Annotated in this window: 52 protein-coding genes, 4 tRNA genes and 1 pseudogene (1 of these 57 cut by a window edge); 18 read left to right on the top strand and 39 right to left on the bottom strand. The window is 66.1% G+C overall.

Annotated elements, in window-relative coordinates:
- Positions 1–94, top strand: the end of a protein-coding gene (locus ACI48D_RS07915) for a M23 family metallopeptidase (RefSeq protein WP_435570673.1). The gene continues 659 nt to the left of window position 1, outside the view; only the last 94 of its 753 coding nucleotides appear in the window; its start codon lies beyond the left edge, outside the window; its stop codon occupies positions 92–94.
- 255 nt (positions 95–349) lie between these two features.
- A complete protein-coding gene (locus ACI48D_RS07910) occupies positions 350–703 on the top strand; it encodes a hypothetical protein (protein WP_435570672.1) in 354 nt (117 codons plus the stop codon).
- 21 nt (positions 704–724) lie between these two features.
- Here ACI48D_RS07910 and ACI48D_RS07905 read toward each other — a convergent pair whose 3' ends face one another.
- From ACI48D_RS07905 to ACI48D_RS07885, 5 genes are all read right to left on the bottom strand, one after another.
- Positions 725–2,530 carry a M4 family metallopeptidase gene (locus tag ACI48D_RS07905; protein ID WP_435570671.1) on the bottom strand — a complete coding sequence of 602 codons (1,806 nt, stop codon included), beginning with the start codon at positions 2,528–2,530 and terminating at the stop codon, positions 725–727.
- 161 nt (positions 2,531–2,691) lie between these two features.
- Positions 2,692–3,267, bottom strand: coding sequence for a hypothetical protein (locus ACI48D_RS07900; protein ID WP_435570670.1), 576 nt, complete (start codon positions 3,265–3,267; stop codon positions 2,692–2,694).
- A gap of 9 nt (positions 3,268–3,276) precedes the next feature.
- Positions 3,277–4,461, bottom strand: coding sequence for a zinc-dependent alcohol dehydrogenase (locus tag ACI48D_RS07895; RefSeq protein WP_435570669.1), 1,185 nt, complete (start codon positions 4,459–4,461; stop codon positions 3,277–3,279).
- A gap of 217 nt (positions 4,462–4,678) precedes the next feature.
- Complete coding sequence (ypfJ, locus tag ACI48D_RS07890) at positions 4,679–5,551, bottom strand: KPN_02809 family neutral zinc metallopeptidase (protein ID WP_435570668.1); 873 nt, start codon at positions 5,549–5,551, stop codon at positions 4,679–4,681.
- 14 nt (positions 5,552–5,565) lie between these two features.
- Entirely contained in the window at positions 5,566–5,751 is a 186-nt protein-coding gene (locus tag ACI48D_RS07885; protein WP_435570667.1) for a hypothetical protein, read from the bottom strand.
- A 193-nt stretch (positions 5,752–5,944) separates the two neighbouring features.
- Between ACI48D_RS07885 and ACI48D_RS07880 the strand changes: the two genes are divergently transcribed.
- The gene (locus tag ACI48D_RS07880; RefSeq protein WP_435570666.1) at positions 5,945–6,907 is read left to right on the top strand and encodes a methyltransferase; all 963 of its coding nucleotides are present in this window, start codon (positions 5,945–5,947) and stop codon (positions 6,905–6,907) included.
- Between the two features lie 159 nt (positions 6,908–7,066).
- Positions 7,067–8,665 carry a methyl-accepting chemotaxis protein gene (locus tag ACI48D_RS07875; protein WP_435570665.1) on the top strand — a complete coding sequence of 533 codons (1,599 nt, stop codon included), beginning with the start codon at positions 7,067–7,069 and terminating at the stop codon, positions 8,663–8,665.
- Positions 8,666–8,734: 69 nt separating this feature from the next.
- On the opposite strand, the gene ACI48D_RS07870 is transcribed toward ACI48D_RS07875, so the two are convergent.
- The 11 genes and pseudogenes from ACI48D_RS07870 to gcvH form a co-directional block, all read right to left on the bottom strand.
- A complete protein-coding gene (locus tag ACI48D_RS07870; protein ID WP_435570664.1) occupies positions 8,735–9,757 on the bottom strand; it encodes a porin in 1,023 nt (340 codons plus the stop codon).
- Between the two features lie 202 nt (positions 9,758–9,959).
- On the bottom strand, positions 9,960–10,391 hold the full coding sequence (locus tag ACI48D_RS07865; protein WP_435570663.1) for a dihydroneopterin aldolase: 432 nt from the start codon (positions 10,389–10,391) through the stop codon (positions 9,960–9,962).
- Positions 10,392–10,417: 26 nt separating this feature from the next.
- Positions 10,418–11,296 (bottom strand): formyltetrahydrofolate deformylase, encoded by an 879-nt coding sequence (gene purU, locus ACI48D_RS07860; RefSeq protein ID WP_435570662.1) that lies wholly within the window; start codon positions 11,294–11,296, stop codon positions 10,418–10,420.
- Positions 11,297–11,340: 44 nt separating this feature from the next.
- Positions 11,341–12,303 carry a lipoyl synthase gene (lipA, locus tag ACI48D_RS07855; protein ID WP_435570661.1) on the bottom strand — a complete coding sequence of 321 codons (963 nt, stop codon included), beginning with the start codon at positions 12,301–12,303 and terminating at the stop codon, positions 11,341–11,343.
- Between the two features lie 16 nt (positions 12,304–12,319).
- Positions 12,320–13,498, bottom strand: coding sequence for a glycine cleavage system aminomethyltransferase GcvT (gene gcvT, locus ACI48D_RS07850; protein ID WP_435570660.1), 1,179 nt, complete (start codon positions 13,496–13,498; stop codon positions 12,320–12,322).
- Positions 13,482–14,858, bottom strand: a complete 1,377-nt coding sequence (locus tag ACI48D_RS07845) for an L-serine ammonia-lyase (RefSeq protein WP_435570659.1) — start codon at positions 14,856–14,858, stop codon at positions 13,482–13,484. The genes gcvT and ACI48D_RS07845 overlap by 17 nt, the downstream gene beginning before the upstream one ends.
- A 6-nt stretch (positions 14,859–14,864) precedes the next feature.
- Positions 14,865–16,286, bottom strand: coding sequence for an amino acid permease (locus ACI48D_RS07840; RefSeq protein WP_435570658.1), 1,422 nt, complete (start codon positions 16,284–16,286; stop codon positions 14,865–14,867).
- An 80-nt stretch (positions 16,287–16,366) separates the two neighbouring features.
- Positions 16,367–17,620, bottom strand: a complete 1,254-nt coding sequence (gene glyA, locus ACI48D_RS07835) for a serine hydroxymethyltransferase (protein WP_435570716.1) — start codon at positions 17,618–17,620, stop codon at positions 16,367–16,369.
- A gap of 417 nt (positions 17,621–18,037) precedes the next feature.
- Positions 18,038–18,226: pseudogene (locus tag ACI48D_RS07830) on the bottom strand (ACT domain-containing protein); the annotation flags it as partial.
- Between the two features lie 11 nt (positions 18,227–18,237).
- Complete coding sequence (gene gcvP, locus ACI48D_RS07825; RefSeq protein ID WP_435570715.1) at positions 18,238–21,114, bottom strand: aminomethyl-transferring glycine dehydrogenase; 2,877 nt, start codon at positions 21,112–21,114, stop codon at positions 18,238–18,240.
- 53 nt (positions 21,115–21,167) lie between these two features.
- Positions 21,168–21,539, bottom strand: a complete 372-nt coding sequence (gcvH, locus tag ACI48D_RS07820) for a glycine cleavage system protein GcvH (protein WP_435570657.1) — start codon at positions 21,537–21,539, stop codon at positions 21,168–21,170.
- 122 nt (positions 21,540–21,661) lie between these two features.
- On the opposite strand from gcvH, the gene ACI48D_RS07815 reads away from it, so the two are divergent.
- The gene (locus ACI48D_RS07815) at positions 21,662–22,513 is read left to right on the top strand and encodes a LysR substrate-binding domain-containing protein (protein ID WP_435570656.1); all 852 of its coding nucleotides are present in this window, start codon (positions 21,662–21,664) and stop codon (positions 22,511–22,513) included.
- A gap of 182 nt (positions 22,514–22,695) precedes the next feature.
- Here the strand turns inward: ACI48D_RS07815 and ACI48D_RS07810 are convergent.
- The 10 genes from ACI48D_RS07810 to ACI48D_RS07765 form a co-directional block, all read right to left on the bottom strand.
- Positions 22,696–22,785: transfer RNA gene (locus ACI48D_RS07810), tRNA-Ser, on the bottom strand.
- Positions 22,786–22,974: 189 nt separating this feature from the next.
- Positions 22,975–23,064: transfer RNA gene (locus ACI48D_RS07805), tRNA-Ser, on the bottom strand.
- Between the two features lie 189 nt (positions 23,065–23,253).
- Positions 23,254–23,343: transfer RNA gene (locus ACI48D_RS07800), tRNA-Ser, on the bottom strand.
- A 189-nt stretch (positions 23,344–23,532) separates the two neighbouring features.
- Positions 23,533–23,622: transfer RNA gene (locus ACI48D_RS07795), tRNA-Ser, on the bottom strand.
- Positions 23,623–23,697: 75 nt separating this feature from the next.
- Positions 23,698–24,996, bottom strand: coding sequence for a serine--tRNA ligase (gene serS, locus ACI48D_RS07790; RefSeq protein WP_435570655.1), 1,299 nt, complete (start codon positions 24,994–24,996; stop codon positions 23,698–23,700).
- Positions 24,997–25,104: 108 nt separating this feature from the next.
- Positions 25,105–25,305 carry a hypothetical protein gene (locus tag ACI48D_RS07785; RefSeq protein ID WP_435570654.1) on the bottom strand — a complete coding sequence of 67 codons (201 nt, stop codon included), beginning with the start codon at positions 25,303–25,305 and terminating at the stop codon, positions 25,105–25,107.
- A gap of 153 nt (positions 25,306–25,458) precedes the next feature.
- Positions 25,459–26,784, bottom strand: coding sequence for a replication-associated recombination protein A (locus tag ACI48D_RS07780; protein ID WP_435570653.1), 1,326 nt, complete (start codon positions 26,782–26,784; stop codon positions 25,459–25,461).
- A 79-nt stretch (positions 26,785–26,863) separates the two neighbouring features.
- Positions 26,864–27,499, bottom strand: coding sequence for an energy transducer TonB (locus tag ACI48D_RS07775; protein WP_435570652.1), 636 nt, complete (start codon positions 27,497–27,499; stop codon positions 26,864–26,866).
- Positions 27,496–28,131: an outer membrane lipoprotein chaperone LolA gene (lolA, locus tag ACI48D_RS07770; RefSeq protein ID WP_435570714.1), complete on the bottom strand. Its 636-nt coding sequence runs from the start codon at positions 28,129–28,131 to the stop codon at positions 27,496–27,498. Before lolA ends, ACI48D_RS07775 begins: the two co-directional genes overlap by 4 nt.
- Positions 28,132–28,248: 117 nt before the next feature.
- Complete coding sequence (locus ACI48D_RS07765) at positions 28,249–30,888, bottom strand: DNA translocase FtsK (protein ID WP_435570651.1); 2,640 nt, start codon at positions 30,886–30,888, stop codon at positions 28,249–28,251.
- Positions 30,889–31,075: 187 nt separating this feature from the next.
- On the opposite strand from ACI48D_RS07765, the gene trxB reads away from it, so the two are divergent.
- The 4 genes from trxB (at position 31,076) to ACI48D_RS07745 (ending at position 35,800) form a co-directional block, all read left to right on the top strand.
- Positions 31,076–32,029, top strand: coding sequence for a thioredoxin-disulfide reductase (trxB, locus tag ACI48D_RS07760; protein WP_435570650.1), 954 nt, complete (start codon positions 31,076–31,078; stop codon positions 32,027–32,029).
- A 71-nt stretch (positions 32,030–32,100) separates the two neighbouring features.
- The gene (locus ACI48D_RS07755; protein ID WP_435570649.1) at positions 32,101–32,778 is read left to right on the top strand and encodes a Smr/MutS family protein; all 678 of its coding nucleotides are present in this window, start codon (positions 32,101–32,103) and stop codon (positions 32,776–32,778) included.
- A gap of 121 nt (positions 32,779–32,899) precedes the next feature.
- A complete protein-coding gene (locus tag ACI48D_RS07750; RefSeq protein WP_435570648.1) occupies positions 32,900–35,116 on the top strand; it encodes an ATP-binding protein in 2,217 nt (738 codons plus the stop codon).
- A gap of 78 nt (positions 35,117–35,194) precedes the next feature.
- Positions 35,195–35,800 carry a trimeric intracellular cation channel family protein gene (locus ACI48D_RS07745; RefSeq protein WP_435570647.1) on the top strand — a complete coding sequence of 202 codons (606 nt, stop codon included), beginning with the start codon at positions 35,195–35,197 and terminating at the stop codon, positions 35,798–35,800.
- Here the strand turns inward: ACI48D_RS07745 and ACI48D_RS07740 are convergent.
- The 3 genes from ACI48D_RS07740 to ACI48D_RS07730 all read right to left on the bottom strand — a co-directional run bounded on the left by ACI48D_RS07740 (position 35,778) and on the right by ACI48D_RS07730 (position 38,670).
- Positions 35,778–36,146, bottom strand: coding sequence for a response regulator (locus ACI48D_RS07740; protein WP_435570646.1), 369 nt, complete (start codon positions 36,144–36,146; stop codon positions 35,778–35,780). The two genes, ACI48D_RS07745 and ACI48D_RS07740, sit on opposite strands and share 23 nt — an antisense overlap.
- Before the next feature lie 90 nt (positions 36,147–36,236).
- On the bottom strand, positions 36,237–36,575 hold the full coding sequence (locus ACI48D_RS07735; RefSeq protein ID WP_435570645.1) for a P-II family nitrogen regulator: 339 nt from the start codon (positions 36,573–36,575) through the stop codon (positions 36,237–36,239).
- Between the two features lie 25 nt (positions 36,576–36,600).
- Positions 36,601–38,670, bottom strand: coding sequence for an NAD(+) synthase (locus ACI48D_RS07730; RefSeq protein WP_435570644.1), 2,070 nt, complete (start codon positions 38,668–38,670; stop codon positions 36,601–36,603).
- 31 nt (positions 38,671–38,701) lie between these two features.
- Between ACI48D_RS07730 and ACI48D_RS07725 the strand changes: the two genes are divergently transcribed.
- From ACI48D_RS07725 to ACI48D_RS07685, 9 genes are all read left to right on the top strand, one after another.
- The gene (locus tag ACI48D_RS07725; protein WP_435570643.1) at positions 38,702–39,880 is read left to right on the top strand and encodes a GNAT family N-acetyltransferase; all 1,179 of its coding nucleotides are present in this window, start codon (positions 38,702–38,704) and stop codon (positions 39,878–39,880) included.
- Between the two features lie 88 nt (positions 39,881–39,968).
- Complete coding sequence (locus ACI48D_RS07720) at positions 39,969–40,487, top strand: lipocalin-like domain-containing protein (RefSeq protein WP_435570642.1); 519 nt, start codon at positions 39,969–39,971, stop codon at positions 40,485–40,487.
- A gap of 131 nt (positions 40,488–40,618) precedes the next feature.
- Entirely contained in the window at positions 40,619–41,620 is a 1,002-nt protein-coding gene (locus ACI48D_RS07715) for an SDR family oxidoreductase (protein WP_435570641.1), read from the top strand.
- Positions 41,617–43,401, top strand: coding sequence for a thiamine pyrophosphate-requiring protein (locus ACI48D_RS07710; RefSeq protein WP_435570640.1), 1,785 nt, complete (start codon positions 41,617–41,619; stop codon positions 43,399–43,401). The genes ACI48D_RS07715 and ACI48D_RS07710 overlap by 4 nt, the downstream gene beginning before the upstream one ends.
- 188 nt (positions 43,402–43,589) lie before the next feature.
- Positions 43,590–44,381 (top strand): hypothetical protein, encoded by a 792-nt coding sequence (locus ACI48D_RS07705; protein WP_435570713.1) that lies wholly within the window; start codon positions 43,590–43,592, stop codon positions 44,379–44,381.
- Complete coding sequence (locus tag ACI48D_RS07700; RefSeq protein ID WP_435570639.1) at positions 44,378–45,004, top strand: gluconate 2-dehydrogenase subunit 3 family protein; 627 nt, start codon at positions 44,378–44,380, stop codon at positions 45,002–45,004. Before ACI48D_RS07705 ends, ACI48D_RS07700 begins: the two co-directional genes overlap by 4 nt.
- A complete protein-coding gene (locus ACI48D_RS07695; protein WP_435570638.1) occupies positions 45,004–46,635 on the top strand; it encodes a GMC family oxidoreductase in 1,632 nt (543 codons plus the stop codon). Before ACI48D_RS07700 ends, ACI48D_RS07695 begins: the two co-directional genes overlap by 1 nt.
- A 1-nt stretch (position 46,636) precedes the next feature.
- Positions 46,637–47,797 carry an alpha-hydroxy acid oxidase gene (locus ACI48D_RS07690; protein WP_435570637.1) on the top strand — a complete coding sequence of 387 codons (1,161 nt, stop codon included), beginning with the start codon at positions 46,637–46,639 and terminating at the stop codon, positions 47,795–47,797.
- Complete coding sequence (locus ACI48D_RS07685) at positions 47,794–48,990, top strand: family 1 glycosylhydrolase (protein ID WP_435570636.1); 1,197 nt, start codon at positions 47,794–47,796, stop codon at positions 48,988–48,990. The genes ACI48D_RS07690 and ACI48D_RS07685 overlap by 4 nt, the downstream gene beginning before the upstream one ends.
- Here the strand turns inward: ACI48D_RS07685 and ACI48D_RS07680 are convergent.
- The 10 genes from ACI48D_RS07680 to nrfD form a co-directional block, all read right to left on the bottom strand.
- Positions 48,982–49,308, bottom strand: a complete 327-nt coding sequence (locus ACI48D_RS07680) for a cytochrome C oxidase subunit IV family protein (RefSeq protein WP_435570635.1) — start codon at positions 49,306–49,308, stop codon at positions 48,982–48,984. The two genes, ACI48D_RS07685 and ACI48D_RS07680, sit on opposite strands and share 9 nt — an antisense overlap.
- A 1-nt stretch (position 49,309) precedes the next feature.
- Positions 49,310–49,972 (bottom strand): cytochrome c oxidase subunit 3 family protein, encoded by a 663-nt coding sequence (locus ACI48D_RS07675; RefSeq protein WP_435570634.1) that lies wholly within the window; start codon positions 49,970–49,972, stop codon positions 49,310–49,312.
- Positions 49,969–51,594, bottom strand: coding sequence for a cytochrome c oxidase subunit I (gene ctaD / locus ACI48D_RS07670; RefSeq protein WP_435570633.1), 1,626 nt, complete (start codon positions 51,592–51,594; stop codon positions 49,969–49,971). The genes ACI48D_RS07675 and ctaD overlap by 4 nt, the downstream gene beginning before the upstream one ends.
- Entirely contained in the window at positions 51,569–52,519 is a 951-nt protein-coding gene (gene coxB, locus ACI48D_RS07665) for a cytochrome c oxidase subunit II (protein ID WP_435570632.1), read from the bottom strand. The genes ctaD and coxB overlap by 26 nt, the downstream gene beginning before the upstream one ends.
- Positions 52,516–53,361, bottom strand: coding sequence for an SCO family protein (locus ACI48D_RS07660; protein ID WP_435570631.1), 846 nt, complete (start codon positions 53,359–53,361; stop codon positions 52,516–52,518). The genes coxB and ACI48D_RS07660 overlap by 4 nt, the downstream gene beginning before the upstream one ends.
- Complete coding sequence (locus tag ACI48D_RS07655) at positions 53,358–53,687, bottom strand: hypothetical protein (protein WP_435570630.1); 330 nt, start codon at positions 53,685–53,687, stop codon at positions 53,358–53,360. The genes ACI48D_RS07660 and ACI48D_RS07655 overlap by 4 nt, the downstream gene beginning before the upstream one ends.
- Positions 53,680–54,714 carry a hypothetical protein gene (locus ACI48D_RS07650; protein ID WP_435570629.1) on the bottom strand — a complete coding sequence of 345 codons (1,035 nt, stop codon included), beginning with the start codon at positions 54,712–54,714 and terminating at the stop codon, positions 53,680–53,682. Before ACI48D_RS07650 ends, ACI48D_RS07655 begins: the two co-directional genes overlap by 8 nt.
- On the bottom strand, positions 54,711–55,346 hold the full coding sequence (locus ACI48D_RS07645; protein WP_435570628.1) for a c-type cytochrome: 636 nt from the start codon (positions 55,344–55,346) through the stop codon (positions 54,711–54,713). The genes ACI48D_RS07650 and ACI48D_RS07645 overlap by 4 nt, the downstream gene beginning before the upstream one ends.
- Positions 55,343–55,876: a DUF3341 domain-containing protein gene (locus ACI48D_RS07640; RefSeq protein ID WP_435570627.1), complete on the bottom strand. Its 534-nt coding sequence runs from the start codon at positions 55,874–55,876 to the stop codon at positions 55,343–55,345. Before ACI48D_RS07640 ends, ACI48D_RS07645 begins: the two co-directional genes overlap by 4 nt.
- The coding region (nrfD, locus tag ACI48D_RS07635) for an NrfD/PsrC family molybdoenzyme membrane anchor subunit (protein ID WP_435570626.1) at positions 55,873–56,911 on the bottom strand (1,039 nt) is incomplete at its 5' end. The genes ACI48D_RS07640 and nrfD, both read right to left, overlap by 4 nt.

Here is a 56,911-nt window from a genome sequence, read left to right as displayed (position 1 = left end):
GTGGAAAGGGACGCCGGTCAATCCTTATCCGCTGCTGGTGCAAGGATCGACGCTGGTCAGCGCTGGCGGCGGCGCCTCCGCAGCAGGCCGCTGAGGACCCGGGAGGCAAGTCCGCTGCTGGCGCAGTCAACAGGCCGGGCGCCCCCGCCCTTTACTCGTCGATGTCGGCGCCGGCCTTGATGGCCGCGGACGTGGGCTGTCTGCGACGGCGAACAGGCCAGTCGCATCCCTGCGGCTACCACCTGCATGTTGGCCCCGGCAGGATTTCTTAGGTGCATGTATACTGCAGTACTGCATCGGCATCGTCTGGCACGTTGACCGCACGATGTCATAACTACCTGATTTTTCAATGAAATTACGCCAACTTTCCGTTTTCCTGGGCGGATACCTGGTGACGGTCGTCGTCCTCGCCCGCCTGTACCATGGCTTTTCCGGAATTGCCTCGGCCACCCACATTGCCATCTGCCTCGCCATCGCCCTTCTGATCGGCTTCGGGGCCGGCACCTCGGAAACGGCCGCACGGCATGGGATGAGCTTCGTTCTCGCCGCGTTCTGCGGCGCGCTCACGATCCTGCTGTCGTTCTACCTGGGCATGGCCGTGGTCGCCCTGCCTTATGTCTTCTTCTGGACGAACGCCGTCTGGCTGGGACTGCAGGCGGCCCGAATCTGCCGGGCCGCTCTGAACGCAGCGTCGGTGCAGTAGACAAGCCCGGCGGCCCCGCCCTCACTCGTCGACGTCGGCGCCGACGTTGATGGCCGCGTAGGCGCGCTGCACGGCGATGGCTTCCTTGCCGCCCTTGCCGTAGAGTTCCTCGGCCGCCTCGATCATCTTGGCGCGCGCATCGGCATAGTTGGTGCTCGAGGTGAACTTGGTGGTGTTCGCCTTGAACCAGATGCGGTAAGCCTTGTCGAGGCCGATGCCGCTCATCGCCGCCGGCGCCTTGACCAGGTATTTGCTGTAGTAGTCGCTGGCCTTGTCCGCGTTCGACCCTTGCGACAGGAAGTAGAACATGCGGTTGTTCGGCCCGCTGCTGTAGTGGACGTCGATGCGCCTGAGCGAGCTGCTCCAGGCATCCGGACTGCTGCCGTCCTTGCTCGGCTTGTACATCCAGCGCAGCGGCGTGCCGCTCTTGCTGATCTCCTTGCCCAGCACCCAGTCGTTGCCGGTGGCGGGAATGGTCTCGCCCTTCCCTCCCGCGCGCGCATAGGCTTCGACCACTTCGCCGTTGATGTCGGAACTCGACTCGTTCAGCCCGCCCGACTCGCCCGAGTAGGTCAGGTTCGAGGTGGCGGCCGTCACGCCGTGGCCCATCTCGTGGCCGATCACGTCGATCGAGCCCAGGCTGGTGAAGCTGGAGCCGTCGCCGATGAACATGCAGCGACAGGTGTCGCTGTAGTAGGCGTTGTCGTAGGCGGTGTTGACGTGCGCGGCGATATAGGTTGCCGTGTTGTGGCCGTCCAGCGACTGCCAGCCGAAGACGTTCTTCAGGGTGTCGTAGGTGTTCATCAGGCCCCACATGGCATTCACCGCGGCGGTCTGGCCGTTGGCATCCAGGGTCGAGCCGCCCGACACATAGTTCTTGCCGTCGCCCCAGGTGTTGGTGTCGTTGACGTAGACGCTGCCGGCGGTGCTGCCGTGGTTGGCATTGGTGATCGCCATCGCCCCGAACATGCCGCCGGTGCCGCGGCTGTCGTCGACCATCTTGTACTTGCCGTCGACCAGGGTGGTGTTGATCGGCACCTCGCCGTTGTACTGGCTCTTGCCCACCCCGGCCACGGTCTGCAGCATGTTCCACTGGTCGAGGATGTGGCCGTCGCGCGCGCTCACCACGGTGTCGTGGTAGACCGGCTGGTCGCCCACGTGCATGCGGGTGTGGACCAGGTAGGCGAGCTCGTAATGGTCGACGACTTCCTGGACGTCGAGGGCGTTGAGCTCGACCTCCGGCTTGTCCTGGGCGGCGGCGGTGCGCTCGATGCGCAGGACCGGATAGATGATCAGCTCGGCGCTCGGCGGGGTCGCGTGGCGTGCATCCGCGCCAAGGCTGCCCAGCGCCGCGTCGATCGCCTGCTTGGGAGAGATCACCGGGACCACGCTGAAGTCGGTGCCCGGACCGGCGGCCGCGGCCGCGCCGGTGCCCGTGCTGCCACCCATATTCTTGCCGAGGCCGGTGCGGCGTTCCGATGCCGACTCGGACTGGATGCGCCCGCTCGGGTCCAGCACCAGCACCGATTCCGAGCCGAAGATCGGCACGCCCTTCCAGGTATGGGCGACGCGCGCGACCTGGGTGCCCTGCATGCCGGGATGCTGGACCAGGACCGTGAAGCCGTGGCGTGCGTCGAGGCCGCGCTGGGCCCGGCGTGCCTCGAGCTGAGCCACGATGCCGGTCTTCGACTGCGGCGTGGCCACTATCGGCGCGCTCATCATCGTGTTCGGCAGCGGCGCGGCGCCATGCGCGGTGCCGGGGAAGCACGTTAAAGAGGAAACGGCGCCGATCGACGCCGCCAGAAGTGTGAGGGAACGCTGGTTCATCTCTCGTCTCCAATCGGTTGGGCGGCCTTAAGCAAGCTCTGCTTTGGGCACCATCAGAGTGTGGACGAGCTTTCAGGAAAGGATTTGCTCAGAAACAAAAAGCCCCACAGCGGCGGGAAGCGCTGTGGGGCGTATCGCGAGACGCTACTATAGGTATTTCGTCAACGGTCGCGGCGGCGCATCAGGTACACCGCGGTACCGACCACCGCGGTGGCGATGGCCGCCTTCTTCACCAGCCCGGCCTTGTTGTGTTGCCACTCGGCCTTGATACCCATCTCGGCCAGCACATTCGGTACCTTGCCCTGCGCCAGGTCCTCGCCGATGCCCTCGACCACGTTCACGCGGTCGGCCGCCAACAGGATCAGCCAGTGGCGCATGTCGTTTTCGGACCAGCGAAAGGCCAGGCGGCGCATCATGCCGGACAGGCCCTTGGGCGGCTGGGCGGTGCCGAAGATCGGCGTGATGCCGGGGCGCTCGGTCGACACCAGCACCTCGACGTTTTCCGGCTGCTGCGGCAGCTTGCCTTCGTGCGCGTGGATGAAGCGCGGCGGGGTGCGTTCCATCGGCACGCCAGGACGGTTCTTGCGGTCCAGGTCGGCGCCCCAGCCCTTGATGTGGGCCAGCTGTTCGCGGCTGGGCCGCTGCGGGACCATCGGATAGTCGTCCTGGTGCTCGTCGGCGTGGCCGCTGTGGTGGTGCTGGTGCGAATCCGGGTTGACTTGGTCGGAAGTTTGCATGTGATCTCCTTATTGCATTGCGCTGGCCTGGACCGCGCGGACCTCGTGGGCGCGCGGCGGGATCAGGACGGTCTTGATGCAGTTGTCGAGTTTGCTGGAGAAGATGTGATAGGCGTCGGCGATTTCTTCGAGCGGCACGCGGTGGGTGATGATGTCCTTCGGGCTCAGGCGCCCTTCGCGGATATGCTCGATCAGGCGCGGCAGGTGGCGCTTCACGCTGGCCTGGTTGGCGCGGATCGTCAGGCCCTTGTTCAGCACATTGCCCATCGGGACCATATTGAAGGTCGGGCCGTACACGCCCACGATCGACACGTTGCCGCCCTTGCGCACCGAGTTGATGCACCAGTGCAGCACGGTGGACGAGCCGGCTTGCGCCTTCATCAGGCGGCCGGTGAGCGTTTGCGCGATCGAGCCGGCGGCGTCGCCGCCCACGCAGTCGATGCAGACGTCGGCGCCCATCCAGTCCGTCATCTTCTTGATGTGCTCGGCCATGTCCTCGACCTCGCGGAAATTGACCACCTCGCACTGGGCCCAGCGCTTGACGAACTCCAGGCGGTACTCGACCTCGTCGACCACGATCACGCGTCCCGCCCCCATCAGCCAGGCCGACTTGGCGGCCAGGATGCCGATCGGACCGGCACCGAAGATCACCACGGTGTCGCCTTCGCTGATGTCGCCCATCTCGGCCGCCTGGTAGCCGGTCGGCGTCACGTCGGTGAGCAGCACCGCGTCGTCGTCGTGGATGTCGTCCGGGATCAGCATCGGGCCGACGTCGGCCATCGGCACGCGCACGTACTCGGCCTGGCCGCCGTCGTAGCCGCCGGCCGTGTGCGAATAACCATAGATGGCGCCGACCGCGGTCGCTTCCGGATTCGTGTTGTGGCAGTTGCCGTACAGTTCGTGCTGGCAGTAGAAGCAGGAGCCGCAAAACAGGTTGAACGGCACCATCACCCGGTCGCCCACTTTCAGTGTCCGCACGTCCGAACCGACGTCCTCGACCACGCCGATGAACTCGTGGCCGAAGGTATGGCCGACGCGCGTATCGGGCACCATGCCATGGTACAGGTGCAGGTCGGAACCGCAGATACAGGTACGCGTCACGCGCACGATGGCGTCGCCAGGATGTTCGATGACGGGATCGGGCTTGTGATCGGCACGGACGCGATATGGCCCCCGGTAATTCATTGCCAGCATATGTCCTCCTCGGATTGGTTGACGGCCCGCAGCTCAAGAACGGGCACTTGGACAAGAAGTTATGTCAAAACGCCAAGAAAGGCGATACGCGCACGGAAACGAACACAGGTTTCTCGACAAATTCTTATGTATTTGTTTTTAAAAGGAAATTTCTTATTTTTCAGAAATGAAAATGGCCGCACAATGGCGGCCATTCAAGGGGACAGGTACGTGGCTGCTACAACTGACGTGCCTCGAAGGTATTACATTGGTCGACAGAGCCGGTCTGCAATCCTTTCGTGAACCAGCGAACCCGCTGCGCCGAGGTACCGTGCGTGAACGAATCCGGCACGACCTCGCCGCGCGACTGGCGCTGCAGCGCGTCGTCGCCGATCGCGCTGGCCGCGGCCAGGGCCGACTCGACGTCGCCCTGCTCGATGATCTGCTTGGCCTCGTTGGTGTGGTAAGCCCAGACGCCGGCGAAGCAGTCGGCCTGCAGTTCCACGCGCACCGACAGCGCATTGGCCTCGGTCTCGGACAGGCGCCGGCGCATGCTGTCGACCTTGCCGGAGATACCCAGCAGGTTCTGCACGTGGTGGCCGACTTCGTGCGCGATCACGTAGGCCTGGGTGAATTCGCCGCCGACGTGGAAACGCTGCTGCATCAGGTTGAAGAAGGACAGGTCGAGGTAGACCTTGCGGTCGGCCGGGCAATAGAACGGGCCGACGGCGGACTCGCCGGTGCCGCAACCCTGGGTCGGCGTGCGGTTGTCGTACAGGACCAGCGTCGGCGGCGTATAGGTCGCGCCATTGGCCTTGAAGATCTGGGTCCAGGTGGTTTCGGTAAAGCGCAGCACCGTGAGCACGAACTTGGTCTCGCGATCGTTGGCCGGCGGATGCGAAGGCGCCTGCTGGACATGGGCCGGCGAACCGCCGCCGGACAGCAGGTTCAGGATGGTGCCGGGCGAAACCCCGAAGAACCAGGAACCGAGCAGCGCGATGGCGATCGTCCCGATCCCCACGGTGCCGCCGCCGATGCCGAAGCCGCCTCCGCCTCCGCCGCCGCGGCGGTCTTCCACATTGCTGCTCTCTTCATTCCCTTCCCAACGCATATCGTTCTCCTTGCTTATCGTCCGGCGGTCCGCTTCAGGCCCACCGCGCCCGCCTGCTCGCGGACATCCTTGTTACGGAATTCCTCATCGGCCGCGATACCGGCGCGCCGCTCGTCGTGCAGCTGGCGCTCGTGGCGCTCGCGTTCGACTTCGCGCTCCAGTCGGGCCTTGAGGGAATCGTTGGGCAATGTGGTGTTCATGGCAATCCTTGATGGAGTGGCCGGGCGCCATCGCCCAGCCCGTTCCTGCAGTATGCGCGGGCATGCCCGCCGGGTATGTACGAGCCTTCACATAGTGCATCGGCTTTTTCCGCACAATCAGGATTCTAGCGGAAGCCGGCGCTATGTACGCTGACGCACGGATTCCTTCCCGTCCCGAGCCCATGCTGGCGCCATGACCCTGACCCTGCGCTCCCCATCCGCCCTTACCGCCCTCGGCCGCCAGCTGCTTGGCCAGGATTACCGCTTCATCACCGTCACCCCGGCTACCCACCGGCGCGTCAACCGCCGCCCGGAAAACGCCTGGGCGCACGACCTGCGCGGCGTGCTCGGCTGGAGCCGTCCCTACCGCGACGGCGTGCTGCCGGCGGAAATCGACGCACAGCTGCTCGAGGCCGGGTTGCGCGAGGATGTCGAGCAGGATGGCGAGGCCGGCCGGCGCGCGCGCGTGCGCGCCTCGACCATCGGGCGCCGGCTCTACTTTCACTCCGCCTGGCCGACCAGCGACGACGACGCCGTGTTCTTCGGTCCGGACACCTACCGCTACATCGCCGCCCTCAGGCGCGCGCTGGCCTCGCCGCTGCTGCGCCGTCCGGTCCGGCGCGCGGTCGACATCGGCTGCGGCGCCGGACCGGGCGCGATCGAACTGGCCCTGTGCTGCCCCGACGCCACCGTCTACGGCACCGACATCAACGCCGATGCGCTCGCGCTCACCGAGGTCAACGCCGAGCTGAACGGCGCCACGAAACTCATCCCCTGCCGCAGCAACCTGCTGGACGGCGTCGACGGCCACTTCGACCTGGTGATGTCGAACCCGCCCTATATCCTCGATCCGGACGAACTGCCCTACCGCCACGGCGGCGGCGAGCATGGCGCCGAACTGTCGATCCAGATCGTGAAGGCCGCCCTGGCGCGCCTGCATCCGGGCGGCAGCCTGCTGCTGTACACGGGAGTCGCCATGGTCGACGGCGAAGACCGCTTCCTGGCCACGATCCGCCCGCTGCTGGACGCGGCCTGCGAGGAATGGCGCTACGAGGAGCTGGACCCGGATATCTTTGGCGGCCAGCTGGACTGCGACGGTTACGAGCAGGTGGAGCGCATCGCCGCGGTGTGGCTGCATGCGGTGAAGCAGCGCTGAAGATAGGGCGCCGTCGAAAGAAAACCACAGATTCATTACCAGTTTGTAATCAAGCGCGGAAATTCCCATTCGGCAACTTCCATTGCATCATATAATCGCCCGCACCTCGTTCAACGCCAGGCCGCCCTCCGCGGCCGTCGGCATCACTGCTGAATCCCTATGAAGATTACCAAGCTCAAGGTATGGGCGCGGCTCGCGCTCGCGTTTTCCATCGTGCTCATCCTGATGGTGGCGCTGGCCATCAACGGCGTCGCCAACATGGCCACGATGCAGGAAAAAATGAACAAGATCGTCGACAGCGACAACGCCAAGGCCAGGCTGGTGGCGGGCATGCGGCAGTCGGTGATGAATGCGATCATCAACGGCCGCAACATCGCGCTGATGAGCGACCCGGCCGAGATCGACGCCGAGAACAAGCGCCTGGCGGCCAACCGCGCCGAGTACGCCGTCCTGTTCGACAAGCTGTCGGCCAGGATCTCCAACGAGGCCGAGAAGGCGGCGCTCGACAAGATCGTGACCGAGCGTGCCGCCTCGGTCAACGTCGTCACCAAGATGACGGCACTGGTCAAGGCCGGCCAGCGCGAGGAATCGAACCACGTGCTGCTGAACGAACTGCAGCCCTTGCAGACCCGGACCGTCGTCGCCATGGACGACATGGTGGGCCTGCTCGAACAACAGGTGGACGCCGCCGCACATGAAGCGGCCGCGGCGCACCAGGCGGCGCGCCGCCAGACCCTGCTGATCACCCTCACCGCCCTGCTGCTGGGCGGCGCCATGGCCTGGCTGATCACGCGCAGCCTGCTGCGCCAGCTGGGCGGCGAACCCGGCTACGCGGCCGACATCGCCGGCCGCATCGCCAACGGCGAGCTGGACGTGCGGGTGGCGCTGCGCGAGGGCGACCGCGGCAGCCTGCTGTTCGCGATGGAGAGCATGCGCGCCAGGCTGGCGGACCTGGTCGGCCACGTGCGCGAGGCCACCCACCACATCGCCCATGCGTCCGGCGAAATCGCGAGCGGCAACGCCGACCTGTCGGCCCGCACCGAAGTCCAGGCGGGCTCGCTGGAAGAGACCGCGTCGACGATGGAAGAGCTGACCTCGACCGTGAAACAGAACGCCGATCACGCCCACACCGCCAACGCGCTGGCGCGCACGGCGTCGAGCGTGGCGGCGCGCGGCGGCGAGGTGGTGGCGCAGGTGGTGGACACCATGGGCTCGATCAACGACTCCTCGAAGAAGATCGTGGACATCATCTCGGTGATCGACGGGATCGCCTTCCAGACCAATATCCTGGCGCTGAACGCGGCGGTGGAAGCGGCACGCGCCGGCGAACAGGGCCGCGGCTTCGCGGTCGTGGCCTCGGAAGTGCGCAACCTGGCCCAGCGCTCGGCGGCCGCGGCCAAGGAAATCAAGGCGCTGATCGACGATTCGGTCGACAAGGTCGACACCGGCAGCCGCCTGGTCAACCAGGCCGGCATGACCATGAGCGAAGTCGTCGACAGTATCGGCAAGGTGGCCGACATCATGGCGGACATCAGCGCCGCCACGCTCGAACAGACGCACGGCATCGAACAGGCCAACCGCGCCATCATGGACATGGATGGGGTGACCCAGCAGAACGCGGCGCTGGTCGAGGAAGCGGCGGCGGCGGCGCAGGCGATGCAGCAGCAGGCGAGCGAGCTGGCCAAGCTGGTGAGCGTGTTCAAGGTGGGTGCGGCGGCGCCGGCGGTTGCTGCGCCGACGAAGCGATTGAGGGTATAGGGGCTCCAAGGCCTGCCGCCGCCTTTGCGAACAACCGGTGTGCAGCATTCGATCGTACCTGCGGCGGGTTCAGAACTTGTGGTTCATGCCGACCGTGAAGGCGCTCGAGGCCTGGCCTCGTTCCACGGCCGAACCGCCGCCCGATGCATCCCCTACGGCGTAGCTGGCGGCATTCTGGTTGTCGATGCGCGCGTACGAGGTGTACAGCTTGCTACGCGTCGACAGACTGTAGAGGTAACCGATGCCGACTTGTTTTGCGCCACGGTTGGCTTTGCACCGGTCGGTCTTGCTGATGACGGACGCCATGATGCTGCCTCGGCCGACCGGGATGGAAGCGCCGACCATGATGCTGCGGAAGTCGGCATCGCTTGCTCCAATACCTTTTTCCGTTTCGACGCCGGCATGGGCAAGCACCGGGCCGAGGTTGTAGGTTGCGCCCAGCAACACGAGTCGATGGCCGGCGCTGGCGGGATTGCGGGAATCGTTGTTGAGCTTGTCGTAAGCCAGGGTTGCGAACACAGGACCGTTGATGTAGTTCGCCGATGCGCCCAGGGTTTTATTGGCGCTGCGATTGCCTGGCATTTCACCCATGCCGTACAGGCCATTGAAACTGAAGCCGTGCACTGGCACTGACGAGTAGGTAATGGCGTTGTCAGTGCGGATATTGCTAGTATTCATCAGGTTGGCGACCTGGCCGGGCAAGCCGAGGCCGAACGGATCGATCGAATCCAGCGACAGGTAGATCGGGTCGTATTGATGGCCCAGGTTGACTGCGCCGAAGAGGCCGGACAACCCGACATATGCCTGGCGACCGAACAACGCGCCTTGGCGGCTCGTACCGGTGTCGAGATCGAAACCGCTTTCCAATTGGAAATTCGCCTTCAGGCCATTGCCGAGCTCCTCAGTGCCTTTGAAGCCCAGGCGATTGCCCGATTGCACGCCGGTTGCCAGTTTCGTGATCGAGCCGGAGGCGCCGCTTTCACGCGTCAAACCTGCATCCACGATACCGTAGACGGTGGCGGAAGACTGTGCAGAGGCAGCAGTGGCTGCGAACAAAGACATGACTGCAGCGACGTAAAACGGCTTTCCCATGTGTGTCATCCTTATGATCGTTGTCGTAAACTTCCTGCCGGCATGTCGGCGGGTGCGGGATGCCTCGACCCCGGAACGGTGGCGCGGCGATGCCTTGGCCGTCCGGATCGCGGACGGCACAGGCGTGACTCGACCATGCCGCCTTCGGGTCGTTCAGGCGATGTCTGAGGTCTTTTTAGTTACGCTGGCAGGACCGTTTGTCTTACTTCCCTGTTGCGGCCAGTTCGAATGGCACGGGCGTCAGGCGGTCCGGCGAAACCTTGGATGCGGCACCGGCAATGTGCTGCTCGAAAGTCCGGCTGATCTGGATGCCGACCCGGCCGACTCCCTGCAACACATCCGGTTTATGCAGCGTCAATGTGAGCCAGAGCGGACAGAATTCGTCGAAGATCAGGCGTGCAAGATATTCGGCCAGATGTTCGAGCAGGCCAAAACGGCGTTGCGCCAGGACGGCGCGCAAACGTTCGACCAGCACCGCATAATCGATCGTGTCTTCGATGCGGTCGCTATGTGCGGCCTGTCCGCCGATACCCAGGCGCAGGCTGATCGACACCATCTGGCTGCCGGTCAGTTCGTGTGGATAAATGCCGATCTGGGCAAGTGTACGGATATCATCGATGAATATCTGGTTCATGGTGGAATCTGCCCTTGCTTGCAAGATCAGTTCAGGACGACGGTCTTGCCGCCGTTCAGGAACACCCGCTGCTCGATGTGATAGCGCACGGCACGCGATAATGCGAGGCACTCCATGTCGCGCCCGACCGCCAGCAAGTCTTCGGCCCGGTGGCTATGCTTCACGCGTTCCACGACCTGCTCGATGATCGGGCCTTCATCGAGATCGGTAGTGACATAGTGGGCGGTAGCGCCGATCAGCTTGACGCCGCGTGCATGAGCCTGATGATAGGGTTTTGCACCTTTGAAGCCCGGCAAAAATGAATGATGGATATTGATCGCACGTCCGGCAAGATGCGCGCACAGCGCTGGCGAAAGAATTTGCATGTAACGGGCAAGCACGACCAGTTCGGAACCCGTGCTGTCGATCAGCTCGACCAGTCGCGCCTCCTGTTCACTGCGCTTGTCCGCATTCACCGGCAGATAATGGAAAGGTAATCCGGCGGCCTCGGCCAGCGGGGCAAGATCCGGGTGGTTCGACACCACCGCAGGAATTTCCATGCGCAACTCGCCCATGCGCCAGCGATACAGCAAGTCATTCAGGCAGTGGTCAAAGCGCGACACCATGATCAGGACGCGCGGCAGCCTGGTCTCATCGTGCAAGGCCCACTGCATGCCGAAGCGCGCCGCTATCGGTGCGAATGCCTCGCGCAGCGAGACCAGTGGCGGCGTCTGCCCGCGTTCGCCCCTGAAAACACAACGGACAAAGAAACAGTCTTCCAGTTCGTCGTCGAACACCTCGAATTCCTTGATGTAGCAGCCGCGGCTATCGAGGAACCCGGAGATCGCGGCAACCTGCCCTTTCGCGCTGCGGCATGTCACGGTGAGGATGTATTCCGGTACGGCTACCGGCGTGGTGGATGGCATGGCAATACTCTCGTCTTGTAGGGAATACGTGGGGCGGGCAGAGCTCAGCCAGCCCCCGCTGAATGGGCCTGCTGGTCGGCGTGGTACGACGAGCGCACCATCGGGCCGGATGCGACATGCCGGAATCCCATGCGCTCTCCCAGCAAGCGCAACTCCTCGAATTCGGCCGGCGTCACGTAACGGCGTACCGGCAAGTGATGCAGGCTCGGTTGCAGATACTGCCCGATGGTCAGCATATCGACCGCATGCGCGCGCAGGTCGTGCATGGTCGCCTCGATGTCCTCGCGCGTCTCGCCTACCCCCAGCATCAGTCCCGATTTGGTGGCGATGGCCGGATGCCGTGCCTTGAAGTCTGCAAGCAATTGCAGCGAATGCAGGTAGGCGGCGCCGGGGCGCACTTCCCGATACAGTCGCGGCACCGTCTCGATATTGTGATTGAAGACATCCGGCGGCTCGGTACCGAGCAATTGCAGCGCGAGATCGGCGCGACCGCAGAAATCCGGCGTCAGCACCTCGACGGTGATACCGTTGCTGGCCGCCCGCACCGCTCGTATGCAGTCGGCAAAATGCTGCGCCCCGCCGTCGCGCAGGTCGTCGCGGTCGACCGAGGTAATGACGACGTATTTGAGCCGCATCGCGGCGACTGTGCGTGCCAGGTTCGCAGGCTCCTCGGGGTCGAGCGCCAGCGGGCGGCCATGACCGACGTCGCAGAACGGACAGCGCCGCGTGCAAATGGCGCCCATGATCATGAAGGTTGCCGTACCCTTATTGAAGCATTCGCCAAGGTTCGGGCAATTGGCCTCTTCGCACACCGTGTGCAAGCGGTTCTCGCGTAGCGCGCCGGTCAGTTCACGCACATTTTTCGTGCCGCGGAAAGCCGCGCGAATCCATTCCGGCTTGCGCAACAATTCAGCCTGCTTGATCGGAATGATCTTGATCGGTAGCCGTGCCATTTTTTCGGCGCCGCGCAGTTTGACGCCGGCCTGTGGTTTGCCTGGTGTTTGCATGATGACTCTTTCTCCGTCAACCACGGTAGTAACGCTGCGGCACGAAAGGCATGGTGGCGACCTCGACCGGCACCGCTTTGCCACGCACCATCGCCGACAAGGCAGTGCCCGGTTTGGCCAGCGCGGTGTCGACATAGCCCATTGCAACCGGGGCCTCCACCGTCGGCCCGAAGCCGCCGCTCGTGACGATGCCGACCTTGCGGCCGCCGGCATCGACCAGCTCGGTACCCTCGCGCACCGGCACTCGGGCATTCGGGCGCAGCCCGACACGCTTGCGGGCGACGCCGCCGGCAATATGGCCGAGCACAAGGTCGGCCCCGGGATAGCCGCCGGGACGCGCCCCATCGGCGCGGCGCGATTTCGACAGCGCCCACAACAAGCTGCTCTCGACGGGTGATGTGGCTGCGTCGAGATCGTGACCATACAGGCACAGGCCTGCTTCCAGGCGCAGCGAATCGCGCGCGCCGAGGCCGATAGGCGCCACTTCAGGCTGGCTCAGCAATTCACGCGCCAGCGCTTCCGCCCTGTCAGCCGGTACCGATATTTCAAAACCGTCCTCTCCGGTGTACCCCGAACGGCTGATGATGCATTCGGCACCGACCAGGGCGACGGTGGCGGTCGTCATGAAGACCATCGTTGCCGTTTCCGGCGCCAGCCGCGCCATCACGGCGGCGGCGGCCGGGCCCTGTAACGCAAGCAAGGCACGATCTTCGAGCACCTCGATGCGGCAGCGGCCGGCGAGGTATCGGCGCATGTGCGCGATATCCTGCTCCTTGCACGCGGCATTGACCACCACGAACAGGCTGTCGCCGGTGTTGGCGACCATCAGGTCGTCCATCACGCCGCCGCGCTCGTTGGTGAACAGGGCATAGCGCTGGCTACCCTCCGGCAGGTCGATGATATCCACCGGCACCAGCGTTTCCAGTGCGGCGGCGGCATCGGGTCCGGACAGGCGCACCTGCCCCATGTGCGAGACATCGAACAGGCCCGCCTGGGTGCGGGTGTGGACGTGCTCCTTGATGATTCCGGTGGGGTACTGCACCGGCATGGCATAGCCGGCGAATGGCACCATCCTGGCGCCGAGGGACAGGTGCAGGTCGTACAGCGGGGTGCGCAACTGGGGTGCGTCGGTGTGGTCGTCGCTCAATTTTCTTCCTTGTCGGTGGAGTGGATGGCCATCAGCATTCGATGACATTGACAGCAAGGCCGCCGCGCGCGGTCTCCTTGTATTTCAGCTTCATGTCGGCGCCGGTCTCGCGCATCGTCTTGATGACCTGGTCGAGCGATACGAAATGCTTGCCGTTACCGTGGAGCGCCAGGCGGGCGGCGTTGATCGCCTTCATCGAACCCATCGCATTGCGCTCGATGCATGGCACTTGCACCAGGCCGCCGACCGGGTCGCAGGTCAGGCCGAGGTTGTGTTCCATGCCGATTTCAGCGGCATTTTCGACCTGTTCCACCGTACCGCCCAGCACTTCCGCCAGCGCGCCCGCCGCCATCGAGCAGGCCACGCCGACCTCGCCCTGGCAGCCGACTTCGGCGCCGGAAATGGACGCGTTCTCCTTATAAAGAATCCCGATTGCCGCGGCGGTAAGCAGGAAGCGGATCACGCCTTCGTCGTTAGCGCCGTGGCAGAAACGGGTGTAGTAGTGCAGTACCGCCGGTACGATCCCGGCCGCGCCGTTGGTCGGTGCGGTGACGACGCGCCCGCCCACGGCATTTTCCTCGTTCACCGCCAGCGCGTAGAGATTCACCCAATCCATGACCGCCAGCGGGTCACGCATGGCAGCTTCGTTCTGGCCAGAAAGCTTGCGGTAGAGTCCCGGGGCGCGCCGCTTGACCTGCAGACCGCCGGGCATGGTGCCTTCCTGTTCGCAGCCGCGGCGCACGCATTTCTGCATCACATCCCAGATGTCGAGCAGTCCGGCACGGGTTTCCTCTTCGCTGCGCCAGGCGCGCTCGTTCTCCAGCATCAGCTGGCTGACCGATAAGCCCTTGTCGCGGCAAATCGCCAGTAACTCGTCGCCGCACTTGAACTGGTGCGCCAGTGCGGTCGTGTCGGCCACGATGCGATCGGCACCGGCAGCTCTCTCGTCGACAACGAAACCGCCGCCGACCGAGTAGTAAATCTTGCTTGCAACCACTGTTCCTGTCGCATCGCAGGCGCTGAACTGCATCCCGTTCGGGTGAAACGGCAGCGACCGGCGATACATCAGCAGATGTTCGCGCTCGACGAAGCGGATCGGGTGCGTTCCGCACAGCATGATGCATTGCTCGCGGCGGATGCGTGCCAGGGCGGCGGGGATCAGGTCCGGATCGACGCGATCCGGTACTTGCCCCTCCAGGCCAAGCAGCACGGCCTTGTCGCTGCCGTGACCCTTGCCGGTAGCGCCCAGCGAGCCGAATAGCTCCGCCCTGACGCTCGCCACCTGGGCCAGCAGGCCGGCATCTTTCAGTCCGTTCACAAAAACCTGGGCAGCCCGCATCGGTCCGACTGTATGCGAGGAGGATGGTCCAATACCGATCTTGAATAGATCGAACACGCTGATGGCCATGGTGGATTACCTCGAAGTGTTGGCAGTAAGCGCGCCCTGGGTGGCGCGGGATTTGGAGATCAGGTATCCCGCCGTGAGCAGCGCGAACCACACTGGGGCGACGTAGAGTGCGACGCGGGTGCCGGCGTCCAGCCCCAGGAACACGACCACCAGGGCCAGGAACCCGAGGACGAACCAGTTCGCCCACGGCGCGCATGGCATGCGGAAGGACACCGCGCCGGCGCGGCCCTGCTTGACAGCCTGGCGATACTTGCGATGCGCCCAGACGATGATGCCCCAGGTCCATACGGCGCCGACGGTCGCCACGCTGGTGACGTAGGTGAACACCTGTTCCGGAACCAGATAGTTGAGCGCGACGCCGACCAGCATGAACGCAGCGGACAGCGTGATTGCCGCGGCGGGAACATGGCTCTTGCTGACCTTGCCGAATGCGGCGGGAGCCTGCTTGAACTGCGCCAGCGTATAGAGCATCCGGCCGGTACTGAAGATGCCGCTGTTGCAGGACGAGGCCGCGGCCGTGATCACGACGAAGTTGATGATGCCGGCGGCGGCCGGGATGCCGATCTTCTCGAACACGGTCACGAACGGACTCATGTTCGGATTGAGTTCGTTCCATGGCACCAGCGACATGATCACGACCAGCGCGCCAATGTAGAAAATCAGGATACGCCAGGTCACGCTGTTGATGGCGTGCGGCAGGACGCGCTCGGGATTCTTCGCTTCGCCCGCGGTGACGCCGATGAGTTCGACCCCGGTATACGCAAAGCACGCGATCTGCAAGGTCAGTACGACCCCGACCATGCCCATCGGCGCAAATCCGCCATACGACCACAGGTTCGAAAAGCTCGCGGTCTTACCCAGGTCGCCGAGGTGAAACAGGATCACCGCGAGACCGATCACCAGCATCGCAACGATCGTGACTACCTTGACGAGGGCGAACCAGAACTCCATCTCGCCGAACACCTTCACCGCGACCAGGTTCGTCCCGTACAGCACGACCAGCGTCACCAGCGCCGGTATCCACTGCGGAATGTCCGGGAACCAGTAGTGAAAATATACGCCGACGGCGGTGAGTTCCGCCATGCCGGTGACGATCCACGTGAACCAGTAGGTCCAGCCGGTGACGAAGCCTGCCCACGGGCTGACGTACTCTTCGGCGTAAGTGGCAAACGAACCGGCGACCGGGCAGTGAATCAACAGCTCGCCCAATGCCCGCATGATGAAAAATATGGCGAGTCCGGCGAACGCATACGTCAACAGCAACGCCGGGCCGGCCTTGCTGATCGCCTTTGCCGAGCCAAGAAACAGCCCGACCCCGATCGCGCCGCCGATGGCGATGAGCTGGATGTGGCGGTCCTTGAGGCCGCGCTCGAGGTCCTTGCCTTCGTGTCGCTGCTCTTCATCGAGCATTTTGTTGATGTGTCTCATCTGGTCTCCTCCTCGTTGATATGACTGCAACCCGGTAGAAGGCAGCGACGCCCGCAGGCATCGCATTTGCCGTGTTTGTTTTAGTTGCCGTACACCGGGAAACGAGCGCACAGGTCGCTGACCTTGGCGCGCACCGCATCGTTGACCGCCGTGTTGTCGATGTCATCCAGGATGTCGCAGATCCAGCCGGCCAGCGCCCTGACTTCGGGGATCCCGAAACCGCGGCTCGTGACCGCCGGCGATCCGATCCGGATTCCACTGGTGACGAACGGAGACTGCGGATCGTTCGGCACGGTATTCTTGTTGACCGTGATGTGCGCCGCGCCGAGTGCCGCGTCGGCTGCCTTGCCGGTAATGCCCTTGGCGATCAGGTCGACCAGGAACAGATGGTCGTCGGTGCCGCCCGAGACAATCCGGTAACCGCGCTCGACGAATACGGCAGCCATTGCGCGGGCATTGGCGATCACCTGTTTCTGGTAATCGATGAAAGCCGGCTCCAGCGCTTCCTTGAACGCGACAGCCTTCGCGGCGATCACGTGCATCAGTGGGCCACCCTGGGTGCCGGGGAATACCATCGACGCGATTTTCTTTTCCAGGTCGGCATTTGCGCGACCGAGGATGATGCCGCCGCGCGGACCGCACAGGGTCTTGTGCGTGGTACTGGTGACGATGTCGGCAAAAGGCACCGGGTTGGGATACAGTCCCGCGGCGACCAGGCCGGCCACGTGTGCCATGTCGACGAACAGCAAGGCGCCAACCTTGTCCGCAATCGCACGAAAGCGTGCGAAATCAAGCTGGCGCGCATAAGCGGAGAAGCCGGCAACGATCATTTTCGGCTTGCATTCGAGCGCCATGGTTTCGACGGTGTCATAGTCGATCACGCCGTCGTCGGTCACCCCGTACTGCACCGCGTTGAATAACTTCCCCGAGAAATTCACCTTCGCGCCATGGGTCAGGTGACCACCATGCGCCAGGCTCATGCCAAGGATCGTGTCTCCCGGCTGCAGCAGCGCCAGGTAGACTGCGGCATTGGCCTGCGAACCCGAGTGCGGCTGGACGTTGGCCCAGCCGGCGCCGAACAGCTGTTTGACCCGGTCGATCGCGAGCTGCTCGACAACATCGACGTGCTCGCAGCCGCCGTAATAGCGTTTCCCCGGGTAGCCCTCCGCATACTTGTTGGTCAGTACCGTACCCTGGGCCTGCATCACCCGCGGACTGGTGTAGTTCTCCGATGCGATGAGTTCGATATGGTTTTCCTGGCGGCGGCGCTCGGCCTCGATGGCGCCCCACAGATCAGGGTCGAAATCGGCGATGCTTGCTTGCTTGTTCAACATATCATTTCCTTCAAAAAAGTTAGATGGTGACCCGGACACCGATTGGCGCGTGCTGGCCGGCATGCCATGCGGGACAGGCGCAGGCGCCCTTTCTTCCAGTTTGATATCCACCATCAGTTCGCTTGCCAACGCTTCGATCTCGGCCTGCAGACCGGCGAGCGGCAAAGCGGCCGGAATGTGCAGGTCGATCCGCGCCCGGAACATGGCTTCGCCGCTGAACGATGCGTTCTCGCAGCCGGTTTCCATCCTGTCGATCCCGGCCCCGAGCCGCGCCAGTACCGCCGAGATCTCACTCACGATGCCGGGCCGGTCGTTGCCGACTAACTCGATGCGCGTTCCACGGCGGGCCTCGCCGCCGGCCGGCGCGATGCCGCGTGCGATGGTCAAGCGCATTCCGCCGGTTTCCAGTTCATGCAGCGCCGTTTCCAGCGCTTGCGCGCGGGCGGCGTCGATTTCCAGGCGCACGATGCCGGCGAAGCTGCCTGCGAGTTGCGCCATGCTGCTTTCGATCCAGTTCGCACCGCAGGCTCTGGCGCGGGCCGCCAACGCGCTGACCAAACCCGGACGGTCAGGCCCGAGTACGCTGATGACAAGGGAGACATTCATCGCTGCACTCCTCAGTTCTGCTCGTAATCGGACATGGGCGGGCACGTGCAGACCAGGTTCCGGTCGCCATACACGTTGTCGACGCGGCCGACCGGCGGCCAGTATTTGCCCTCACGCAGACTTGCCAGCGGGAACACAGCCTGTTCGCGACTGTAGGGATGCGGCCATTCGCCGGCGAGCGCTGCCGCCGTGTGCGGTGCGTTGGCCAGGGGATTGTCCTGCGGGTCGAACTGGCCGTTGCCGACTTTTTCTATCTCGGCGCGGATCGCGATCATCGCATCGCAGAAGCGGTCGATCTCTTCCTTCGACTCGCTTTCCGTCGGCTCGATCATCAGCGTGCCGGCCACCGGGAAGGACATCGTCGGGGCATGGAAGCCGTAGTCGATCAGTCGCTTGGCGACGTCATCCACGGTGACGCCGGTGCTGTCCTTGAGCGGACGCAGGTCGAGGATGCATTCGTGCGCGACCATGCCGTTCTCGCCCCGGTACAGCACGGGGTAGTACGGTGCAAGGCGCTGGGCGATGTAGTTGGCGTTGAGGATCGCCATGATGCTGCCATGACGCAGTCCGTCGCGGCCCATCAGCGTGATGTAGGTCCAGGTGATCGGCAGGATGCTGGCGCTGCCCCACGGCGCGGCCGCCACCGCGCCGATACCCTCCAGGCCCGCGACCCGATGTCCCGGCAGGAACGGGGCGAGGTGGGACCTCACGCCGATCGGGCCGATGCCCGGGCCCCCGCCGCCGTGCGGGATGCAGAACGTCTTGTGCAGGTTCAAATGCGACACATCGCCGCCGAACTGTCCCGGCTGGCACAGCCCGACCATCGCGTTCATGTTCGCGCCGTCGATATAGACCTGGCCACCGTGGCGATGGATGATGTCACTGATCTCGCGGATCGCCGTCTCGAACACGCCATGCGTCGAAGGATAGGTAATCATCAGCGCCGCCAGCTTGTCGCCATGCTGTTCGGCCTTGGCCTGCAGGTCGGCGACATCGACGTTGCCCTTGTCGTCGCAGGCCACCACGACCACCCGCATACCGGCCATCTGCGAGGTCGCGGGATTGGTGCCGTGGGCCGAACTCGGGATCAGGCAGACGTCGCGGTGCGCTTCACCACGGCTGGCATGATAGGCGCGGATCGCCAGCAGTCCGGCGTACTCGCCCTGGGAACCGGCATTCGGCTGCAGCGATACCGCGTCGTAGCCGGTGCAGGCGCACAGCATCTGCTCCAGTTCATTGGTCAGTTGCCGGTAGCCCTGGGCCTGATCGGCCGGCGCAAACGGATGCATGCCGCCGAACTCGCGCCAGGTGATCGGAATCATTTCCGTGGTGGCGTTCAGCTTCATGGTGCAGGAGCCGAGGGGAATCATGGTCCGGTCGAGCGCCAGATCCTTGTCGGCGAGGCCGCGCAGGTAGCGCAGCATCTGTGTTTCGGAGTGATGCTTGTTGAACACCGGATGCGTGAGGAATGCAGAAGTGCGCTGCAGCGCCGCTGGCAGCGCCTGCGGGAATTTTTGCTCGATCGCATCGAAGTCCGGCACTGCGGCACCTGCAGCGAAAATCGTCCACAGGGTTTCCACGTCGCCGCGGGTCGTGGTTTCATCGCAGGAGATGCCGACGGTATGCGCATCCACTTCACGCAAGTTGATTTCGCGCCGGCGCGCAGCGGAATGGATGGCGCCGGCGTCGTCCACGGCGACGGTCAGGGTGTCGAAGAAGTGCTGCGTCAGCACCGTCACGCCGAGTGCGCGAAGGCCTTCGGCCAGGGTCGCGGTCAGGCGATGCACGCGCCCTGCGATCGTCGTCAGGCCGTGCGGCCCGTGATAGCAAGCGTACATGCTGGCCATGATACCGAGCAGTACCTGTGCAGTGCAGATGTTGCTGGTGGCTTTTTCGCGGCGGATGTGCTGTTCGCGGGTCTGCATTGCCAACCGGTAGGCCTTGTTGCCGTGGCTGTCGATCGACTGTCCCACCACGCGGCCCGGCATCACGCGCTTGTGCGCATCGCGGGTGGCAAAGTAGGCTGCGTGCGGGCCGCCGTAACCGAAAGGCACGCCGAAACGCTGGGTAGTGCCGATCGCCACGTCCGCGCCGAACTCGCCTGGCGGCGTCAGCAAGGTCAGGCTCAGCAGGTCGGCCGCCACCACGACCAGCGCCTTTTTCTCGTGTGCCGCGGCAACGACGCCGGCATAGTCATGGATCTCGCCACCGCTGCCCGGATACTGCAGCAGCACGCCAAAATAGTCGAGCGCGGCAAGGTCGGTGGCGTGATCGCCGACGACGACCTCGATCCCCAGCGGTTCGGCACGGGTGCGCACCACTTCGATCGTCTGCGGATGGCAGTCACGCGACACAAAGAAGGCCTTGGCGCTGTTCTTCGCCAAGCGCTGGCAAAAGGTCATCGCCTCGCCGGCGGCCGTCGCCTCATCGAGCAACGAGGCATTGGCGATTTCCATGCCGGTCAGGTCCGACACCATGGTCTGGAAATTCAGCAGCGCTTCCAGGCGGCCCTGCGAAATTTCGGGCTGATATGGCGTGTATGCGGTGTACCAAGCCGGGTTTTCCAGCACGTTGCGCAAAATCACCGTCGGTGTATGGCAGTCGTAATAGCCCATGCCAATGAAGGACTTGAACACCCGGTTCGCGCCGGCGATTTCACGCAGGCGCGCCAGCGCTTCCGGCTCAGTACGCCCCGCTGGCAGGGCCAATGGCGCAGGCGACAGAATGGCGCCAGGAATGACTTTCTCGACCAGCCGGTCGAGGGATGCCAGCCCGAGCGCGTGCAGCATCGCGCCCGTTGCATCGGCATCGGGGCCGACATGGCGGCCGACGAAAGCGTCGCGCTGCTCGAGCCGGGCAAGCGGAACGGGAATGTGGGTGTCGTTCATCTTCATGGTGGCTTATACCTTCGTGGTGTGGGCGGTATCGCGCTGGCGATCGCTCAGGCGACCAGCTTGTCGTAGGCGTCCTGATCGAGCAGGCCGGACAATGCAGCAGGATCGTCCAGGCGGATGCGCACGAACCAGGCTTCACCCATCGGGTCCGTGTTCGCCAATGCAGGGGCGTCGGCCAGCGCCTGGTTGACTTCCAGCACGGTGCCTGCCAGCGGCATTCTCAGTTCGCCGGCAGCCTTGACCGATTCAATGACAGCGGCTTCGCCGCCTTCAGCGATGCGGGCGCCGATTTCCGGCAACTGGACAAAAACGATGTCGCCCAGGGCGTCCTGAGCGTAGTTGGTGATCCCGACCGTCACCACATCTTCATCGTCAAGGCGCAGCCATTCATGGTCTTCGGTGTACTTGAGTGTGCTCATATTGTCTCCTTATCGGTCCTTATTTGATCCGGTAGAAATGCCGGATAACGGTGACCATAATAGGCATCAGTTGACATTTAATTGTTTAATAGTTTTAATGTCGTTATAACTTTTCTTAATACATGACCAATATCCCAACCGAGCTTCTGCGCACCTTCGTGACCGTCGTGAGCACGAAAAGCTTCACCCGCGCCGGCGAAGTCGTCGGTAGAACCCAAGCCGCCGTCAGCCTGCAGATCAGACGCCTGGAGGACTTGCTGGACGGGCAGCTTTTCGTGCGCGGCAGCTATAGCGTGCGTCTGACCGACCAAGGCAGCACACTGTTCGGATATGCAAAAAGGATATTGGCACTGAACGACGAAGCGATCAGTTGCCTCCGCCGGCCCGTGGTTGCAGGGTGCATCCAGCTTGGCGCTCCGCACGAGTACGCTGACTCTTTGCTGCCGGTTATCCTTGGCCAGTTCGCTCGGACGCATCCGAGCGTGACGCTCGAAGTTACATGCGACCTGAGCAAGAATCTGCTGGGACGCATGGATAAAGGCGAGTTCGACCTGGTCATTGCCTTGCACGACGACCCTGACGATACGAGCGGCAGCAAGATAGCGAGCGAGCCGATGATCTGGGTCACCAGCCCCGACCATGCGCACCACGAGCAGCGCCCGCTACCGCTGGTCGTCGCTCCCCAGCCCTGCATCTATCGACGTCGCATGCTGCAAACGCTGAACCGCCTTGAATTGCCTTCGCGAATCACCTACACCAGTTCGAATTACAGCGGCATCACAGCAGCGGTGTGCGCCGGCCTCGGCGTGACGGTGCTGACCGCCAGCACCGTCCCGCAGGGCGTCAGAATTTTGGGCGAGCGCGAGGGATTTCCGGAGATGGGACATCTGGACGTGCGGCTGCACACCGCGCTTGAACAGAACACCGAGGCCGTGCAGCATCTGGCGGACTATATCGCCAAGAGCCTGGCATAGCGGCGGCGGCAAGCCCGGCCTGAAGATTCACTCCGGCCCCGCTCGGCGATCGATCCACCAGCCGCCATGGGGCGATACGCAAGTGCTGGGGCAACGCCCCGGCCGAGAGCTGGTGTAAGCAGGTAGCGCGCGGCTTGGTAGAAATGAAAAAGGCTCCCGATCGGGAGCCTTTTTCTTGAAGCTGGCGGAGAGGGTGGGATTCGAACCCACGGTACGGTCACCCGTACGCCTGATTTCGAGTCAGGTACATTCGACCACTCTGCCACCTCTCCTGGTAACCGGTCGCTGTATTCGCGAGAGCACGCATTATAGGGGGTGCTTGGGTATATCGCAAGCTTGTTTTGCAGGGCTGGGCTTGCAAGCCCAGTCCTTCGAATCCGACACGGGAAGCGCGCAGGCGCTGCCCTCCTCTCCGCCAAAAACAAAAGGCTCCCCGAAGGGAGCCTTTTGTTTTTACATCCTGGCGGAGAGGGTGGGATTCGAACCCACGGTACGGTCACCCGTACGCCTGATTTCGAGTCAGGTACATTCGACCACTCTGCCACCTCTCCTGGTAACCGGTCGCTGTATTCGCGAGAGCACGCATTATAGGGGGTGCTTGGGTATATCGCAAGCTTGTTTTGCAGGGCTGGGCTTGCAAGCCCAGTCCTTCGAATCCGACACGGGAAGCGCGCAGGCGCTGCCCTCCTCTCCGCCAAAAACAAAAGGCTCCCCGAAGGGAGCCTTTTGTTTTTACATCCTGGCGGAGAGGGTGGGATTCGAACCCACGGTACGGTCACCCGTACGCCTGATTTCGAGTCAGGTACATTCGACCACTCTGCCACCTCTCCTGGTAACCGGTCGCTGTATTCGCGAGAGCACGCATTATAGGGGGTGCTTGGGTATATCGCAAGCTTGTTTTGCAGGGCTGGGCTTGCAAGCCCAGTCCTTCGAATCCGACACGGGAAGCGCGCAGGCGCTGCCCTCCTCTCCGCCAAAAACAAAAGGCTCCCCGAAGGGAGCCTTTTGTTTTTACATCCTGGCGGAGAGGGTGGGATTCGAACCCACGGTACGGTCACCCGTACGCCTGATTTCGAGTCAGGTACATTCGACCACTCTGCCACCTCTCCTGGTAACCGGTCGCTGTATTCGCGAGAGGCCACATTATAGCAGCCTCAGGCGAAAACGGAAGAGCTATTTCGGCATCAGGCGGCTGCCGGGCTCAGGCGCTCCAGGCCGCCCATATACGGACGCAGCACTTCCGGGATGACCACGCTGCCGTCCGCCTGCTGGTAGTTCTCCAGCACCGCCACCAGGGTGCGGCCGACCGCCAGGCCGGAGCCGTTCAGGGTGTGCAGCAGTTCCGGCTTGTTCTGGGCGTTGCGGAAACGGGCCTGCATGCGGCGCGCCTGGAAGGCTTCCATGTTCGACAGCGAGGAGATCTCGCGATAGGTGTTCTGCGCCGGCAGCCAGACTTCCAGGTCGAAGGTCTTGGCGGCGCCGAAGCCCATGTCGCCGGTGCACAGCGACATCACGCGGTACGGCAGGCCCAGGTTCTTCAGGATGGTTTCAGCCTGGCCGACCATCTCGTCCAGCGCCTCGTACGACTTTTCCGGGTGCGCGATCTGCACCAGCTCGACCTTGTCGAACTGGTGCTGGCGGATCATGCCGCGGGTGTCGCGGCCGTAGCTGCCGGCTTCCGAGCGGAAGCACGGGGTGTGGGCGGTGATCTTGATCGGCAGCTGGTCCAGCGCCACGATCTCGTCGCGCACCATGTTGGTCAGCGTGACTTCCGAGGTCGGGATCAGGTAAAAGTTCTCGCCCTCGCCTTCGACCCCGCCCTTCTTCACGGCGAACAGGTCTTCGCCGAACTTCGGCAGCTGGCCGGTGCCGTACAGCGAGTCCGCGTTGACCATGTACGGAGTGTAGCACTCGGTGTAGCCGTGCTGGCCGGTGTGGGTGTCCAGCATGTACTGGGCCAGCGCGCGGTGCAATCTGGCGATGCCGCCCTTCATGACCGAAAAGCGCGACCCGGTCAGCTTGGTGGCGGTGTCAAAGTCCAGGCCCAGCGGGGTGCCGACGTCGACGTGGTCTTTCACTTCGAAATCGAACTGGCGCGGCGTGCCGACCTTGCGCACTTCGACGTTGCCCGACTCGTCCTGGCCGGCCGGCACCGATTCGTGCGGCAGGTTCGGGATGTTCTGCATGAAGTGCGCCATCTTTTCCTGCACCTGGGCCAGGGCCACTTCGTTGGCCTTCAGCTCGTCGCCGATGCCGGCCACTTCCGCCATCACGGCGCTGGTGTCTTCGCCTTTGCCCTTCAGCATGCCGATCTGCTTGGACAGGCTGTTGCGCTTGCCCTGCAGTTCTTCGGTGCGCGTCTGGATCGCCTTGCGCTCGGCTTCGATGGCATTGAAGCCGGCGACGTCGAGCTGGAACTTGCGGGTCGCGAGGCGCGCTGCGACGGTGTCGATGTCTTTGCGGAGAAGTTGGATGTCAATCATGTCGGGGTCGTTGCGTTTGCGATGGGTTTTATCGAATGCGCAATTGTACCAAGCCGACAGCCACTGGTCCGCGAGTTTCGTCGATCGATTCCTCGACCGCCGGCAGCTTCAGTTCAGTGCGGCTTTCTCGGCCGCGCTCAGGCGGTGGGCCTTGACCACGACCACCGGCATCTTCTGGTCGATCACGGCGGCGGCCGCGGCGCTGCGGACCGCTTGCGGGGCCTGGGCCGACGCCACGGCATAGCTGGCGAAGTTGCTCACGACGGCGGCGACGAGGAAAACGGCTTCGAGGTTTTTACGCAGTTTCATGATGATGCCCTTTGAGTCCGGTGAGGTGAAGAATCGCTTCGGTATGGTGCTACTGTAGCCATTCCCTTCCACCGGCTCCACCGGGGTGCGACGAAGCGCACGAAATGCGGCATGAAGCGCGAAAAAGCCGATCTTTTCCGAAGCGAGCCGGCCTCAGTCGCCAGGCTTGCCGCCGTCGCGCGCCTCGTCGTCCAGGCTGCGCAGCCAGCTCAGCTTCTCGGCGATCTTGGCCTCGATCCCGCGCGGCACTGGCTGGTACCAGCCCGGCTCGGGCATCCCGTCCGGCAGGTAGGTTTCGCCGGCCGCGTAGGCGTGCGGCTCGTCGTGGGCGTAGCGGTAGGCGTGGCCGTAGCCCAGTTCCTTCATCAGCTTGGTAGGCGCGTTGCGCAGGTGGACCGGCACCTCGCGCGATTTATCCTTTTTCACGAAGGCCATGGCGGCGTTGAAGGCGTTGTAGCCGGCGTTGCTCTTGGCCGCGATCGCCAGGTAGATCACGGCCTGGCCCAGCGCCAGTTCGCCCTCGGGCGAGCCGAGCCGCTCGAAGGTCTCGGCGGCGTCGTTGGCGAGCTGGATCGCGCGCGGGTCGGCGATGCCGATGTCTTCCCAGGCCATGCGCACGATGCGGCGCGACAGGTATTTCGGGTCGGCGCCGCCGTCCAGCATGCGGCACAGCCAGTACAGGGCGGCGTCCGGATGCGAGCCGCGCACCGATTTATGCAAGGCCGATATCTGGTCATAGAAATTGTCGCCGCCCTTGTCGAAGCGGCGCGCGTTCAGGGTCAGCGCGTTCTCGACGAATTCGCGGGTGATGTGCGTGATGCCCGAGGTGTCGGCCGAGGTCTTGGTCTGCTCGAGCAGGTTCAGGAAGCGGCGCGCGTCGCCGTCCGCGTAACCGACCAGGGTCTCGACGGCCACGTCGTCGAACTGCAGGTGGCCCAGCACGCGCTCCTGGGCGCGCTTCAGCAGCTGGCGCATCTCGTCGTCGCTCAAGGCCTTCAGCACGTACACCTGCGAGCGCGACAGCAGCGCCGAGTTGACTTCGAAGGACGGGTTCTCGGTGGTGGCGCCGATCAGCGTCACCAGGCCCGATTCCACGAACGGCAGCAGGGCGTCCTGCTGGGACTTGTTGAAGCGGTGGATCTCGTCGATGAAGAGGATGGTGTGCTTGCCCCCGGCCAGGTAGTGCTCGGCCTGTTCGATGGAGGCGCGGATGTCCTTCACGCCGGACAGCACGGCCGACAGCGCGATGAATTCGCAGTCGAAGGCGTTCGCGGTCAGGCGCGCCAGCGTGGTCTTGCCGACGCCCGGCGGCCCCCACAGGATCATCGAGTGCGGGCGGCCCGACTGGAACACCAGGTTCAGCGGCTTGCCCGGCCCCAGCAGGTGGCTCTGGCCGATCACCTCGGCGATGGTTTTCGGCCGCAGCGCTTCGGCCAGCGGCGGCGAGGGTTCGGTCTTGAAGAGGTCATGGTTATCCATCCCGCCAGTGTAGCCGAATGGGCGCCACGCAAGTACATCGGCCTGCGCGCAGAGCTGCCAGAAGATCTACTAAGCGGACTCAGCGGGCAAAGACGACCCTGCCGTAGACGGTATCGGTCCGCTGACCCTTGATATCCGGATCGAAACCGAAGCGGCAGCTTTCCACGTACTTGACGAGCGCGCCGGCCAGCTCGGGTGGCAGGATGGCGCCCTCGGGCTTGACGCCGTGCGGCTTGCCGGCAGGGTCGACCAGCAGGCGCACCTTGACCCCGTCCGCGCCGCTCGGGGCCTTGTCGTAGGGCTTGAAGGAGGCGAAGCGGCCGGCGGCCGGACAACTGCCCGGCACCAGATGCGGACGGATACTGGGCTCGCCGTCGAGGCTCCAGACGTACTGTACCGGCAGCGCCGCGCCCTTGGCCCGCGCCGCCTGTTCCGGCGTGAAGCCACAGGACCGGATGGTGCGGATCGCGGCCTCGTCGAGCAGCGCCCAGCCGCTCGACCTGGCGACCTGGACGTCGGCCACATGGCCGTCGGGCGCCAGATGGAAGCGCAGCGTGGTGATGCCCTGGAGTTCGTAACGGACCGCCTCGCGCGGGTAGTCCGGCGCGGCGCAGGGCTTGCCTGCGGGCGTCGGCGTTGGCGCGGTCTGTGCGGCTAGCGGAGCACTCTGCGAGGCCGTAACAAGGGCCAGGATCAGCGCTCCGGCGCCCCTCACTGGTTCACCACGTCCGCCCCTTTCGGGACCTCGAACTTGAACTGCTGGGCGCCCAGCGGCGGGTTGCGCTGGAAATTCGTGAACTTCAGCACCGAAGTCTGGCCGAAGGAATCCTTCAGTTCCATCGCCTGCGGCACCCCGTCCTTCAGGCCGATGCCGATCTGTTCGAAGGTCGTGTCCTTGCCCTTCGGCGTCGCGGACAGCCACTCCAGGCCGTCGCGGGTGCCTGCCTCGGCCAGGGTAAAGTTCTTTTCCAGGTCGTTGCTGCCGAACAGGATCGCGGCCGGCGAGCTGCCCAGGGCGTTGCCGAGCTTGCGGGTGGTGACCTGGTTCAGGTCCTTGTCGTAGATGTAGAGGGTCTCGCCGTCGGCCTGCAGCACCTGCTCGTAGGGCGTCCGGTAGGTCCAGATGAACTTGCCGGGGCGGGCGAACACGAAGGTGCCGGACGCCGGCGGCGGCGCCTTGCCGGTGCTCGCCTTGCTGCGGACCTGGGTCTGGGTGAAGTCGCCGCGCGCGGCCTTGGTGCCGGAGACGAAGGATTTGAACTGTTCGAGGGCGCTGGCATGTGCCGCCCCGGTGAGGGCCAGCGAGCCGGCCGCCAGCAGGGTGGCCAGGGTAAATTTGAGCTTCATATTCTTCATCGATATGTTCCTTGTAGGGTAGGCACTCCGTGCCCACGCGTTACGTTGGCACGACGCATGCGCCCGCGTGGGCACGAGGTGCCCACCCTACGCAAACACGGCGCAACCTTATTCGGCGCTGGTCGCCGGCACCAGGATGTCGCGGTTGCCGTTCGACTGCATCGGCGACACCAGGCCGCTCTGCTCCATCTGCTCGATCAGGCGGGCCGCACGGTTGTAGCCGATGCGCAGGTGGCGCTGCACCAGCGAGATCGATGCCTTGCGGTTCTTCAGCACGACCTGCACCGCCTGGTCGTACAGGGCATCGGCTTCGCCGCCGCCCTCGCCCGTGGCCGCGCCGTCGGCGCCGCCGCCCTCTTCGAGCACGCCGCCTTCGAGGATGCCCTCAATGTAATTCGGTTCGCCCGTCGATTGCAGATGTTTTACAACTCGATGCACTTCGTCGTCCGAGACGAAGGCACCGTGCACGCGCACCGGCAGGCCGGTCCCCGGCGGCATGTACAGCATGTCGCCCATGCCCAGCAGGGTCTCGGCGCCCATCTGGTCGAGAATCGTGCGCGAGTCGATCTTGGACGACACCTGGAACGCGATGCGGGTCGGGATGTTGGCCTTGATCAGGCCCGTGATCACGTCCACCGACGGCCGCTGGGTCGCCAGAATCAGGTGGATGCCGGCGGCGCGCGCCTTCTGCGCGATACGGGCGATCAGTTCCTCGACCTTCTTGCCGACCACCATCATCAGGTCGGCCAATTCGTCGATGATGATGACGATGGTCGGCAGCTTTTCCAGCGGCTCGGGATTGTCCGGCACGATCGAGAACGGGTTCGGGATGTGCTCCTCCCTCCGTGCCGCTTCGAGGATCTTGGCGTTGTAGCCGGCCAGGTTACGCACGCCCAGCTTCGACATCAATTTATAGCGGCGCTCCATCTCGTTCACCGCCCAGTTCAGCGCGTGGCCGGCCTGGCGCATGTCGGTCACGACCGGCGCCAGCAGGTGCGGGATGCCTTCGTACACCGACATCTCCAGCATCTTCGGGTCGATCAGGATCAGCCGCACGTCGTCCGGGTCGGATTTATATAACAGCGACAGGATGGTCGCGTTGATGCCGACCGACTTGCCGGAACCGGTGGTACCCGCCACCAGCAAGTGCGGCATCTTGGCCAGGTCGGCGATCACCGGCTTGCCGGCGATGTCCTTGCCCAGCGCGACGGTCAGGCTCGACGGGCTGTCGCCATACACTTTCGAACCGACGATCTCGGTCAGGCGCACGATCTGGCGTTTCGGGTTCGGCAGCTCCAGCGCCATGTAGTTCTTGCCGGGGATGGTCTCGACCACCCGGATCGAGGTCAGCGACAGCGAACGCGCCAGGTCGCGCGCCAGGTTGACGATCTGGCTGCCCTTCACGCCGGTGGCCGGCTCGATCTCGTAGCGGGTCACGACCGGACCCGGATAGGCGGCCACGACCTTGGCGTCGACGCCGAAGTCCGACAGCTTCTTCTCGATCAGGCGGCTGGTGAATTCCAGGGTCTCGATGGCGACCGTCTCCTGCGCCGGCGGGGCTTCGTCCAGCAGGCTCAGCGGCGGCAGCGGCGAATCGCCCGGCATGCCCTGGAACAGGACGTTCTGCCTTTCCTTCTCGGCGCGCTCGGAGCGCGGCACGCTGACCACCTGCGGCTCGATCTTGATCGGCGCCGCCGGCGCGGAGGCGGATGCCGGCGCGGGCTTGGCCAGCGGGACCGGCGCCGGCGCGGAAGTCCGCGGCGTCACCACGCCGTCCTCGTCCACGAAGTCTTCGGACTGCGCATCCAGCATCGGTTCGGCACGCGGCGCCGGCTTGGCGTCCGCCGACGGCTCCGCCTTCCCGGCCTTGGCGCCCTTGGCGACCTTCGACATGAGCTTGGCCAGGACGCCCGGCGCCTGCGCCGCATCGTCGCCATTCGCGCCCTCTTCCGCCTGCGGCTCGGCCTTTGCCGGCGCGGCATGCTTCTCGACGTACTTGGCGCGCTCGTTCACCACCACCTCGTCGCGGCGGCTGGCCGCGACTTCGCCGTGGCGGCGGTCTTCGCGGTCTTCGTAGCGCAGGCGGAACCACTCGAAGCTCGCCTCCAGCGATCCGCCGAGGCGCTCCGCCACCGCCAGCCACGACACCTGGAAGTACCAGGAAAAGCCCAGGCCGAACAGCAACAGCAGCAACAGGGTCGCGCCGGTGAAGCCGAAGGCGCTGTCGGCGCCATGGCCGATCAGCTGGCCCAGCACGCCGCCGGGCTTGCGCGGCAGTTCCACCTTCAGCGACCACATGCGCAGGTATTCGAGGCCGACGCTGCCGGCGAACATCAGGGCGAAGCCGACCCAGCGGATCACCGCCTCGCCCTGGTGTTCCGGCTCGGGCTCGGCGCCCTGGATCACGAAGCGGTTGTGCAGGCGCCGGTAGCCCTTCCACACGGCGCGCGCGAAGCAGACGCACAGCCACCAGGCGGAAAAGCCGAAGATGAACAGCAGCAGGTCGGCCAGCCAGGCGCCGGCGCGGCCGCCCAGGTTGGCGACGTGGGCCACGGCGTTTTCGTGCGACCAGCCCGGATCGGCCTTGTTATAGCTAATCAGGATGAGCACGAAGTACAGCAGGGCGACGGCGGTAACGAGCCAGCGCGCTTCCGACAGCAAGCGCACCAGCCGGTTCGGCATCGGCTGCCGCGGCGGCGCAGGCTTGCGGGTATAGGTCGAAGTTGTCGATTGACTATTCTTGCTCATGCTGATTGAAACTGATGCGGCGGGGTAGTTTCCCCAAAGATCGACCATTCTAAGCGATATATTGCCGGCACGGCCCATGATTCATGCTCGCGTGCATCATCGACTATAATGGCAGCCACAGATCCCCTTGATAAACTGGCTTTTCAGCCCCAGTTTCCTTTCCCCACCAATAAGACGAATTCCTGCAATGACGACTCGTAAACACGCCAAAGTCCTGATTCTCGGTTCCGGCCCAGCCGGCTACAGCGCCGCCGTCTACGCCGCGCGCGCCAACCTGAGCCCGATGCTGGTGACCGGCGTCGAGCAGGGTGGCCAGCTGATGACCACGACCGACGTCGAGAACTGGCCGGGCGATCCGCTGGGTGTCCAGGGTCCCGAACTGATGCAGCGCCTACTGCAGCACGCCGAGCGTTTCAATACGGAGATCGTGTTCGACCATATCCACACGACCTTCTTGAACGAGAAGCCGATCCGCCTGGTCGGCGATTCGCACGAGTTCACCTGCGACGCCCTGATCATCGCGACCGGCGCCTCGGCCCAGTACCTGGGCCTGCCGAGCGAGCAGGAATTCATGGGCAAGGGCGTGTCGGCCTGCGCCACCTGCGACGGTTTCTTCTACCGCAACCAGGAAGTGGCGGTGATCGGCGGCGGCAATACCGCGGTCGAGGAAGCGTTGTACCTGTCCAACATCGCCAGCAAGGTGACCCTGATCCACCGCCGCGACAAGTTCCGCGCCGAGCCGATCCTGGTCGACCGTCTGATGCACAAGGTTGAGGAAGGCAAGATCGTGCTGGAACTGAACCAAACCCTCGACGAAGTGCTGGGCGACGCCAGCGGCGTCACCGGCCTGCGCCTGAAGTCCACCAGCGGCGACGCCACCAGGGAGCTCACGGTGCACGGTCTGTTCGTGGCGATCGGCCACAAGCCGAACACCGGCATCTTCGACGGTCAGCTCGACATGCACAACGGCTACATCAAGACCCGCAGCGGCACCGAAGGCATGGCCACGGCCACCAGCGTCGAAGGCGTGTTCGCGGCCGGCGACGTGCAGGACCACGTCTACCGCCAGGCGATCACCTCGTCGGGCACGGGCTGCATGGCGGCGCTGGATGCCCAGCGCTACCTGGAAGCTTTAGAGTAAAGAAACTTGGGCCCCCGCCTGCGCGGGGGGTCGTTTCCGGCAATGCCGGGAACGACAAAGGAGTGAAAGACGTGCCGGGCTTGAAAGACTTCTCTGACCTAAAATCCTTCCGCGAGAAGCTGAAGGAAGACGAGCGCCAGCGCGCCATCGAAAAGGCGGTCCGCGAACGGCGCGAACGCATCGAACGTGAGAACGCGGTCGAGTTCCGCTCCGCCGTCAAGGACGTCAAGCCGATGCCGGAGTCGGACCGCTACGTCTGGCGCCCGGCCCAGGAAGCCGAGCTGCGCGCCTCGTCGACCGGCCAACGCCCCCGCATTCCCGAGGACGAGGTCGAGGCGGTGCTGCGCGAATCGATGCTGTCCGACCAATTCGACGTTGACGGCCTGCTCGACGAAGACCCGACCCTGAGCTGGTCGGCGCCCGGCGTCGGCCCCGATGTCGTCAAGAAGCTGCGCAAGCGCCACTGGCAGGTCGAGGACGAACTGGACCTGCACGGCTACACGCGCGACCTGGCGCGGCGCATGGTGGATGCCTTCCTGCGCCGCTCGGCCAAGCGCGGGGTGCGCTGCGTGCGCATCATCCACGGCGTCGGCTACGGCTCGGCGGGCGGCGAACCGGTCTTGCGCGGCATGGTGCACAGCTGGCTGGTGCAGACCGCCGACACCGTCGCCTTCTGCGTGGCCGGCCGCACGGACGGCGGCAAGGGCGCGCTGATCGTGCTGCTGCGCCCTGCCCTCGACGGCGAATAGCGTCGGAATCTCCTTCCTGTTGCGTTCTGTTGGCGAACGCACCGCGTGCGCCAGGCGAAAGCGGTAAGATGCGCCTGACACAGTGGCCGCCCTGGCCCTGCATACCAAGGAACGATGCGAATTGAAGTCCCGACCTCCAGTGCCGATGGGCGCCCCGCGGCGTGTCGACCTGCTCAACTGTGCAGATGAACCGATCCACGTCCCGGGCTCGATCCAGCCGCACGGAGCCCTGATCTTCTTCAGCGCCGCTGGCGAGCTCGAAGGCTGGAGCGAAAACGCCGCCGCCACGCTCGCGCTCCCGCTCGAACCCGGCCGCCCGTACACCGGACTCGGCCTGCCCGATGAGGTTGCCGAACTGGTCCGTGAATGCCTGGACGGCATGAGCGAAGGCGAGGCCGCGCCGATGGTCGCCGCGATCGTCATCGGCGACGCCGAATACGACTGCGTGGTGCACGCGTACCAGGGCCGAGCGATCGCCGAATTCGAGGCGCGCGAGCTCGCCACCGACACCGTCGCCCAGTTCGCCATCAAGGCGCACGGCTCGATCGACCGCCTGCGCCGTCAGAAGACCGTCGACGCCCTGCTCGAGACCGCCGTGCGCCAGGTGCGCGAATTCACCGGCTTCGACCGCGTGATGGCCTACCGCTTCCGCGCCGACGACAGCGGCGACGTGGTGGCCGAGGCACGCCGCGACGACCTGACGCCCTACCTGGGCCAGCGCTATCCGGCCGGCGACATCCCGCCGCAGGCGCGCCGCCTGTACGTGCTGAATACCCTGCGCATGATCGCCGACGTCACCTACCACGCCGTGCCCCTGCTCGGCATGGAAGGCAGCGCGGCGCTGGACATGAGCCAGGCGGTGCTGCGCAGCGTCTCGCCGATCCACATCGAATACCTGCAGAACATGGGCGTAGGCGCCTCGATGAGCGTGTCGATCGTCATCAACGGCCGCCTGTGGGGCCTGCTCGCCTGCCACCACATGGGCCCGAAGCGCGTGCCCTACTCGATCCGCATGGCGGCCGACGTGCTGGCCCAGGTGATCGCGTCGACGCTCCAGGGCCTGGAATCGCGCCAGGACGCCGAGCTGGTCGGGCGCGCCGCCGCGGTGCGCACCAGCCTGGTCGAATCGCTGCTGCTGGAAGAGGATCCGCTCGAAACCCTGGTCCAGCATGCCGACGGGCTCATGGCATCGACCGATGCGCAAGCCCTGGTCGCCACCCAGTACGGCCGGGTCGTGTGCCGCGGCATCGAACAAGCCTGCGGCGAAGCGATCGTCGCCACGCTGCCGGAAGGCGCGCACGAGCTGCTGGCGCGCCACTGCCTGGACGACTGGCCGGAACAGGCGCGCGCCAGCCTGGGCAAATGGACCGGCATGCTCGGCCTGCCCTTCGACCCGCCCAGCGAGGGCTGGTGCGTGCTGCTGCGCCCCGAACAGGTCGAGAGGGTCGCCTGGGGCGGCAAGCCCGACAAGAGCCAGTGCGGCCCGATGGGCGAGCGCCTGACCCCGCGCGGCTCCTTCGAGGCCTGGATCGAAACCGTGCGCGGCTGCGCCCACCCATGGGAGGACGGGGTGCTGACCCATGCCCGCATGACACTGGGCGAGCTGGCACGCGTCTCGAACGCGCGCCGCGCCCAGACGGAGTCCACGCGCGCCCAGCTGCTGGCGATGCTGGGCCACGACCTGCGCGACCCGCTGCACTCGATCAACATGGCCGGCATGGTGCTGGAAAAGACCGACGCCGGCAACAAAAGCGGAACGCTGGGCCGCCGGATCCAGTCGTCCAGCAACCGCATGCAGCGCATGATCGGCCAGGTGCTGGACATGAGCCGCATCGACCGCGGCCTCGAGCTCGGCGTGGCCTTGGTCCCGGTCGACCTGGCGGCGCTGGTCCAGGACATGGTCGAGGAAGCGCAGCTGGCCTACCCGACCATCGTGTACGCGCTGCGCATCGACGACCCGGCGGTGGTGATGGCCGACGGCGGCCGCCTGGGCCAGGTGCTGTCCAACCTGCTGAGCAATGCCCGCCACCACGGCGAGCCGAACCAGCCGATCGAGGTCCGCCTGCGCCACGAAGACGGCCAGGCCGCCATCGTGGTCGCCAATGCGGGTGCGCCGATCCCGCACGAGATCGAATCCGGCCTGTTCAACCCCTTCAAGCGCAGCTCGCTGAACAACCCGCGCAACCGTACCGGCATGGGCCTGGGCCTGTACATCGCCCAGCAGATCGTGCGCGAGCACGGCGGCGAGATCGCCTACCGTCATGAAGCCGGCGGCGCAGGCGCAAGCGGCGGACGGGTGGTGTTCACGGTGCGCCTGCCGCTCGCACTTGAAGAGTGATCCGGCCACGGATCAAGCCGGTCACTGCTGTCGGGCTTGGCATGTTAGTCTAGCAACATCGCCATTTGCCCACCTTGCATGAGACTGGTCACCGTCATCGAAATCACCGCAGTCCTGGTCGCTGCGTTCTCCGGCTTCATCGAGGCGCGCCGCAAGCGCATGGACCTGGTCGGCGTGTTCACCGTCGCCTTCATCGCCGCGTTCGGCGGCGGCACCCTGCGCGACATCCTGCTCGACCGGCGCCCGCTGTTCTGGGTCCAGCACCAGGAATACGCGATCCTGATCTTCGTGCTGGCCCTGGTGGCGTCGCCATTGATGCGGACTTTGCGCCACATCGTTTCCGAACGCCTGATCGTGATCGCCGACGCCTTCGGACTCGGGCTGTTCTCGGTGGCCGGGGTGTCGGCGGCGCTGGAAGCCCAGATGCCGCTGTTTATCGCCTCGATGATGGGGGTGATTACCGGCATCTTCGGCGGGGTGCTGCGCGACATCGTCTGCAACGAAGTGCCGATGGTCTTCCGCGACGGCAAGCCCTACGCGATCTGCGCCTTCCTCGGCAGCTGGCTGTTCCTGCTGATGGGGATGTATGGGGTGCCCAGGGAATTCGCGCTGTGGTCGAGCGCCTTGTTCATCAGCGGCCTGCGCCTGCTGACCTGGAAGTTCAACCTGCAGGTGGGCCGCTGAAGCGTCGGAGAATGGCGTCGAGATGCTCGGCCAGGGTATCGAGCGAGACCGGCTTGGCGAAGAACGCGACCCCGGCCGGGATCGGACCGACGTCGGTCGGATTGGCCGAGATCATCACGGCGGGAAGCGTGGGATCGAGCGCACGCAGGCGCCGCAGCAGCTCGTCGCCGTTCATGCCCGGCATCTTGTAGTCGGTAATGACGAGGTCGGGCCGGGCGGCCCCCCAGGCCTCCAGCGCCTGTTCGCCGCTGGTGGCCACCGACACGCGGTAACCCTTGATAGCCAGGTAGCGTTCGAAGACGTAACCTACCGCTTCTTCATCGTCGACTATCAGGATGTGCTTCAATGTGGTCCCGGCCTATGTGACATTTCAAAAGTAGAATGTAACACGAGCATGATCGAAACGACAAGCGGATGTGCTCACATCGGCGGCGGCTCAGACCGCGTCCGGGCCGGTCTCGCCGGTACGGATGCGGACCACCTGCTCGACCTCCTGCACGAAGATCTTGCCGTCGCCGATCTTGCCGGTGCGCGCGGCCTTGATGATGGCGTCCACCACTTGCTCGGTCATGGCATCGTCGACCACCACTTCGATCTTCACCTTGGGCAGGAAGTCGACCACGTACTCGGCACCGCGATACAGCTCGGTGTGGCCCTTCTGGCGCCCGAAGCCCTTGACCTCGGTAACGGTGAGGCCGGTGACGTTCACTTCGGCCAGCGCTTCGCGTACCTCGTCCAGCTTGAAGGGCTTGATCACGCAGGTAATTTGTTTCATCGTCTTTCTCCTTTCAGGTTATCTATCATCCCTCGTCGGGGATCTGCTCCAGCTGCTGCATCCACACCGTGGCTTCCGAATCGCTGGGCGCGCGCCAGTCTCCACGCGGCGACAGCGAACCGCCATTGCCGACCTTGGGCCCGTTCGGCACGCAGGAGCGCTTGAACTGGCTGGTCTTGAAGAAGCGCCACAGGAAGATGCCGAGGTTCTTCTTGATCGCCGCCAGGCCATACTCGTTGCGCGCCGGACTGCCGCCTTCCGGCCACGGCCCCACGCCGCGGTCGTGCCAGGCGCTCCAGGAAAGGAAGGCGACCTTGGTCGGCTCGAAGCCGTAGCGCAGCGTGTAATACAGGTTGAAGTCCTGCAGCTCGTAAGGGCCGATGAAGTCTTCCGTCACCTGGGCCGGCTTGCCCTCTTCTTTTCCGGTGCCGGTTTTTCCCGGCACCAGTTCGGGACTGATCTCGGTTTCCAGCACCCTGATGAGGACGTCGGAGCCGGTGTCGCCGATCTGGTGGGTGTCGGCCACCCAGCGCACCAGGTGGGAGATGAGCGTCTTCGGCACGCTGGCGTTCACATTGTAGTGCGACATGTGGTCGCCCACGCCATAGGTGCACCAGCCCAGCGCCAGCTCCGACAGGTCGCCGGTGCCGATCACGATCGCGTGGTGGTGGTTCGCCAGCCGGAACAGGTGGCTGGTGCGCTCGCCCGCCTGCACGTTCTCGAAGGTGACGTCGTACTCTTCCCGTCCTTCCGCATACGGGTGGCCGAGGTCTTTCAGCATCTGGATGCAGCTGGGGCGGATGTCGATCTCGCTGGCGGTGGCGCCGACCGCTTCCATCAGCGCGCGCGCCTGGCGCAGCGTGCGCTCGCTGGTGGCGAAGCCGGGCATGGTATAGGCCAGGATGTTGGAGCGCGGCAGGCCGAGGCGGTCCATGGCCTTAGCGCAGACCAGCAGCGCATGGGTCGAGTCCAGCCCGCCGGAGACGCCGATCACGACCTTCTCGTGGCCGGACGACTGCAGGCGCTGCAGCAAGGCCTGGACCTGGATGTTGTAGACCTCGGTGCAGCGCTCGTCGCGCCGGGCGGCCGCAGCCGGCACGTAGGGGAAGCGCTCGATGGTGCGCGCCAGCGGCAAGTCCTTGTCCAGCGGCAGTTCGAGGCTGAAGCGCTGGGTGCGGAACCGCTCGACCTCGGCGGCATGCCGGCGCACCGACTGGGCGAAGGTGGTGGTATGCATGCGGTCGACCGAGAGCCGCTCGAGGTCGACGTCGGCAAAGATCAGGTGCGAGTCCTGCAGGAAGCGCTCGGACTGGGCCAGCAGGTCGCCCTTTTCGTAGATCAGCGACTGGCCGTCCCAGGACATGTCGGTGGTCGATTCGCCCAGGCCGGCCGAAGTGTACAGGTAGGCCGCCAGGCAGCGCGCCGACTGTTGACTCACCAGCTGGTGCCGGTAGCCGCTCTTGCCCACCACCACGTTCGAGGCCGACAGGTTGACCAGCACCGTCGCCCCGGCCAGGGCGGCGAACGAGGACGGCGGCACCGGCACCCAGACGTCTTCGCAGATCTCGACGTGGAAGCGGAACAGCGGCATATTTTCCAGCTCGAACAGCTGCTCCGGACCGAAGGGCACGTCCTGGCCTAGCAGCGTGATCCGGTCGACGGCGGCGTTGTCCGCAGCACTGAACTGCCGGCTTTCGTAAAATTCGCCATAATTGGGCAGGTAGCTTTTCGGCACAACGCCCAGGATGCGGCCGCCGGCCACCACCACCGCGCAGTTGAACAGCACGTGGTTGACGCGCAGCGGCGCGCCGACCACCATGGCCAGCGGCAGCGAACGCGAGGCGTCGACCACCTCGGCCAGCGCGTCGAGCACGGCGCCGAGCAGCGCGCGCTGGTGGAACAGGTCGTCGCAGGTATAGGCGGACAGGCCGAGTTCCGGGAACGCGACCAGCACGGCGCCGCGGTCAGCCGCTTCGCGCGCCAGCTTGAGCGTTTCCTGGACATTGAACGCCGGATCGGCCACCCGGCAACGCGGACTGGCGACGGCAACGCGCGCGAAATCGTGCGAGTACAGGTTGAAGAATCGCTTATCCATTTGTTCAGCTTTTCACTATTCGGAAGTCATCTTGAATTATCGCACGCATATCGCTTCCTCCCTATCCGAGATCGGGCAAGCGGCCTGGGACGGGCTGCTGGCCCAGCAGGATCGGCCGAACCCCTTCCTGTCCTATGCCTTCCTGCACGCCCTGCACGAATCCGGCAGCGCCAGCCCGGAAACCGGCTGGCAGCCGCAGTTCATCGCCCTGTATGACGGCGCGGGTGAAGATGAGCGGCTGGCCGCCGCCCTGCCCCTGTACGTGAAAGGCCATTCCTACGGCGAATACGTGTTCGACTGGGCCTGGGCCGACGCCTACCAGCGCAACGGCCTGGACTACTACCCCAAGCTGCTGTGCGCGATTCCGTTCACCCCGGTAACGGGTCCGCGCCTGCTGGCCCGCGACGAGGCCGCGCGCGCCGCCCTGGTCGAGGTACTGCGGGCGACCCAGCAGGCATCAAGCGTGTCCTCGACCCATATCCTGTTCCCGCCCGACGAGCAGGCGCAGCAGTTGCTTGATGCCGGCTACCTGCTGAGGAGCGGCGTGCAGTTCCACTGGATGAATGCCGGCTACGCCTCCTTCGACGAATTCCTGGCCACGCTGGAACAGAAAAAGCGCAAGAATATCCGCGCCGAGCGCCGCAAGGTGCGGGAAGCCGGTGTGACGCTGCGGCGGGTGCGCGGGGACGCCATCACGGATGAGGACTGGCGTTTCTTCACGCGCTGCTACCGCCACACCTACGCCGAACATTTCTCGAAGCCCTACCTGAACCTGGACTTCTTCCGCCGCATCGGGCGTGAGATGCCCTCGAACCTCCTGCTCGTCATCGCAGAACGGAACGGTGCCCCGATCGCCGCCTCGCTGGTCGTGCACGATGCCACCACCCTGTACGGCCGCTACTGGGGGGCGCTCGAGCACGTGCCCTGCCTGCACTTCGAGACCGCCTACTACCAGCCGCTGGAATTCTGCATTGAACAGGGCATCCAGGTGTTCGAAGGCGGCGCCCAGGGCGAGCACAAGATGGCGCGCGGCTTCCTGCCGACCCGGACCTGGTCGGCGCACTGGCTGGCGCATCCCTCGTTCGCGGATGCGGTGGAGCGCTTCCTGGAGCGGGAAAGCGGCGGGATCGACGACTATATCGACGAGCTGAACGACCGCAATCCATTCAAAACGGTATCAGCCGCCCATATGCCCAGGGATCCGACTTGAACAAAGTAAATCCGACAGACTGACCTGGATTTAGCGCCAAAACGGTCGCAAAATACGGAAGTCCTCACAGATTCCGAGCGAGCCGATCATGAAGCCGTCCAGCAAGCCCCCTGTTCATGCAGCGATGCTGTGTTTTCTCGTCGCGGGCACTTTCTCCAACGCCGCGTTCGCGCAGCAGAAATCGCTGAAGGAACAAATTGTCGGAACGTGGACATACGTTTCGGTAGATAACATCCGGCCGGATGGGAGCAGAGTGCCATTGTTCGGACCTGCACCCCAAGGCCGGGTCATGTTCGACCGCAATGGTAATTATGTTTTGATGACAAGCCGATCCGGTCAACCGAAGTTCGCCTCCGGCAACCGTAACCAGGGCACGAATGACGAATACAAGGCTGTCGCGCAAGGATCCATCGCTCACTTCGGCAGATACGAAGTCAATGAAGCCGACAAGACCCTTACTTTTCATATCGAAGCCAGCACTTTCCCGAACTGGAACGGGATTGAGCAGAAGAGACCGTTCAGCATCAACCGGGATGAGCTGAAGTGGGTCACGCCTGCCGCGTCCAGCGGCGGTTCGGCCGAAGTGGTGCTCAAGCGCACGCACTAAAGCCGTCCGCTCGATCTGCTCAGCAAGCGACGATGCTTGCCGTCACCGATACATTTGCACGAACATAATGGACGCGGCCTTCGGGCGCTTGGTGCTAAGCTTTTCCCCTCCTAGCCAACGCGGGGAAAGCCATGCCGGATCGAACGGAGGAAGTGGTCGTGATCACCGGTGCGAGCGCGGGTATCGGGCGCGCAGCGGTCCGTGAATTTGCCCGCAGCCACGCCAGGATCGCCCTGCTGGCGCGCGAGCCCGAACGGCTCGAAGCGGCCCGGGCAGAAGCGGAACGCCTGGGTTCGCCGCACGCCATCGCGATCGTCACCGACACCGCCGACCATGCCCAGGTCGAAGCCGCGGCCGAGCGCGCCGAACGGGAACTCGGCCCGATCGACATCTGGGTCAACAATGCGATGGCGACCATGTTCGCACCTTTCGCCGACATCGCCCCCGAAGACTTCCGCCGCGTCACCGACGTGACCTACCACGGCTTCGTGTGGGGCACGATGGTCGCGCTCAAGCGCATGCGCCCGCGCGACCGCGGCACCATCCTGCAGGTCGGCTCCGCCCTCGCCTACCGCTCGATCCCCCTGCAGTCGCCCTACTGCGGCGCCAAGCATGCGATCAAGGGCTTCACGCAATCGCTGCGCACCGAACTCGAACACGAGCACAGCAAGGTCCACCTGGTGATCGTCGACATGCCGGGCGTGAACACGCCGCAGTTCGAGTGGTGCAAGACCACCCTGACCCGCCACCCGAAGCCGACCGGCACCTGCTACCAGCCCGAAGTCGCCGGCCGCGCCATCTACTGGGCGGCACACTCGCGCCGCGCCGAAATCTGCGTCGGCTACCCGACCCTGGGCGCGGTGCTGGCCGAGAAATTCATCCCGCACCTGCTCGACCGCTACCTGGCGCGCACCGGCATCGCCGGACAGCAGACCGATGAACCGATTCCGGCCGACCGGCCGAACAACCTGTGGAAGCCGGTGCCGGGGCCGTTCGCCGCCCATGGCAGCTTCGACCGCGGCGCCTGGAAGGTCAGCCCGGAATTCTGGGCGGCGAAGCACCGCGGCTGGCTGTGGGCCGGGGCCGCGCTGGGCGCCGGCCTGTACGCATTGACTAACAGGAGGAGAGGATGAGCAAGACCGTCGGTGATTTTTTCGTCGAACGTCTGTACGACTGGGGCGTGCGCACCATTTTCGGCTACCCTGGCGACGGCATCAACGGGGTGCTGGGCGCCCTCCAGCGCTCCAAGCGCAAGATCGAATTCATCCAGGTGCGGCACGAAGAGATGGCGGCCTTCATGGCGTCCGCGCACGCCAAGTTCACCGGCGAGCCCGGGGTCTGCCTGTCGACCGGTGGTCCAGGCGCGGCCCACATGGTCACCGGCTTGTACGATGCGAAGATGGACCACATGCCGGTGCTGGCGATCTGCGGCCAGGCCCCGCGCACCGCGCGCGGCGCGCATTACACCCAGGAACTGAACCTGGACCGGCTGTTCCAGGACGTGGCCGACTACGTCTACGAAGCCGAGGCGCCGTCGCAGGTGCGGCACCTGGTCGACCGCGCCATGCGCACCGTGCTCGGCCGCAACGGCGTCGGCGTGCTGATCCTCCCGGGCGACCTGCAGGAACTGCCCTACGAAGACCCGCCGCGCAAGCACGGCTCGGTCCAGTCCGGCATCGGCTACGCGAAACCGCGCGTGGTGCCGCACGAGGTGGACCTGCGCCGTGCGGCCGAGGTCCTGAACGCCGGCAAGAAGGTGGCGATCCTGGTCGGCGCCGGTGCCTTGCACGCGACCGACGAAGTGATCGCCGTGGCCGACCGCCTGCAGGCCGGCGCCGCGAAGGCCTTGTTGGGGAAAGCCGCCCTGCCCGACGACCTGCCCTGGGTCACGGGCTCGATCGGCATCCTGGGCACCAAGGCCAGCTGGGAGATGATGACGCACTGCGACACCCTGCTGATGATCGGCTCCGGCTTTCCCTACGCCGAGTTCCTGCCCGAGGAAGGCAAGGCGCGCGCGGTGCAGATCGACATCGATCCAACCATGCTCAGCATCCGTTATCCGGCCGAAGTCAACCTGCACGGCGACAGCGCCGAGACCCTGCGCCTGCTGCTGCCCCTGCTGGACCAGAAAAGCGACGACTGGCGCCGCCACGTCGAAGGCGAGGTGCGCGACTCCTGGAAGCTGCTCGAGAACCGCGCACTGGTGCGGGCCAACCCGATCAACCCCCAGCGCGTGGCCTGGGAACTGTCGCCGCAGCTGCCGGCCGATGCCATCGTCACCAGCGACTCCGGCTCCTGCGCCAACTGGTATGCGCGCGACCTGCGGGTGCAGCGCGGCCAGATGTATTCGCTGTCCGGCGGGCTGGCCTCGATGGGCGCGGCGGTGCCGTACGCGATCGCGGCCAAGTTCGCCCATCCGGGCCGCCCGGTGATCGCCATGGTCGGCGACGGCGCGATGCAGATGAATAACATGGCCGAGCTGATCACCGTGTCGAAGTACTGGCGCCTGTGGCAGGATCCGCGCTGGATCGTCTGCGTCTTCAACAACGGCGATCTGAACCAGGTGACCTGGGAGCAGCGCGTGATGGAAGACGATCCGAAGTTCGAGGCCACGCAGAAGATCCCCGATGTTCCCTATCACAAGTTTGGCGAGCTGATCGGCCTGAGGGGCATCTATTGCGACAACCCGGAAGAAGTCGCCATCGCCTGGCGCGAGGCCCTGGCCGCCGACCGCCCGGTGGTGCTGGAATTCAAGACCGACCCCGAGGTGCCGCCGCTGCCCTCGCACATCACGCTGGAACAGGCGAAATCCTTCATGGAGACCGTCGTCAAGGGCGATCCGAAGGAAGGCTCGATGCTGGCCGGGGTGGCGCGACAGGTGCTGAGCGGCATCCTGCCCAAGGATAAATCGTGAACCTTGCGGCGCAGGCGGAGACGAGCCCGGCGGCACGTGCGCTCGGCGCCGCCGCCCTCGGATTGACGCTGGCGGCGGTGCTGGCCACGCGCCGCCAGCCACGCCTGCAGCCGCGATTGCCATCCACACTGCCGCGCGTCGCCAATCCCCAAGACGGCGCCGCCGGCCAGCTCTACCTGTCGTCCGCGATGCTGGCCGCCTCGGTGCTGAGCGACAGCGCGCTCGAACACTACCGCGGCGGCTTCGAGAATCCCGGCATGTTTGCCCCGCTGGCGAGCGCCGCGCTGGCGCTGGCCGGCGCCGCCCGGGCCGCGCGCCGGCCGGCCCGCCCGGCATCGCCGCTGCCCTTCGGCGCCGCCTGCGCGGTCGGCGCGGCGGGCCTGGGTTTCCACGTCTACAACGTGCTGCGCCGGCCCGGCGGCCTGTCCTGGGCCAACCTGTTCTATGCCGCCCCGCTGGGGGCGCCGGCGGCGCTCTCGCTGGCCGGCCTGCTGGGGCTGGCCGCGGGCAAGGTCGGGCGCGGCGCACCGACCCTGGCGCGCCTGCCGCGTGGCCGCGCCCTGGGCCTGCTGACGGCGGCCGGACTGGCCGGCACCAGCCTGGAGGCGGCCCTGCTGCATTTCCGCGGTGCCTACCACAACCCGGCGATGTGGCTGCCGGTCAGCCTGCCGCCGGTCGGCGCCGCGCTGCTGGCCGCAAGCGCCACGCGTCCGCCTGCCGCTTCGCCGCGGCTCGAGCGCCTGGCGCAAGTCTGGCTGGCGGCCACCGCCTGGCTGGGGGTGGCCGGGGTCGCCCTGCACGCGCGCGGCATCGCGCGCCAGATGGGCGGCTGGCGCAACTGGAGCCAGAATGTGCTGAGCGGCCCGCCGCTGCCGGCCCCGCCCAGCTTTACCGCGCTGGCGCTGGCCGGCCGCGCCGCGCTGGCGCTCGGTCCGTCGGCACGGCAGGGGCGCGACGGCACGCAGCGGGAGGCCGCATGAGCATGAGCACAAGCGCGCGCTACCCCGGCTACGACGTGCTGGCCAAATGGGACAGTCCGTCCTTCGACGACACGACCCGGCAGGTCCTGGCGCAGCGCCTGAAGGGAGTCCCGCCGCGCCGCTTCCTCGACCCCGCCGAGTGGGAACTGCTGGAAGCGGTCAACCGGCGCCTGCTGCCCCAGCCGGACCGCGCCGAGCCGATCCCGATCACGCCCTGGATCGACGCGATGTTGCACGACAACCTGGGCGAAGGCTTCCGCCATCCCGACATGCCGCCGCTGCGCGACGCGTGGCGCCAGGGCCTGGCCGCCCTCGCCGACGAAACGCGCCTGCGCCACGGACGGGAGTTCGCGGCGCTCGATACCGACGCCCAGGACGCGCTGCTGCAGGCGCTGGCCGAGAATGAGGCCCGCTCGCCGCTGTGGCAGGCCGTGCACCCGCAGCGCTTCTTCACCCAAATGCTGCTGAAGACCGCGGCAGGCATCTATTACGCGCACCCCTGGGCCTGGAACGAGATCGGCTTCGGCGGGCCGGCCAGCCCGCGCGGCTATGTGCGCCTCGGCCTCGACCGGCGCGACCCCTGGGAGGCACGCGAGGCGCAGCAGGACCGCGAGGTGCGCTGATGGAACGGCGGCCACGCACCGGAGACGGCCGCGCACCGGACGTGTTCGAGCGCGGCGGCTGGATGCCGATGCGCGAATACCGCGACGATGACGCCGTCGACTTCGCGATCGTCGGCGCCGGCGCAGGCGGCGCCACCCTCGCCTGCAAACTGGCCGAAGCCGGCTTTTCCGTGGTCGTGCTCGAAGCCGGGCCGTTCTGGCGCCCGCTCGAAGACTTCGCCTCCGACGAGGAAGCCCAGCAGCAGCTGTACTGGCTGGAAGAACGCCTGACCGGCGGGCTTGACCCGATCGCCCTCGGCGGCAACAATTCCGGCTGGGGCGTGGGCGGCTCCACCGTCCATTTCAGCATGATCTCGCTGCGCTTCCGTCCCGAGTGGTTCCGCGCCCGCAGCCTGCTCGGCTATGGCCTCGACTGGCCGATCACCTATGACGAACTGGCGCCTTACTACGAGGAAGCCGAGCGCGCGCTGGCGATTGCCGGTCCGCTGCGCTACCCGTGGGGGCCGCCGCACCGCCGCTATCCCTACCGCGAGCACGAGATGAACGCGGCCGGGCTGGTGCTGGCGCGCGGCGCCGAACGCATGGGCGTGGCCTGGTCGGCGGTGCCGCTGGCGACCGTCTCGGCGCCGCGCGGCAAGTCGCCGCCCTGCGTCTACCGCGGCTTCTGCAATTTTGGCTGCTCGACGAATGCCAAGCAGAGCGCGCTGGTGGTGTGGATCCCGCGCGCGCTGCGCGCCGGCGCCGAGGTGCGCGACCTGGCGATGGCCGGCCGCATCGAGCTCGATGCGAACGGCCTGGCGAGCGGCGTGCACTACCGGCGCAGCGACGCATGGCGCTTCCAGCGCGCGCGCAACGTGGTGGTGGCCGGCTATGCGATCGAAACCCCGCGGCTGCTGCTGAATTCGGCCTGCGCGCGTTTCCCGCAAGGCCTGGCCAACAGTTCCGGCCTGGTCGGCACCCACCTGACGACCCATGCCGGGCCGGGCGTGTGGGCGCGCTTCGACGAGGAAATCCGCTGGAACAAGGGGCCGCCCAACATGGCCGTGTGCGAGCACTGGAACTACACCGACGACGGCAAGGATTTCGACGGCGGCTATGCCTTCATGAGCCAGGGCCCGCTGCCGCGCGCGTGGGCCCAGCTGGTGACGACTTCGCGCAATCTGTGGGGCATGGCGCTGCGCGAAGCCATGCTCGACTACAACCACATGAGCGGCCTGGTGGCGGTGGCCGAAACCGAGCCGCGCTTCGAGAACCGGGTCACCCTGGCCGACGAGCGCGACCGCCACGGCCTGCCGGTCGCCCGTGTCGAGTTCGCGTATTCGGACAACGACCGCCGCATGCAGGAGCACGCCCGCCGCTACATGGGCCGGATGCTGGAAGCGGCCGGCGGCCACGACCTGTGGACCAGCGAGGACACCAGCCACATCCTCGGCACCTGCCGCATGGGGGCGGACCGCGGGACCAGCGTGGTCGACCGGGACGGCCGCAGCTGGGACGTGCGCAACCTGTGGATCTGCGACGGCTCGCTGTTCCCGACCTGCGGCGGGGTCAACCCTTCCCTTACGATCCAGGCGCTGGCCTGCCGCATCGGCGACCGCATCCGGACCCTCGGCGCACGTGGAGAACTCTGACATGAGCAAAATCGCCAGCATCTTCGACCTCGAAACCCTGGCCCGCGAGCGCCTGCCCTCAGTGCTGTTCGACTACATCCACGGCGGCAGCGAGCAGCAGCTGACCCTGCAGCGCAACCTGGACGACATGCGCGCCCTGGCGCTGCGCCAGCACAGCCTGCGCAACGTGGCCCGGCGCGACACCGCCACCACGATGGCCGGCGATCCGGCACGCATCCCGCTGGCGGTCGGTCCGACCGGGCTGGCCGGGCTGATGTGGCCGAACGGCGAATGCGAGGCCGCGCGCGCCGCCGCCGACTACGGCGTGCCCTATTGCCTGTCGACCTGCTCGATCAACTCGATCGAAGACGTGGCGGAGGCCACCGGCAAGCCGTTCTGGTTCCAGCTCTACCTCATGAAGGCTCAGCGCGTCAACGAAAGCCTGATCCGCCGCGCCGACAAGGCCAACTGTTCGGCGCTGGTGCTGACCATCGACCTGCACACGCAGGGCAAGCGCTGGGCCGACGAGAAGGAGGGGCTCGGGGTGCCGCCCCGGCTGACGCCCAGGAACGTGCTCGAGATGCTGACGCACCCGCGCTGGCTGGCCGGCATGGCGGGAAGCAAGCGGCACAACTTCGGTAACCTGGAGCACGAGATCGAGGCCGGCAAGTCGGTCGGTTCGCTGTCGAAGTGGATCGAGGAGCAGTTCGACCCGACCTTCGACCTCGATACCGTGCGCTGGGTGCGAAAGGAATGGCCGCGCAAGCTGATCCTGAAAGGCGTGATGCATCCGGACGATGCCCGCAGCGCGCTCGAGGTCGGCGCCGACGCCATCATCGTCTCGAATCACGGCGGGCGCCAGCTGGACAGCGCGCCGTCCTCGATCTCGGTGCTGCCGCAGATCGTCGAAGCGGTGGGCAGCCGCATCGAAGTCCTGTTCGACGGCGGCATCCGCACCGGCGGCGACATCGTCAAGGCGCTCGGCCTGGGTGCGCACGCCTGCCTGAGCGGGCGCGCCTGCCTGTACGGCCTGGCGGCGAAAGGCCGCGACGGCGTGCACTGCGCGCTGGAGCTGTTCGAGCAGGAGCTGCAGGACTGCATGATGCTGGCCGGCCTGTCCAGCGTGTCCGAGGTGCCGCCCGGCGTGGTCACCGCCCAGCCGCCATTGGGAGCACGGCGATGACCCTGCAGCCGCCCCCATTCATGTTCGCCAGCGGGATCGAGAACAGCAACCCGACCATCGGCCACGGCAAGATCCGGCGCGACCAGATGGAGGAATGCGGCCACTACCGGCATTGGCGCACCGACTTCGCGCTGGCGGCCCAGCTCGGAATCCGCACCCTGCGCTACGGCATACCGCTGCACCGCAGCTGGCTGGGGCCGGACCGCTACGACTGGGCCTTCGCCGACCAGGCCTTCGCCGAACTCCAGCGGCTCGGTATCGCCCCGATCGCCGACCTGTGCCACTTCGGCGTGCCGGATTGGATCGGCAACTTCCAGAATCCGGATTTCCCGGAGCTGTTCGCGCGCTATGCCTCTGAATTCGCACGGCGCTATCCGTGGATCCGCATGTTCACTCCGGTCAACGAGATGTATGTCTGCGCCCGCTTTTCCGCCCTGTACGGCTTCTGGAACGAGCAGCTGAGCGACGAACGCGCCTACGTCAGCGCCATCAAGCACCTGGTCAAGGCCAACCAGCTGGCCATGCACGCGATCCGGGCCGCCCGTCCGGACGCGCTGTTCATCCAGAGCGAGTCGAGCGAATACTTCCACGCCAGTTCGCCCGGCGCCGAGCCGATCGCGGAAACGCGCAACCTGCGGCGCTTCCTCTCCCTCGACCTCAACTACGGGCGCGCGCTCGAACCGGCATTGCGCAGCTTCGTGCTGGACAACGGGATGAGCGAAGACGAGCTGCGCTTCTTCGAGACCCACGCCCTACGCCGCCACTGCATCCTCGGCACCGACTACTACCGCTCGAACGAGCACCACGTCGATGCCGACGGCAGCATGCGGCCGGTCGACGAGCTGCTGGGCTTTGCGGTGATCGCCAGGGAATACGTCGAGCGCTACCGCCTGCCGCTGATGCACACCGAGACCAATCGCGACCAGGGCCCGCACGGCACCGAGGCCTGCGGCTGGCTCGAGAAGCAATGGGCGCTGGTGCGCGGCTTGAAACGCGCCGGCGTGGCGGTGACCGGCTTCACCTGGTACTCGATCACCGACCAGGTCGACTGGGATATCGAGCTGCGCGAACAGCGCGGCGTGGTCAACCCGCGCGGGCTGTTCGACCTGGACCGCAAGATTCGCCCGGTTGGAGAAGCCTACGGCAAGCTGATCGCAGACTGGTCGTCCCGCCTCGGCTCCGTTTCAAGATGAGCCCAGCGGCGCCGCCTCGGTGGACGGCTGCTGCCATGGTGCCGGCACCGCGCTGCGGGTGGCATAGTCGGTGCCGGACAGGAAAAACAGCAGGGCCAGCGTCACCAGGCCGGCCAGCGCCGTCAGCCGCAGCAGCGGATGCCCCGCGCGCAGACGCATGAAGACGATCGCCACCAGCAGCGCCTTCACGGTCGCCACCGCCAGGCCGATCGCGGTATTGATCCAGCCGAGCGGAATCCATACCGTGGTGGCGCTGATCGCCAGCAGGGCCAGCAGCGCCAGCCAGGTCAGGACCAGGGGTCGGGTGCGGCGCTCCATGCTAGCTCCCCGCCCTGCCGATCAGGTACAGCAGCGGATACAGGAAAATCCAGACCAGGTCGACGAAGTGCCAGTACAGGCCGGCGTATTCGACCGCCTCGCCGGACGGCCCGGAAGGCAGCGGGCGACGCAGCCCATAGGCCAGCGCCAGGCAGACCGCGATGCCGATCGTCAGGTGCAGCGCATGCAGCCCGGTGAGGGCGAAGTACAGCAGGAAGAACAGTTGCATGCCGGGCAGGTCCTGCGGATGGCCGCCCCGCTCCGGCCGGAAGCCCCAGCCGGGGAACAGGTGCTCCTGGAATTCGGCATGGTATTCGGCGCCCTTGATGACGAGGAAGGCGATGCCGAGCACCGCCACCCCCACCAGCAGGCGTGCCGCGTGCCGGCGCCGGTCGGCCTCGGCGGCGTGGCCGGCCAGCGCCATCACGAAGCTGCTGGTCAGGAGCACGGCGGTGTTGGCGGTGCCGAGCAGGAAGTCGGTGTGGCGGCTGGCGGCGGCGCAGGCCTGCGGATAGTGCACGCGCAGGTAGAGGTAGCCGAACAGCAGCGGCCCGAAGAACAGCAGTTCGCTGGCGATGAAGACCCACATGCCGAAGGTGCCGGCGAAGGTCTGCTGCTCGCGGCTGCTGAACTGCTCGGCGTGGGGGCGCTGGACCGCACTCATGGCGTATAGGCGTAAGGGCCGCGCACCACCACCGGCGGCTGGGCGAAATTGTGGACCGGGGGTGGCGAAGCCGTCTGCCATTCGAGCCCGGTGGCCTGCCAGGGGTTCGGCGGCGCCGCGCGGCCGTAGCGCAGCGACCAGGCCAGGTAGCCCAGCGGCAGCAGGTAGCCGACCGCCAGCGTCACCGCGCCTGCCGAGGACAGCACGTGCAGCAGCTGGAACTCTTCCGGATAGCTGTGGTAGCGGCGCGGCATGCCGGCATAGCCCAGCAGGTACTGGGGGAAGAAGGTCAGGTTGAAGCCGGCAAAGATGATCACCGCGGCCAGCCTGCCCCAGGCTTCCGAGTACATGCGCCCGGTGATCTTCGGCCACCAGAAGTGGATGGCGCCCAGGTAGGCCATCACCGAGCCCCCAACCATGATGTAGTGGAAGTGGGCGACCACGAAATAGGTATCCGAAAGATGCACGTCCAGCGCCAGCGCGGCCAGGAACAGGCCGGTCAGGCCGCCGATCGTGAACAGGCCGACGAAGCCGAGCGCGTACAGCATCGGCGCGCTGAAGCTGATGCGGCCCTTGTACAGCGTGGCGGTCCAGTTGAACACCTTGATCGCGGACGGCACCGCCACCATGAAGGACAGCAGCGAGAACACCATGCCCGCGTACACGGACTGGCCGCTGACGAACATGTGGTGGCCCCAGACCAGGAAGCCGATCACGCCGATCGCCAGGATCGCGTAGGTCATGAAGCGGTAGCCGAACACGGGCCGCCGCGCGAAGCAGGGAATGATCTCGCTGGCCACGCCCATCGCCGGCAGCACCATGATGTAGACCGCCGGGTGCGAATAGAACCAGAACAGATGCTGGAACAGCAGCGGATCGCCGCCCAGCGCCGGGTCGAAGATCCCGACCTGGAACAGGCGCTCGATCGCGACCAGCACCAGGGTCATGGCCAGCACCGGCGTCGCCAGCACCAGGATCACCGAGGTCGCGTAGTTGGCCCAGACGAACAGCGGCAGCCGGAACCAGCCCATCCCCGGCGCGCGCATGGTGTGCACCGTCACGATGAAGTTCAGGCCGGTCAGGATCGACGAGAAGCCGACCACCAGCACCCCGGTCAGGCACAGCACCACGTGCGAGTTCGAGAACATGGTCGAGAACGGGGTGTAGAAGGTCCAGCCGGTATCGACGCCGCCGGCCAGCAGCGCCCACAGGATGGTGGCACCACCCGCGATGTACAGGTACCAGCTGGCCAGGTTCAGGCGCGGAAAGGCCAGGTCGCGCGCGCCGATCATCAGCGGCATCAGGAAGTTGCCGAGCACCGAGGGAATCGACGGGATCAGGAACAGCCACACCATGATCACGCCGTGCGCGGTGAACAGCTTGTTGTAGGTGTCGGCGCTGACCAGGTCGCCCTGCGGCGTGGCCAGTTCGAGCCGGATGATGGCGGCCGCAATCCCGCCGAGGAAGAAGAACAGCGTGATCGACACCCCGTACAGCAAGGCGATGCGTTTATGGTCGCGCGTGCTCAGCCAGGACCATATGGTGAAGCCCTCGGCCAGGTAGCTGCTGCCGGCGGTGGTTCCCTTTTCTTCGAGCTCAAGGTCGCTCTGTGCGCTGGTCATGTCCGCTCTCTCTGATGTATTCGATGATCGCCAGCAGGTCTTCCTCGCCGATCTGGCCGGCGAAGGAAGGCATGATGGGTTCGTAGCCCGCCACCACGTCCTTGCGCGGCACCAGGATGGAATCGCGCACGTAGGCCTCGTCGGCGACCAGCTCGCGGCCGTCCTGCAGGTGCACGCGCCGGCCCAGCAGGTTCGTCAGGTCCGGCGCATGCACGCTGGAGCCGGCGGCGTGGCAGCCGCTGCAGCCGTAGCTGCGGAACAGCGCGAAGCCGCGTTCGGCCATGCCGGGCTGGCGCGGCCCTTCCGTCAGCCAGCGCGCGTACTCGTTCGGGGGCAGCACCACCACCTTCCCGGTCATCATCGCGTGCTCGGTGCCGCAGAACTCGGCGCAGAACAGTTCGTATTCGCCGGCCCGGCTGGGGGTGAAGCCGATCGAGGTGTAGCGCCCCGGCACCGCGTCCTGCTTGATGCGGAAGGCCGGCACGAAGAAGCTGTGGATCACGTCCTGCGAGGTCAGCACCACGCGCACCGGGCGCCCCAGCGGCAGGTGCAGCTGGCCGACCTCGCGCCGGCCGTTGCGGTGCTCGGCCTTCCACATCCACTGCTTGGCCACCACGAACACCGGGGTGGCGGCCGGGTCGGGCCGGTACAGCGAGATGTAGTCGACCGCGCCCCAGGCATACAGGCCGAGGAACAGCAGCAGCGGAATCACGGTCCAGGCAATCTCGATGGCGCGCCCCTTGGCGGGCGGATGGCCGCGCGGCGCATCCGACGCGGCGCGGTAGCGCACGCAAAAGCCGATCATCATCGCCAGCACGCCCAGCGCCACCGCGCCGGTCAGCAGCAGCAGGCACAGCGCCAGGTTGTCGAGGCGGGTCGCGGACTCGGCGCCGTCGGGCGGCAGCAGGTAGAACGGTGCGCTCACGGCCTGCCCCCTTTCACGGCGCGGGACGGGCGCCGGCGCCGCGCGAAGCGCCACGCCGCACCGCCCATGCCCAGGACCGCCAGCAGCACGCCGGCCCGCACCGACGCCATTGCCGCGCCGCTGTATTGGCCCACGGCCGGGTCGTAGTGGGTGCACAGCAGCAGCAGGCGTTCGCCCAGCGATTTCTGTTCGCCGCCGCTGCTGTTACTGCTGCTGCCCTCGCGTGCCGCCGCCAGGGCCGTGCGCAGCGCCGCCGGCTCGAAGCGCACGCCAGGGAAGTACTGCACGATCCGCCCCGCGGCGTCGGCCACCACGAAGCCGGCCGCGTGCGCGAATTCGCCGCTGGCCGGGTCACGCGGCGCACGGTAGCCCAGCGCAGCCTCGATCCGCACCAGCGCCGTGGCATCGCCGGTCAACATGCGCAGGTCGGCCACGCCGCCCGGCAGCAGCGCGGCGTAGGCGCGCCGCTTGCCCGTCGCCGCCGCGGCGCCGTCGCGCGGATCGATCGAGAAGCCGACCAGGCGGTAACTGCCCGGCGCCATGCCGCTCAGCGCGAGCGCCTGCAGCACGCCTTCGAACAGGGTGCTGCACAGGTTCGGACAGCTGTAGTAGCCCGGCACCAGCACCACCGGCGCGCCTCCGAACAGGGCGCCCAGCGGCAGCGCCGCGCCGGCTTCGTCGCGCAGCACGGCATCCAGCGGCAGTCGCGCGCCGACGCTTGGTGCGAAGCTGGCCACCGGCTGCGGCGGCAGGCGCAGTGCCTGGGCACCGGCCGGGCTCCAGCCCCAGCCCAGCGCCAGGAACAGGATCAGCGATGCGCGGATGGGCAAGGCGCGGCTCATGGCTTGCGCTCCCCTCGGGCAGCTTCCGCCGTCATCCGCATCGCCGCCTCCAGCGGAATGTGGGCGATGCCGGCGCCACGGTCGACCCAGCCGGTGCTGCCGAGGCGCCGCTCCTTCTCGGCGAAGTAGGCGGCGCGCTCATCCTGCGGCGCCGGCTGCAGGCGCGGCGCCGGGATCGCCGCCGGCGGCCGCGCGGTATTCGGGGCCGGTCCCAGGCGATGCAGCAGCCACCACGAACCAGCCACGGCGAACACGATGCCGCCCAGGATGGCCAGCGCCCCGCGCCGGATCGCGCGCAGGTGGATGCCGTCGTCGTGCTCAGGCATGGACTTCCCTCCCCTTGGTGAGCGCGCCACGCAGCGCCAGCCAGGCCAGCACTGCGGCGCCCAGCGCCGGCAGCGCCGCCGGCCAGGCCCAGCCGGCCGTCAATCCATGCACCGACGGCAGCACCAGCCACCAGCAGTCGAGCAGGTGCGCCGCCATCAGCAGCGCCGCCAGCCCGCCCATCAGGCGCGGCGCCTGCTTGGCGTGGCGCGACAGCAGGATCGCGATCGGCCCGGCACCGTGCAGGGCCAGCAGGCTCCAGGCGACGGTGCGCCAGCCAAGGCTGTCGCGCCGCAGGTACCAGGAGATCTCGCGCGGCAGGTCGGCGGCCCAGATGATCAGGAACTGCACATAGGCCAGGTAGGCCCAGGTCATCACGTACATCATCAACAGGTTGCCGAGGTCGGGCAGGCGCGCACGCATGGCGTCGCGGTCGATCAGCAGCACCGCCAGCGCCAGCCCGGTCAGCATCTGGCCGGTGCCGGCCAGCCAGCCGAACACGCTCGAATACCATTCCGGCTGCAGCGACATGATCCAGTCGACGGCCGCCAGCCCGCTCGAGAAGGCGTAGGCCAGCAGGCAGGCGGCGGCGCGCGGTGCCGACTGGTGGCGGGCGCGCAGTTCGATCCAGGAGAGCAGGCTCCACAACAGCAGGTAGGCCACGCTGCGCACGGCGAAGGCGTCGGGCGCCAGCCACCAGCGGCGGAAGGCGGTGTCCGGTTCCAGCGCCTGCGTGCCGGCCCACGGGTACAGCAGGTGCATGCCGGCCAGCACCGGCAGGAACAGCAGGCAGGCCAGCGGCAGCCAGCGCGCGGCCCGCAGCAAGGGCGTGCGGATCGTCTCGCCCCAGGCGCCGCCGGTCAGCTGGTGCAGCCAGACGTTGGCCAGACCGCCCAGCAGCGCCCCGGTGACGAACCACCACACCGCCAGGTAGCCCGCCAGCAGCGCGCGCGGGTCCATGCGCCAGCCGAACCAGCACAGGACCGCGAGCACGCACGCGGCGGCGATCAGGATCGCGTTGCGGTTCATGGTGCAGCCCCCGGCTGCGCGTCCAGGCGCGCCTTCAGCTCCGGCGGCAGGCTGCCGGCCGGCGCGTTCTGGCTCAGCTGCAGGGCGCGGATGAAGGCCACGATGGCCCAGCGGTCGGCCGGCTCGACCCGGTCGGCGTAAGGCACCATCACGCCGTAGCCCTGCGTGATCACGTCGTAGATGTGGCGGTCGGGCACCTTGCGCAGCCGCTCCTGGTGATAGGTGGGCGGCGCCGGGAAGCCGCGCCGCACCACCAGCCCGTCGCCGTCGCCCAGCGGACTGTGGCAGGGCATGCAGTAGATCATGTAGCGCTCGCGCCCCCGTTCGAGCAGGCGCAGGTCCACCGGATAGGGGTTCGACTGCGCCTGCTCGGCGGCGATGTCGGCCTGCACCGCTTGCGCCCCCGCGCGCCCGCCCGAACTGTCGGCGAAGGCGCCGCGCGCGCGCGGCTGGGTGCCGGGCGGCGGCGTGCGCGCGCTGGCGCCATCCGGGAACAGCGTGGCGGCGGAAAAGGTTTTATAGCGCGGCTGGTCGTACATGTCCTGCTTGGCCCGTTCGCAGCCACTCAGCAGGCCACTGAGCAGGCCACTGAGCAATGCAAACAGCATCATCGCGCCAATGCGGGTCCTCATCCCGGCACCTCGCGCAGCAGCATCGGCTGCAAGTCCTCCAGCAGCGCGCGCGCCGGTCCGGGCGCGAACACCGGGTCGTGCGCGGGCAGGCACAGGAAAAAGCGGTTGCGGCTGGCGAGCTCGAATTCCGCGACCTCGAACAGCGGGTGGTACAGGCGCGGCAGGCCGTTCTGGATCAGCATCGCCAGCACCGCCGCCACCGCCGCGCCGAGGATGGTGATTTCGAAGGTGGCCGGGATGAAGGCCGGCCAGCTGTGCAGCGGTCGGCCGCCGACGTTGATCGGGTAGTCGACCACCGCCGCATACCATTGCAAAAAATAGGTGCCGGCCCCGCCCAACAGGCCGCCGACGAGCGTCCAGAATGCCACCCGGTCGGGGACGCTGCCGAGCACCTCGTCCAGGCCCTCGATCGAGAACGGGCTATAGGCTTCGGCGCGGGTGTAGCCGTGCTCGCGCGCCTGTTTCGCGGCGGCGCACAGCGCGTCGGCATTCGGGAATTCGGCCAGCAGGCCGTACATGTGCGCGCTCATGCCTTTCCTTTCGCCGTGTCGCGCACCAGCTCGCGCATCTCGGCCATCGAGATCAGCGGCAGGAAGCGCACGAACAGCAGGAACAGCCAGACGAACAGCGCGATCGAGCCGAACAGCGTGATCCAGTCCCAGCGCGTTGGATAGAACATGCCCCAGGCGGAAGGAAGGAAGTCGCGGTGCAGCGAGGACACGACGATCAGGAAGCGCTCCATCCACATGCCGACGTTGATGGCGAGGCTCAGCACGAACAGCGCCAGCACGCTCTGGCGCAGGCGGCGCCACCACAGCAGCTGCGGCAGCAGGATATTACAGCTCAGCATGCTCCAGTAGACCGGTGCGTACGGCCCGGTCCAGCGGTTGAGCGTCATGTAGATCTCGTATTTATCGCCGCTGTAGAAGGCCGTGAAGATCTCGGCCAGGTAGCCGTAACCGACCATCCAGCTGGTCGCCAGCAGCACCTTGGCGGCGTTGGCGAGGTGCTTGCCGGTGATGAAATCCTGCAGCCCGAAGGCGGCGCGCAGCGGAATCGCCAGGGTCAGCACCATGGCGAAGCCCGAGAACAGCGCCCCGGCCACGAAATACGGCGGGAAGATCGTCGAGTGGTAGCCGGGCGTGTTCCCGACCGCGAAGTCGAGCGAGACGATGGTGTGCACCGACACCACCAGCGGCGTGGCCAGCCCGGCCAGCAGCAGGTAGGCGCGTTCGAAACGTGCCCAGTGACGGGCCTCGCCGCGCCAGCCCAGCGCCAGCAGGCCGTAGGCGACCTGCGCGCCGCGCTGTCCGCGCGCGCCGGCGCGGTCGCGCAAGGTGGCCAGGTCGGGGATCAGGCCCACGTACCAGAACAGCAGCGACACCGACAGGTAGGTGGCGATCGCGAAGAAGTCCCACACCAGCGGGCTGCGCCACTGCGGCCACACGTTCATCACGTTCGGATACGGCACCAGCCAGTAGAAGAACCAGGGCCGGCCCAGGTGCAGGATCGGGAAGATGCCGGCGATGCTGGCGGCGAACAGGGTCATCGCCTCGGCGAAGCGG

The organism is Massilia sp. LXY-6, assembly GCF_051233485.1.
Lineage (GTDB): Bacteria > Pseudomonadota > Gammaproteobacteria > Burkholderiales > Burkholderiaceae_D > Telluria.
The sequence above is the reverse complement of the archived record's forward strand: the minus strand, read 5'-3'. Positions and strand labels throughout refer to the sequence as shown.

Coding starts and splice junctions, on each gene's coding strand:
- lolA (WP_435570714.1), bottom strand. CDS start 28,131: ATGAAGCTCAAATTTACCCTGGCCACCCTGCTGGCGGCCGGCTCGCTG.
- ACI48D_RS07895 (WP_435570669.1), bottom strand. CDS start 4,461: ATGCTGGCAATGAATTACCGGGGGCCATATCGCGTCCGTGCCGATCAC.
- ACI48D_RS07655 (WP_435570630.1), bottom strand. CDS start 53,687: ATGCCTGAGCACGACGACGGCATCCACCTGCGCGCGATCCGGCGCGGG.
- ACI48D_RS07815 (WP_435570656.1), top strand. CDS start 21,662: ATGACCAATATCCCAACCGAGCTTCTGCGCACCTTCGTGACCGTCGTG.
- ACI48D_RS07700 (WP_435570639.1), top strand. CDS start 44,378: ATGAGCATGAGCACAAGCGCGCGCTACCCCGGCTACGACGTGCTGGCC.
- ACI48D_RS07675 (WP_435570634.1), bottom strand. CDS start 49,972: ATGAGTGCGGTCCAGCGCCCCCACGCCGAGCAGTTCAGCAGCCGCGAG.
- ACI48D_RS07720 (WP_435570642.1), top strand. CDS start 39,969: ATGAAGCCGTCCAGCAAGCCCCCTGTTCATGCAGCGATGCTGTGTTTT.
- ACI48D_RS07900 (WP_435570670.1), bottom strand. CDS start 3,267: ATGCAAACTTCCGACCAAGTCAACCCGGATTCGCACCAGCACCACCAC.
- ACI48D_RS07765 (WP_435570651.1), bottom strand. CDS start 30,888: ATGAGCAAGAATAGTCAATCGACAACTTCGACCTATACCCGCAAGCCT.
- gcvT (WP_435570660.1), bottom strand. CDS start 13,498: ATGTCATCGAATGCTGATGGCCATCCACTCCACCGACAAGGAAGAAAA.
- ACI48D_RS07885 (WP_435570667.1), bottom strand. CDS start 5,751: ATGAACACCACATTGCCCAACGATTCCCTCAAGGCCCGACTGGAGCGC.
- ACI48D_RS07680 (WP_435570635.1), bottom strand. CDS start 49,308: ATGGAGCGCCGCACCCGACCCCTGGTCCTGACCTGGCTGGCGCTGCTG.
- ctaD (WP_435570633.1), bottom strand. CDS start 51,594: ATGACCAGCGCACAGAGCGACCTTGAGCTCGAAGAAAAGGGAACCACC.
- ACI48D_RS07880 (WP_435570666.1), top strand. CDS start 5,945: ATGACCCTGACCCTGCGCTCCCCATCCGCCCTTACCGCCCTCGGCCGC.
- ACI48D_RS07685 (WP_435570636.1), top strand. CDS start 47,794: ATGACCCTGCAGCCGCCCCCATTCATGTTCGCCAGCGGGATCGAGAAC.
- ACI48D_RS07870 (WP_435570664.1), bottom strand. CDS start 9,757: ATGGGAAAGCCGTTTTACGTCGCTGCAGTCATGTCTTTGTTCGCAGCC.
- ACI48D_RS07735 (WP_435570645.1), bottom strand. CDS start 36,575: ATGAAACAAATTACCTGCGTGATCAAGCCCTTCAAGCTGGACGAGGTA.
- gcvH (WP_435570657.1), bottom strand. CDS start 21,539: ATGAGCACACTCAAGTACACCGAAGACCATGAATGGCTGCGCCTTGAC.
- ACI48D_RS07645 (WP_435570628.1), bottom strand. CDS start 55,346: ATGAGGACCCGCATTGGCGCGATGATGCTGTTTGCATTGCTCAGTGGC.
- ACI48D_RS07910 (WP_435570672.1), top strand. CDS start 350: ATGAAATTACGCCAACTTTCCGTTTTCCTGGGCGGATACCTGGTGACG.
- trxB (WP_435570650.1), top strand. CDS start 31,076: ATGACGACTCGTAAACACGCCAAAGTCCTGATTCTCGGTTCCGGCCCA.
- ACI48D_RS07905 (WP_435570671.1), bottom strand. CDS start 2,530: ATGAACCAGCGTTCCCTCACACTTCTGGCGGCGTCGATCGGCGCCGTT.
- purU (WP_435570662.1), bottom strand. CDS start 11,296: ATGCCATCCACCACGCCGGTAGCCGTACCGGAATACATCCTCACCGTG.
- ACI48D_RS07745 (WP_435570647.1), top strand. CDS start 35,195: ATGAGACTGGTCACCGTCATCGAAATCACCGCAGTCCTGGTCGCTGCG.
- ACI48D_RS07865 (WP_435570663.1), bottom strand. CDS start 10,391: ATGAACCAGATATTCATCGATGATATCCGTACACTTGCCCAGATCGGC.
- ACI48D_RS07690 (WP_435570637.1), top strand. CDS start 46,637: ATGAGCAAAATCGCCAGCATCTTCGACCTCGAAACCCTGGCCCGCGAG.
- ACI48D_RS07840 (WP_435570658.1), bottom strand. CDS start 16,286: ATGAGACACATCAACAAAATGCTCGATGAAGAGCAGCGACACGAAGGC.
- ACI48D_RS07785 (WP_435570654.1), bottom strand. CDS start 25,305: ATGAAACTGCGTAAAAACCTCGAAGCCGTTTTCCTCGTCGCCGCCGTC.
- ACI48D_RS07695 (WP_435570638.1), top strand. CDS start 45,004: ATGGAACGGCGGCCACGCACCGGAGACGGCCGCGCACCGGACGTGTTC.
- lipA (WP_435570661.1), bottom strand. CDS start 12,303: ATGCAAACACCAGGCAAACCACAGGCCGGCGTCAAACTGCGCGGCGCC.
- ACI48D_RS07730 (WP_435570644.1), bottom strand. CDS start 38,670: ATGGATAAGCGATTCTTCAACCTGTACTCGCACGATTTCGCGCGCGTT.
- ACI48D_RS07715 (WP_435570641.1), top strand. CDS start 40,619: ATGCCGGATCGAACGGAGGAAGTGGTCGTGATCACCGGTGCGAGCGCG.
- ACI48D_RS07875 (WP_435570665.1), top strand. CDS start 7,067: ATGAAGATTACCAAGCTCAAGGTATGGGCGCGGCTCGCGCTCGCGTTT.
- ACI48D_RS07780 (WP_435570653.1), bottom strand. CDS start 26,784: ATGGATAACCATGACCTCTTCAAGACCGAACCCTCGCCGCCGCTGGCC.
- ACI48D_RS07710 (WP_435570640.1), top strand. CDS start 41,617: ATGAGCAAGACCGTCGGTGATTTTTTCGTCGAACGTCTGTACGACTGG.
- gcvP (WP_435570715.1), bottom strand. CDS start 21,114: ATGAACGACACCCACATTCCCGTTCCGCTTGCCCGGCTCGAGCAGCGC.
- ypfJ (WP_435570668.1), bottom strand. CDS start 5,551: ATGCGTTGGGAAGGGAATGAAGAGAGCAGCAATGTGGAAGACCGCCGC.
- ACI48D_RS07650 (WP_435570629.1), bottom strand. CDS start 54,714: ATGAACCGCAACGCGATCCTGATCGCCGCCGCGTGCGTGCTCGCGGTC.
- ACI48D_RS07705 (WP_435570713.1), top strand. CDS start 43,590: ATGCTGGCCGCCTCGGTGCTGAGCGACAGCGCGCTCGAACACTACCGC.
- glyA (WP_435570716.1), bottom strand. CDS start 17,620: ATGTTGAACAAGCAAGCAAGCATCGCCGATTTCGACCCTGATCTGTGG.
- serS (WP_435570655.1), bottom strand. CDS start 24,996: ATGATTGACATCCAACTTCTCCGCAAAGACATCGACACCGTCGCAGCG.
- ACI48D_RS07845 (WP_435570659.1), bottom strand. CDS start 14,858: ATGGCCATCAGCGTGTTCGATCTATTCAAGATCGGTATTGGACCATCC.
- ACI48D_RS07660 (WP_435570631.1), bottom strand. CDS start 53,361: ATGAGCCGCGCCTTGCCCATCCGCGCATCGCTGATCCTGTTCCTGGCG.
- ACI48D_RS07640 (WP_435570627.1), bottom strand. CDS start 55,876: ATGAGCGCGCACATGTACGGCCTGCTGGCCGAATTCCCGAATGCCGAC.